The 47,365-nt window shown below is 36.9% G+C and carries 39 protein-coding genes and 1 pseudogene (1 of these 40 cut by a window edge); 8 read left to right on the top strand and 32 right to left on the bottom strand.

Translation table 11 applies throughout. The annotated features are described in order from the left end of the window. Positions 1-115: 115 nt before the first annotated feature. The 9 genes and pseudogenes from ACRX5O_RS11680 to ACRX5O_RS11640 all read right to left on the bottom strand — a co-directional run. Positions 116-232: pseudogene (locus ACRX5O_RS11680) on the bottom strand (alcohol dehydrogenase); the annotation flags it as partial. 25 nt (positions 233-257) lie between these two features. Beyond that, the gene (locus ACRX5O_RS11675) at positions 258-1,094 is read right to left on the bottom strand and encodes a sugar phosphate isomerase/epimerase family protein (RefSeq protein ID WP_433906105.1); all 837 of its coding nucleotides are present in this window, start codon (positions 1,092-1,094) and stop codon (positions 258-260) included. Then, a complete protein-coding gene (locus ACRX5O_RS11670) occupies positions 1,091-2,080 on the bottom strand; it encodes a DUF6005 family protein (protein WP_433906104.1) in 990 nt (329 codons plus the stop codon). The genes ACRX5O_RS11675 and ACRX5O_RS11670 overlap by 4 nt, the downstream gene beginning before the upstream one ends. After that, positions 2,077-2,349, bottom strand: a complete 273-nt coding sequence (gene asbD, locus ACRX5O_RS11665; protein WP_433906103.1) for a petrobactin biosynthesis protein AsbD — start codon at positions 2,347-2,349, stop codon at positions 2,077-2,079. Before asbD ends, ACRX5O_RS11670 begins: the two co-directional genes overlap by 4 nt. Next, positions 2,346-3,578 carry an AMP-binding protein gene (locus ACRX5O_RS11660; protein WP_433906102.1) on the bottom strand — a complete coding sequence of 411 codons (1,233 nt, stop codon included), beginning with the start codon at positions 3,576-3,578 and terminating at the stop codon, positions 2,346-2,348. Before ACRX5O_RS11660 ends, asbD begins: the two co-directional genes overlap by 4 nt. A 1-nt stretch (position 3,579) precedes the next feature. Next, the gene (locus tag ACRX5O_RS11655; protein WP_433906101.1) at positions 3,580-5,316 is read right to left on the bottom strand and encodes an IucA/IucC family protein; all 1,737 of its coding nucleotides are present in this window, start codon (positions 5,314-5,316) and stop codon (positions 3,580-3,582) included. Next, on the bottom strand, positions 5,288-7,105 hold the full coding sequence (locus ACRX5O_RS11650; protein ID WP_433906100.1) for an IucA/IucC family protein: 1,818 nt from the start codon (positions 7,103-7,105) through the stop codon (positions 5,288-5,290). The genes ACRX5O_RS11655 and ACRX5O_RS11650 overlap by 29 nt, the downstream gene beginning before the upstream one ends. Before the next feature lie 119 nt (positions 7,106-7,224). Further along, positions 7,225-8,175 (bottom strand): ABC transporter substrate-binding protein, encoded by a 951-nt coding sequence (locus tag ACRX5O_RS11645; RefSeq protein WP_433906099.1) that lies wholly within the window; start codon positions 8,173-8,175, stop codon positions 7,225-7,227. Between the two features lie 166 nt (positions 8,176-8,341). Then, positions 8,342-9,889 carry an ABC transporter substrate-binding protein gene (locus ACRX5O_RS11640; protein WP_433906098.1) on the bottom strand — a complete coding sequence of 516 codons (1,548 nt, stop codon included), beginning with the start codon at positions 9,887-9,889 and terminating at the stop codon, positions 8,342-8,344. 137 nt (positions 9,890-10,026) lie between these two features. On the opposite strand from ACRX5O_RS11640, the gene ACRX5O_RS11635 reads away from it, so the two are divergent. The 3 genes from ACRX5O_RS11635 (at position 10,027) to yidA (ending at position 13,019) form a co-directional block, all read left to right on the top strand. Beyond that, positions 10,027-11,061 (top strand): FecCD family ABC transporter permease, encoded by a 1,035-nt coding sequence (locus tag ACRX5O_RS11635; protein WP_433906097.1) that lies wholly within the window; start codon positions 10,027-10,029, stop codon positions 11,059-11,061. Further along, positions 11,061-12,086: a FecCD family ABC transporter permease gene (locus ACRX5O_RS11630; RefSeq protein ID WP_433906096.1), complete on the top strand. Its 1,026-nt coding sequence runs from the start codon at positions 11,061-11,063 to the stop codon at positions 12,084-12,086. Before ACRX5O_RS11635 ends, ACRX5O_RS11630 begins: the two co-directional genes overlap by 1 nt. A gap of 126 nt (positions 12,087-12,212) precedes the next feature. Then, a complete protein-coding gene (gene yidA / locus ACRX5O_RS11625; RefSeq protein WP_433906095.1) occupies positions 12,213-13,019 on the top strand; it encodes a sugar-phosphatase in 807 nt (268 codons plus the stop codon). Positions 13,020-13,113: 94 nt separating this feature from the next. On the opposite strand, the gene gerQ is transcribed toward yidA, so the two are convergent. The 5 genes from gerQ to ACRX5O_RS11600 all read right to left on the bottom strand — a co-directional run bounded on the left by gerQ (position 13,114) and on the right by ACRX5O_RS11600 (position 17,970). Further along, positions 13,114-13,599 carry a spore coat protein GerQ gene (gene gerQ / locus ACRX5O_RS11620; protein WP_433906094.1) on the bottom strand — a complete coding sequence of 162 codons (486 nt, stop codon included), beginning with the start codon at positions 13,597-13,599 and terminating at the stop codon, positions 13,114-13,116. 21 nt (positions 13,600-13,620) lie between these two features. Next, on the bottom strand, positions 13,621-14,097 hold the full coding sequence (locus ACRX5O_RS11615; protein ID WP_433906093.1) for a cell wall hydrolase: 477 nt from the start codon (positions 14,095-14,097) through the stop codon (positions 13,621-13,623). A gap of 75 nt (positions 14,098-14,172) precedes the next feature. After that, on the bottom strand, positions 14,173-15,438 hold the full coding sequence (locus ACRX5O_RS11610; protein ID WP_433906092.1) for an ATP-binding protein: 1,266 nt from the start codon (positions 15,436-15,438) through the stop codon (positions 14,173-14,175). A gap of 171 nt (positions 15,439-15,609) precedes the next feature. Continuing rightward, the gene (gene hprK, locus ACRX5O_RS11605) at positions 15,610-16,527 is read right to left on the bottom strand and encodes an HPr(Ser) kinase/phosphatase (protein WP_433906091.1); all 918 of its coding nucleotides are present in this window, start codon (positions 16,525-16,527) and stop codon (positions 15,610-15,612) included. Between the two features lie 882 nt (positions 16,528-17,409). Further along, on the bottom strand, positions 17,410-17,970 hold the full coding sequence (locus ACRX5O_RS11600; RefSeq protein ID WP_433906090.1) for an HPP family protein: 561 nt from the start codon (positions 17,968-17,970) through the stop codon (positions 17,410-17,412). A gap of 268 nt (positions 17,971-18,238) precedes the next feature. Between ACRX5O_RS11600 and ACRX5O_RS11595 the strand changes: the two genes are divergently transcribed. The 3 genes from ACRX5O_RS11595 to ACRX5O_RS11585 are packed head-to-tail and all read left to right on the top strand — an operon-like array spanning position 18,239 to position 21,970. Beyond that, entirely contained in the window at positions 18,239-19,783 is a 1,545-nt protein-coding gene (locus ACRX5O_RS11595) for a spore germination protein (protein ID WP_433906089.1), read from the top strand. Then, positions 19,764-20,864, top strand: a complete 1,101-nt coding sequence (locus tag ACRX5O_RS11590) for a GerAB/ArcD/ProY family transporter (protein WP_433906088.1) — start codon at positions 19,764-19,766, stop codon at positions 20,862-20,864. The genes ACRX5O_RS11595 and ACRX5O_RS11590 overlap by 20 nt, the downstream gene beginning before the upstream one ends. Beyond that, positions 20,861-21,970, top strand: a complete 1,110-nt coding sequence (locus ACRX5O_RS11585) for a Ger(x)C family spore germination protein (RefSeq protein ID WP_433906087.1) — start codon at positions 20,861-20,863, stop codon at positions 21,968-21,970. The genes ACRX5O_RS11590 and ACRX5O_RS11585 overlap by 4 nt, the downstream gene beginning before the upstream one ends. Before the next feature lie 73 nt (positions 21,971-22,043). Here ACRX5O_RS11585 and lacZ read toward each other — a convergent pair whose 3' ends face one another. The 8 genes from lacZ to ACRX5O_RS11545 all read right to left on the bottom strand — a co-directional run bounded on the left by lacZ (position 22,044) and on the right by ACRX5O_RS11545 (position 34,598). Then, positions 22,044-25,073 (bottom strand): beta-galactosidase, LacZ type, encoded by a 3,030-nt coding sequence (gene lacZ / locus ACRX5O_RS11580; RefSeq protein ID WP_433906086.1) that lies wholly within the window; start codon positions 25,071-25,073, stop codon positions 22,044-22,046. A gap of 47 nt (positions 25,074-25,120) precedes the next feature. Continuing rightward, complete coding sequence (locus ACRX5O_RS11575; protein ID WP_433906085.1) at positions 25,121-25,939, bottom strand: carbohydrate ABC transporter permease; 819 nt, start codon at positions 25,937-25,939, stop codon at positions 25,121-25,123. Next, complete coding sequence (locus ACRX5O_RS11570) at positions 25,932-26,819, bottom strand: carbohydrate ABC transporter permease (RefSeq protein ID WP_391559075.1); 888 nt, start codon at positions 26,817-26,819, stop codon at positions 25,932-25,934. The genes ACRX5O_RS11575 and ACRX5O_RS11570 overlap by 8 nt, the downstream gene beginning before the upstream one ends. 169 nt (positions 26,820-26,988) lie before the next feature. Beyond that, entirely contained in the window at positions 26,989-28,275 is a 1,287-nt protein-coding gene (locus tag ACRX5O_RS11565) for an ABC transporter substrate-binding protein (RefSeq protein ID WP_433906084.1), read from the bottom strand. A gap of 178 nt (positions 28,276-28,453) precedes the next feature. Continuing rightward, on the bottom strand, positions 28,454-30,211 hold the full coding sequence (locus ACRX5O_RS11560) for a cache domain-containing sensor histidine kinase (protein WP_433906114.1): 1,758 nt from the start codon (positions 30,209-30,211) through the stop codon (positions 28,454-28,456). Between the two features lie 13 nt (positions 30,212-30,224). Then, positions 30,225-31,745, bottom strand: a complete 1,521-nt coding sequence (locus ACRX5O_RS11555; RefSeq protein ID WP_433906083.1) for a response regulator — start codon at positions 31,743-31,745, stop codon at positions 30,225-30,227. 145 nt (positions 31,746-31,890) lie between these two features. Then, positions 31,891-33,489 (bottom strand): DUF1593 domain-containing protein, encoded by a 1,599-nt coding sequence (locus tag ACRX5O_RS11550; protein WP_433906082.1) that lies wholly within the window; start codon positions 33,487-33,489, stop codon positions 31,891-31,893. A 230-nt stretch (positions 33,490-33,719) separates the two neighbouring features. After that, positions 33,720-34,598: an aldose 1-epimerase family protein gene (locus ACRX5O_RS11545; RefSeq protein ID WP_433906081.1), complete on the bottom strand. Its 879-nt coding sequence runs from the start codon at positions 34,596-34,598 to the stop codon at positions 33,720-33,722. 189 nt (positions 34,599-34,787) lie between these two features. Between ACRX5O_RS11545 and ACRX5O_RS11540 the strand changes: the two genes are divergently transcribed. Next, a complete protein-coding gene (locus ACRX5O_RS11540) occupies positions 34,788-35,414 on the top strand; it encodes a metal-dependent hydrolase (protein WP_433906080.1) in 627 nt (208 codons plus the stop codon). A 106-nt stretch (positions 35,415-35,520) separates the two neighbouring features. On the opposite strand, the gene ACRX5O_RS11535 is transcribed toward ACRX5O_RS11540, so the two are convergent. The 7 genes from ACRX5O_RS11535 to ACRX5O_RS11505 all read right to left on the bottom strand — a co-directional run bounded on the left by ACRX5O_RS11535 (position 35,521) and on the right by ACRX5O_RS11505 (position 42,672). Beyond that, complete coding sequence (locus ACRX5O_RS11535; protein WP_433906113.1) at positions 35,521-36,027, bottom strand: M15 family metallopeptidase; 507 nt, start codon at positions 36,025-36,027, stop codon at positions 35,521-35,523. Positions 36,028-36,168: 141 nt separating this feature from the next. Next, a complete protein-coding gene (locus tag ACRX5O_RS11530; protein WP_433906079.1) occupies positions 36,169-38,004 on the bottom strand; it encodes a carbohydrate-binding domain-containing protein in 1,836 nt (611 codons plus the stop codon). 112 nt (positions 38,005-38,116) lie between these two features. Continuing rightward, positions 38,117-40,048, bottom strand: coding sequence for a fructose-1,6-bisphosphatase (gene fbp / locus ACRX5O_RS11525; RefSeq protein WP_433906078.1), 1,932 nt, complete (start codon positions 40,046-40,048; stop codon positions 38,117-38,119). A 165-nt stretch (positions 40,049-40,213) separates the two neighbouring features. Beyond that, positions 40,214-40,699: a nitroreductase family protein gene (locus ACRX5O_RS11520; RefSeq protein ID WP_433906077.1), complete on the bottom strand. Its 486-nt coding sequence runs from the start codon at positions 40,697-40,699 to the stop codon at positions 40,214-40,216. A gap of 213 nt (positions 40,700-40,912) precedes the next feature. Beyond that, on the bottom strand, positions 40,913-41,374 hold the full coding sequence (locus ACRX5O_RS11515; protein WP_433906076.1) for a MarR family winged helix-turn-helix transcriptional regulator: 462 nt from the start codon (positions 41,372-41,374) through the stop codon (positions 40,913-40,915). A gap of 151 nt (positions 41,375-41,525) precedes the next feature. Then, a complete protein-coding gene (locus ACRX5O_RS11510) occupies positions 41,526-42,062 on the bottom strand; it encodes an ABC transporter substrate-binding protein (protein ID WP_433906112.1) in 537 nt (178 codons plus the stop codon). 34 nt (positions 42,063-42,096) lie between these two features. Then, positions 42,097-42,672, bottom strand: coding sequence for a GNAT family N-acetyltransferase (locus tag ACRX5O_RS11505; RefSeq protein WP_433906075.1), 576 nt, complete (start codon positions 42,670-42,672; stop codon positions 42,097-42,099). A 283-nt stretch (positions 42,673-42,955) separates the two neighbouring features. Between ACRX5O_RS11505 and ACRX5O_RS11500 the strand changes: the two genes are divergently transcribed. Beyond that, the gene (locus tag ACRX5O_RS11500; protein ID WP_433906074.1) at positions 42,956-43,396 is read left to right on the top strand and encodes a DUF5392 family protein; all 441 of its coding nucleotides are present in this window, start codon (positions 42,956-42,958) and stop codon (positions 43,394-43,396) included. Positions 43,397-43,441: 45 nt separating this feature from the next. Here the strand turns inward: ACRX5O_RS11500 and ACRX5O_RS11495 are convergent, their stop codons facing one another. The 3 genes from ACRX5O_RS11495 to ACRX5O_RS11485 form a co-directional block, all read right to left on the bottom strand. Then, entirely contained in the window at positions 43,442-45,226 is a 1,785-nt protein-coding gene (locus ACRX5O_RS11495) for an ABC transporter ATP-binding protein (protein WP_433906111.1), read from the bottom strand. 22 nt (positions 45,227-45,248) lie between these two features. After that, positions 45,249-47,012: an ABC transporter ATP-binding protein gene (locus tag ACRX5O_RS11490; protein WP_433906073.1), complete on the bottom strand. Its 1,764-nt coding sequence runs from the start codon at positions 47,010-47,012 to the stop codon at positions 45,249-45,251. A gap of 97 nt (positions 47,013-47,109) precedes the next feature. Continuing rightward, positions 47,110-47,365, bottom strand: the 3' portion of a protein-coding gene (locus ACRX5O_RS11485) for a MarR family winged helix-turn-helix transcriptional regulator (protein ID WP_433906072.1). Its footprint extends 170 nt past the window's final position; only the last 256 of its 426 coding nucleotides appear in the window; the start codon falls outside the window, past its right edge — the gene reads right to left on this strand; its stop codon occupies positions 47,110-47,112.

The following is a 47,365-nucleotide window of genomic DNA, read 5'->3' as shown; positions in this document are numbered from 1 at the left end:
TCCCACATTTTTTTTCATTATACATAAAAGTACCCGATAGGGCAGACCTTTTTTCAGTGTCTACTCTATCGGGTACACTTTACCACATGGTTGACCTTCTTTAGTTATCGCAAAATAAATAAGCACCTGCGTCAAGATTTGCAGAAATAGTATTTAATATTAAATCAAAACGGGCTTCTAGTTCGGTAAATGTATCCGCATCACTTGTTGCATTGTGGTAATCTGCCCCGAACACTTTGAAAATTTACATGCTAAGATTAATTCTTAGATTCAACAAACACTTCTCTAGCCAAACCTTGGCAATCTCTGAGATCTTGCTTAAGGATTTCTTTTGGATTTGAACCAAACCATTCGAGAGAGGCCTCAATATCCATCTTATTGGAAGCGGCCTTTAGAAAATCACGGTAATCTACTTCCCCCTCAAAAATGGACACCATTCCCTTTCTGTTACCTGAGGGTCGGTAAACATTATCCGGAGAAAACACTCCCAACTCTAATCGAGAGCTAATATTTTTAAAATGAAAGTGAGATATATATCGATAAAGCAATTGAAACGCATCAATAGGATTTGCACCTGATTCCCACACATGAAGAACATCGAAATTGATTCGTAGATTAGGATGATTGGTCTCAAGGAGTAACTCCAGAGTAGATTTAGGATGATCGGTAAAGGTATTAGGATGTGTTTCAAGTAATAACTGCTGTCCCTCACATTCAGCTATTTTACAAAGTAATTTTAACCGGGTGACTAATTCTATTCTTTCTAGATTGCTGTATTCGGCACTTCCTTTTTGTCCTGAAAATACTCTGATTTTTTTGGTTCCCCAATGCTTGGCAAGTGAGCTCAACCTTTGCATCTTCTCCCTTAAGACCGGAATTGGCGCATCTAGTGGTAGATAATCACTCAACATGCTTGTTTCTAAGCCTAAGGAATGTAGCCATTCCTTCCCATAATAACGATCCACTTCTAAATTTTTCGCATGGATTCCCCAAAGTTCAATTCCATGAAAGCCTTGATGCTTCGCCCACCTAGCAATCTCGTCTAAAGAATATAAATGATGGCGAAAAGAAATAGTACATACAGACAGTTTCACCGTGCTACCTCCTTCCTATCAGCAACTCTTACTTTATGTAGTTTGGACCATTCCTCGTAACACTTTTTTAAACCGAACTTGATTTTAAACTCTAATTGATCCTGTTCTTTAATACCATTAATTAAGTCGTTTCTTTGCGATAAATCACCTGTCATTGCCAGTTTCATCGCTTTGTAATGAATAGCCGTAAATCCTTTTACTAACTTTTCAATATCCTCACACCACGCTTCAAATACTTCCTCGTTCCACCCAATTAATTCATAAAAGAAAGCAAAAGCATGTTCATATGCATACTTTCTTATCGCCAATACAGGGAGTTGTCTTAAAGCCTCTGATAGTTCAGATAATCGAAGAGATTCTTCACCGATTGTATACAAGTTAATGATGTCTAAAACCGCTTTCGTCATTGGGTTATGATCATATTTCATACAGGTGTTAAAATAGGCATTAATGGTTAAATCGGAAGGAGGAGACAAAGTTGATGCATCAAATACGTACCCACCTTCCACGGTTGGTTCATCCATTGCAGCTAAGATTCGATTCTTTGGTAGGGTTCCTTCCCATCTAAAATCAGGATCGTACATAAACCATTCCTCTTTATTCACAGTCGCTTCTAACATGACATAATGTGGAAAAGGACTTTGGTGAAACTTATTTTCCCGCTCAGGAAGCTTTGATAAATCTAGCATAACCATAATATATTGATTAGGTGTATTGTCTTCAACTAACGTGATCAGGTTCTTCATATTCCCTTGTTTGGTTTGTTTTTCATCGTACCATTTTCGAAGCTTAATATTATATAAAAGCTCATACCAATTTTGGAAGAAATCATGGTTAATTTTATGAGAATGATAGGTTAGAACGCCTTGTTCCAACACATCAAAATCTGCATCCCACACTCCAAAATAATAAGGTCTGTGATCTACACCTGATGTTTTCTTTATCACTTCACACACACAGCTTACAAAGCAGTGAACCTTGATCATTGTACCCCTCCTGATTGAGATATACGTATTCTCTCTAGTAGACTTACTAAGCTACCCACTGTTTGAAAATCTCTAGCCACAATCATCTCATCTGGGATTTCAAATTGATGTTGTACTTCCAGATGGAGGATTAGCTGAAGTACAAGTATAGAATCCATAAATAAATCGTCATTTAAGCGAGCATGTTCATGAAATTTCGATATAGTCGGAAGCTCCAGATGATTTTTCATTATGTCGTATAATACCGAAAAAATTTCGTCTCTTTTCATATGAGAACTCCTCCAAGTATTTTTCTACTTATTTTCCCATTCGGTAACCTTTCTATTTTGTTTACTGAGTTAAACTCCATAGGAATTTGGTAAGGAGCCAAAAACTTTTGACACCACTCTCGTAATTCATCCTCCAACAGTGGCTCAGACGAAACATATTGCGCACAAACACGCTCACCAGAGAAACTATTACTCTTCTTGTAGACCACGGCTTCCTCTATCCTCGGTTCTGCCATAAGGACATCTTCTACCTCTTGTGGATATACATTCAGTCCTGACACGTTGATCATGTCGTCTATTCTTGTCAGAAAACATAGTATGCCATTCTCTATATAACCCAAATCCTTCGTATAAACCGACTTGTCGGAAAGGTTAATGATGATTTCTTTGGGATTTTCTTTTGTTCCAGCATGAACACTAAGATGTGATAATGGATAGCCAACCTCCTTGGATTCGTTAACACTCTTATGCAAACTAACACAACCTACTTCAGAACATCCATATTGTTGAAGTACTTTATTCGATACTCCCTTTAATAACCTGAGCCATTCCGCGGGTAACGTAGTCCCTGAAGAAATAACATAATCCATTTTGTCTTCACCATTAGACATGAGTGCCATAGAATATAAAAGAAAGGGTGCACCATATAAAATGTGTCGTGGGTGATCCTTAAGTTTTTTCCATATATACCTCGGATTAAGATTAGTAAGTATTACTGGCTCTGCACCTCTTCTTATACAAGCCAAAACGCCACTTATCAAACTATACGAGTGGCTAACCGGACAGGCTACTATAGAAGTTGTTTGATGATTTAAAGCCAAAAGTGATACATAGTTATTTAACTCTTCCTCAATAGATTTCCAAGTTCTTTCTATACATTTTGGTGCACCAGTCGTACCGGAACTCATTTGTACAAGTACTCCTTCTGCTTCGTTCGTATTTTCTGAAATAACGATAGGCGTTTTGACATCTTGATAGATAAGGATATGACTACCTGTTCCTACTGCTATACGAGTTGCCCCCTCTTCCGGCTGTGAAGGGTTAATAGGCACGAAGGAACCCCCTTTATTTCGAATATAAAAAAATAAACTAAGCATGACAAAGACATCCGAAATACATACTGCAATTCTTACGCTCTCTGAATCTCTTAAAAAGGGAATATTGTCAAATACACTAAATTGTTTTTCTAAATCGTCTATTGAATAATACTGATCATTCACATAAAACATGTTACCTCTCCTTATGTGCTTTATTGGTAGAGGAAAGAGAATTGTAGACATAGTGTCTAACTTCCCCTTCCCCCTTGATGATTTTCCTTTTTACCAATGATTCTACCTGAATGGATGGAGCGTCAGATTGAAGAAGAGAGTGACGCAAGAGTAGGTTGGGAAACAGAGTAATATGCTCATTTATTGCTGATTTTACCTGTTCCCAAAATTTCTCCTCATCATACTGATAGTACTCCTCTAAACAATTAGAAAGCTCAGTTAAATGAAAAACAAACAAAGTGTCCATCACTAGTTCCCTTACTGCCTCCGTTGAGGACATCCAGTAAAATTGGTTAGGCTCTTTTGTTCGAAAGTTTTCATGAATATTCGAAAAGTTTGGAGTACTGTTGGGTTTGGATAAATACTCCCTATTAAATTCCATGCTGTCATGAAAGTCTCTTAATGCCACACGTATTGGCCAGCCATTTTTATGGATTAAAATCATATTTTGTGCATGAGCCTCTAATGCGATTCCATGTGCCACAAGAAGATGCCACACAGGGATTACACTTACTTGTAGAAACTGTTTTAACCACTTTTCTATTCCATAACACCGTAACCAATCATTAACAAATGGGAATCCATCAAGCTCTACTAAAGGAAGAGCAGTAAAAGGTACAGCTTCCTCTCCATCTTCCATATAATCTAATACGTTTTCTCTCCAAATGGCGCCAAGCTTCACACTACTTTTTAGTTCCGGCTCAAAAGCTACTCCTGCATATTCCTTGAGAATAATTAATGACGAACGGTCTTTTAGAAATTCGTCTGATTTCACGACCTCTGAAATCCACTTAGAGATAGGAGGAGCAGCACAAACAGAGTGTGATTCTAACGTTCTTAAGGAAGATGTATTGATCATATTCATGGATAGCTTTATATGAGCTTTTTTTGGATGAACAGTATTCCAAAGCGTTCTAACGGATTGTGTGGCACGATAGGTATCGCCCCTGCTCTCAAGTAGAATTAATTCTTCAGTAGACTTTTCTTCTATAAACTTTATTTGCCAAGGATGGATAGGAAGAAAGGTATATTCCTCAAAGCTTTTTCCTAACTCTACTAGTTCATCCATTATATTTTTCCAAAAGTGTGACCCTAACTCTCTTTTCCAGAAGTTCTTTTCATCCTCTAGCAAGGACACTCTAGCGGAATTCCTTTTTACGGCAGCCCATCTCAAAGGAAATACACCTTTAGCCTCTGGTCCATACAACGCATGGTCGCTGATTGTAAAACCCGTTCGCGCTTTAAAACACGGGTGATACATGTGGCCTTCCGTTAATTCAGACTCTAATTCTTGAAAGCTACTATTTCTTCTTGATTTTGGCTTACATAAATGGGTTTCATTCCACTCACTAAACTGTATGGTTTGCTTAAGTTCATATAGAAATGTCTCCGCTGTTAAAGAATCTCCCAAAAGGTCAACAACAAATTCGTCTAAACAGACTGCAGTTAATGTCTGATTATCCTGTAAATAATAGATACTACTTCCTTCTTTTAAACGAACCCGATTAAAAGCTGTTCTCTTTCCCTTACAGTAGTAGGTGTTCTTCTTACCATACAAATAGAAACCTACATATTTTTCACCTTTTATTAGTGGTATTTCGTCATACTCTAGAATTCCTTCAAAAATAATAGCTTCCACAAGCTGTTTCATTACTCGTTTTTCAAATATACTAGACGACAATGGTTGTAGGTTTTTCATAATCTTTCTCCTTTTTTAAACAGGTAAAAGGATTGGGTACCTTCGTGTATACGGCTTGTTCATTTTCTGCTAATAGTTCATCTACGTCATGAAGTCTAGTTAGTAAATTTGCTTTATAAGGAAGGGTTACAGAGTATAAAACTTTTTGTACAAGTTGTTTTCCCAGTGAGACTAACTGCAATTCCATTTGTATAAGCTGTTCTCTTACCCATTGAACAAGGCTTTCCTCACTTATCAAAGAATCCTGTCCAAACCGGTGTATAATGGAAAATAGTTGATTTTGGATCAAATAATAAGTAAATCGCTCCTGGATTAGTGCATCTTCGTAAAATAATTCAGGTATTCCTTTTAAAGAAGGCTCTAACTCGAAAAGAGTCTCACAATGAGTTTTAGAAAGATAATAGCCCTGATTGTCTCGGTAATAGTACGTCTCTGGATACCCTGTTGAGAGGTCTAATAGACTGTTTTGTTGATGAGCTTCCAGAGCTAATCCGTGTTCATCGTACAAACGAATGAGAGGTTCAATTGAGCACCTCCAATATTTTTGAAACCAATCTATGCTAACCTCTTGGGTGGAACGTGATTCCGATTTTGCTAAACGGTCAATGATACAATGAAGCTTAGAACGATATTCTGGAAGTGGCGTTTGAACAAGTGCAGCTATAGAACAAATATTCATGTCATTCCCTTTAAGAAACTTATTTGAACGAATAATTAGTTCAAGCCCTGATTCTTCTCTACCGGGAAACTTACACTTTATATAGGCTGGGTCCTCTATGAAACGAAAATAGTCTTTTGAGTAATTTAATTTTTTCATTAAGTTGTAAATAATAGTTCCTGCTAGTAGCTCGTGGGTCTGATTGACTCTTAATGAGTTAGTGACTTTAACGGGAATAGAGAATTTATACATCCACTCTTTATCTTCACTATAGACGGTTCTAATAGAGGAGGTTGCTAAATAATTCTCTCCCATTGCTCCCAAATACTTAACCAAATTATGTCTCATTGCTTCTTTAATATAATCCTGTTGAAGTAACCATTGCGCTTGTAAGGGATGAACAGGAATAATGCAGTCATTCTTACCTAACTGTAACGATGTCCCCTTTCTTTCTAAACTATTTCGTATCATCTCACTTGCACTCATTGGCAGTGATGATGCCTCTTCCACTATTTTTCTATCCACTTGAAAATAATGCAGAGGAAAGCTGGCATTTAGTTCCGGTGCGTAACTAGGATGTTGCCAGCTAGCCATTCCTTGTCTGCTTTTGGGTGTAGGATGCATCCAATGACCAAAAAGAAGGGACTGCTCTGTTTCAATAAAGGTAGCATCTACTGAATACAGCCTTTCTGCGTCTCTCCTTCTTGCCTCAATATATGTAGTCATTGTTTGAAAGCTATCAATCAAGCGAATAGTGAGTTCATCAAAATGAGATTGATCTGTACATTTATTTTTTTGTTCTGCCACATCAAGATCTTGTATTAGAGTAATCATAAACGGAAGATAGTCTTGAATAATCCACTGATGTGTAACAGGACAATACTTTAAAACTTGTCCTATTAGGTGTCTCCCAGTTAAGGAGTGATAATTAACCTCTAAAGCAAATGTTAATGAGAGGTTAGTAAGTTCTAATTCTATTACTGACTTTCCTGTTAGTGTAACTGGTATTGACTTGTGCGTAATCCAATCCTCAGTATCTACCCAATTCCCCTTATCTATTTCCTTTAAATAACAGTTGATAAATACTTGAAATGATTCAAATTCCGCAATCTGTTTCGCTGATTGATACATACTTTCATCCTTTCACTAAGTCTTCCACCCTAGTAATTGATAAAGATTCTCATCTACTGATAAAAAATTTGATTCTCATTATAAGGAGAATCAAATTTTCTTTAGACAAATGTAATTCATTATTTTAATAACAATTCTTCTATTTCCTTTAACCCTTTCTTTCTCTCAATCGGATCCCAAAAGCCCCAAGTAGTCGAAAGAGTATGTACATTTCCATTCTTAACAGCCTTTAGGTTTTTCCATACTTCACCCTCTGTTACAGAATCATAGAATTCGCCACTGTTAAAATAAGTTACGTCGAGTATGTGCTCTGGATTGTATTTTGCAAGACCTTCTATTGATAAATTTTCACCGAAATCTTCCGGAAGATTTTCAGCAGGGGTAAGCTTTAAGTCATCAAATAATAATGAATTTGTCGCATGATTCGTACGACCAAATACACGAATATCCTTCTTATTAATCGCAACAGCCATAAATGTTTGATCCCCTGTTACTTCTCTAATTCGCTCTCCAATATCAGTCGCTTCTTTCTCCAGGTCTTCAATGACTTTTTTCCCTTCCTCAAGTTTACCTACTGCTTCTGCTACTTTAAGGTGATCTTCTTTCCAATCTCCACCAACCTCAACTACTACGGTTGGGATTGTTTCAGCTAATTGATCGTATAGTGGTTTGTAACGGTCACTAATTATAAGTAAATCAGGATCAAGTTTTACGATTTCTTCAGAGTTTATCTCGTCAGCATAAGGTAATGCCTTTACACCTTCAAGTTCCTTTGTTAAGTGTGGAGGAAATTCATTATCATATGCCATAACTGCATACGGTTTCACTCCAACAGAAACAAGCGATCCTTCCCATGATACGTGTGAAAGTAAAATAACTTTTTTAGGATCCGCTGGTACCTTTGCTTCACCATATAAATGCTCAACTACTCTCGTTTCCTCCGTAGTTTCTTTGTCTTTACTATCAACCTCTCCATTAGCTGATGATTGCTCTTTCTTGCCGCACGCCGACAAGATAATTAATAAAACGAAGAGAAATAATAAAGTACTAGAAGTAAAAAACCTTTTCATCTTTTGTTGCCTCCTAAACAATAATGATTTTCATTCTCAATGGTAACCATTTTCAGTTAGGACGAACATGGATTTTTTTAACATCTTACATAGATAAATCAAACAAGCTATCTAACAAAATACAAACTCTTGAAATTAGCTGCATAATAAAATGCATCAAGTTTATCTATATTTTTAACTTTCCTTTTTTCATAGAATCTGAAAATTGAAGGAGTAATTGTTTTCTTCCTATTGGTCCCCATGGATCCCATTCGTAGCTAATTGGATAGTAGACTTCCCCTGTTTCGACTGCTCGAATCAGTTTCCATTCTGGCATGTGAGCCAACCTCCATACATCCGTTTCATTGCTCCATAAGATAAGTAGTTTTTCTGGATTTAGGGTTACTAACTCATCCAAAGTAATACTCTTATATCCTTCTGAAGGTATGTCAGGGTGTGGCTGAAACCCGAGTTTTTGAAACAGGAGGTCAACAACAGCATGATTTTCCTTGCCATAAAGGCGAATTTCTTTTGACCTAATCCATACGACAGCCCAGCTGCCCTTCTTTGTTATCGGACAGAGTTCATCCCTTACCTTAAGCTCCAATTGATGAATTTCCTTTTCTATCTCCTCTGCCCTAGTTTCCTGACCAACTAAAATAGCAATTTCTTGAAGGTAGTGATTCCAACTTGTCTTTAACGACAAATGATGTACCTTTTCCTGATGCGAAAATAATATTCTCTGCAGATCTCCATTATGTAAAGGGGTTTTGATGATACTTTCAGGCTGTGCGGAAAGGACTTCTAATGGTTGAAAAGGCGACTCTGCATTTAATAACATCGTGCCATATAATTCTTTTTCTAAATAACTAGGCACCCCTCTAGTTAAAGGGTAAACGGAAGGGTACGATGGAGCCGCAACAGGCTGAATACCTAAAGCTAGCAGATGGTCTTGTAGAAATAGCTGACTTACAACGGCAACTCGAGGGCTAACTCTCTTTAAATACCCTGTAGGTGGAATCCCTTCCTTGCTTTTGAATAAACGACTGAAATAAAACTCATCTTGTATCCCTACTTGAAAAGCTACTTCTTTCGCTGTTACGTCTTTTTCTTGAAGCATGATTTTTTTTGCAGCCTTTATTCGCTCTTCAATAAGAAATTCCTTAGGAGCACACCCCATCCTTTTTCGAAATAATCGTGAAAAAGTGACAGTACTCATACTTGCTTTAGTAGCTAAATCTTTTATAGAAATTTGACTATCTAAATTTGAACGGATGTAATGAACGACTTGTTCGATTTGATCCATTTTTGCTACGTCTGTTATGGTCGCTAGCAATTTCCATACTAGTGATTGAAAGTGACAAATGGCTGATATAGATGTTTCATTTTGGCTTCGCCTTAATTCCTCCCATATTGGTATTACTTGTGACGAAGGTATTTGTGCAAACGAGTCTAATAAATAGGCAGATATCATATCCCTTTCCTTTGGCCAAGATAAAATATAAACACATAGCATGGTTGTAGCTGCGGTTACTACGAACCTTCCTCTATCGATATAGTGACTTGTATATTTTTCAAGAGCGATCACTTCATTATTCAGAATAATTTTTCCCCGCCCACTAGATATATACAATAAGTGATTTTGTTGGCCCGTAGCCTCGAACACTTCGGACAGCCCGTTACGCACTTTTACCAGTCGAACGTGATAATCAGTTAACAGGTCATTTGCTTGCATGATGGATTTCCCTCCCCTTTCCTAAATTTAGAAAAAATGTTGACAAATGGTTTGAAAGAATAGTAGATTAAAATCGATTACTAAACGATAACGATTATCATTTTCACTTAGAATACTATAACAAGGGATTGATACAAATGTCTAGAACGGCTGTAAATAAAAAGGAAACCCTCTTTACAACTCAAAGAAAAGCTACAAAATGGGCTTTGTTTGGATTCATACTTGTAGTATTCAGTCTACTCCTTTCGATTGGACTGGGCGCTATTTGGATTACACCTAAAGAAATTTGGAGTTCTTTTGTTTCCTTCCAAAGCAATCAAATGGAACACCAGCTAATAAAGGAGATTCGTATTCCACGAGCAATTACAGCTGCTCTAATAGGAGCATCATTAGCAGTAGCTGGAGCAATTATGCAGGGAATCACACGGAATTCCCTGGCAGATCCATCAATTATCGGTATTACTCATGGGGCAGGACTATCTATTGCTATTGCTCTAGCCTTTACTTCAAATCTATCTTACTGGTTCCTATTACTCTGGTCATTTGCCGGCTCAACTATTGGAGCTGTCCTTGTGTTAACTTTTTCGTTAATTTCTAAGGAAAAAGTTTCTCCTGTTACTCTCACCCTTGCTGGTGCAGCTTTAAGTACACTGTTCGGAGCACTTTCAACAGGAATAGCCTTATATTTTCAAGTGGCTCAGGATCTTAGCTTTTGGTTTGCGGGAGGTTTGTCTGGAACTAAGTGGGAGCATGTCTTTATCCTGCTCCCACTATTTATAGTGGGGTTATTGCTATCACTAGGAATTAGCCGTTCTTTGACTATCTTATCTCTCGGGGATGAAGTAGCCATTGGTTTAGGTCAGTCACAACAAAGAGTAAGATGGATCGGACTTCTCTCAGTGATCTTATTATCTGGCGTGGCAGTGTCGATAGTAGGTGCCATTGGTTTTATTGGATTAGTTGTTCCACATATTGTACGGTTACTAATTGGTACAGATTACAAGTTCGTCATCCCGATGAGTGCCCTTTTAGGTGCATTATTACTTATAGTTGCGGATATTGGTGCACGTATGATTAATCCTCCCTTTGAAACACCTGTTAGTGCTGTAACTGCTATTATAGGAGTACCCTTTTTCCTCTATTTGTCTCGAAATAGTAAGGGGGTTATGTAGTGGATTGGAGACTTGCACTCAAACAATCTAAACGATGGTTAGCCTTTTTTCTCCTGTTTATTGTAGTGGTTTTTATGCTCAGTCTTTCAACTGGTCCCATGCCGATTAACCAAACAGAAGTTTTTCAAACATTAGCCGGTAACGGTACCCCTAAACAAGAACTCGTATTGTTTCAACTAAGATTTCCAAGAATGATTATTGCCATTTTAATAGGCATGGGTCTTGCGTTATCGGGTTCTATACTTCAGGGATTATCAAGGAATTCCCTTGCTGACCCAGGTATTTTAGGGATTAACTCAGGAGCAGGATTAGCCGTTGTATTTTTTATCTTTCTTTTTGGTCAAGAAGAAAGAAGTATAATGACAGAGCCTTTGTTCCTTCCATTCTTCGCCTTTATTGGTGCGCTCACGATAGCCACTCTCATTTATCTTTTGTCTTGGAAGAAAGGCATAGAGGCCGGACGTCTTCTGTTAACAGGTCTTGGATTCAATGCTTTATGTGCAGCATTGCTAGTTATATTACAATTAAAAATAGATCCAAAGGATTTTCAACAGGCTACCATTTGGTTAACAGGAAGTATTTGGGGAACACAGTGGCCTTATGTTTGGGCACTTTGTCCATGGATTATTTTACTTTTGCCCGTCACATATTCTAAAGCCCGAACAATGAATATCCTGCAAATGAATGAAGAAATTCCGGTAGCACTTGGTATCCAAGTTGAGAAAGACCGTTTTTTACTCCTTTGTCTATCGGCTGCCCTAGCTGGAGCGTGTGTGGCAGTAGGTGGTGGTATTTCATTTATCGGTTTGCTGGCCCCACATCTTGCACGCCGTCTTTGTGGGCCAAATTATTTTGTAAACTTACCTCTATCTGCATTAATTGGTGCTAGCCTTTTGTTACTAGCTGACATGATTGGGAAAAACCTATTGGCCCCTGCTGATATCCCTGTTGGTATCGTCATCTCCATCATAGGTGCCCCCTACTTAATTTACATGTTATTAACCCGTAAAAGTACTAGTATGTAAGTTTGACTGGTAGCTTGCATGGCATAACCAAAACTAAAAAACCACCCTAATCTATCCGATTAGGCAGCCACTATTTTTTTGTGCTACCATAAGGTAAATACCTATTATTGGAGTGGATCAATAAACATGTATAAATTGCTTGCTATTGATATTGATGGAACCTTAATTAATGATCGTAAAGAGGTAACAAAGGAAGTAAATGAGGCAATCCAAGCAGCTAAGCGAAAAGGAGTCAAAGTGGTCATTTGTACAGGGAGACCTATCGGAGGGGTTCATGGGTTCATAGAAGAGTTAGACCTTCATGACCAATATGTCGTTACATTTAATGGTGCACTCGTTCAAGATTCCGAAACAAAGGAAGTCGCGTCAGAAATTTCTTTAACACATGAGGACTTAATGACACTCTATGGAGTCAGTCAGGAACTCCAGGCATCCATGCATTTCTTTGATTCACAAAGAATATATACTCCCAATAAAGACATTAGTCCATTTACCGTTGTGGAATCATTTGTAAATGGTGTGCCTTTGCACTATCGTGAAATTGAAGAAATACCATCAGACATCTTAATACCGAAAGTAATGTTTGTTGGAGAACCTGAGCGTTTAGAGAAAACGATAGCTTCAATTCCAGCAACTCTTAAGGAAAAATATACGATGGTGCGCAGTGCTCCCTATTTTTATGAAATTTTACACCCAAGTGTAAGCAAAGGAAATGCCGTAAAGCTTCTTGCTGAAAAATTAGGTATTACTCGTGAAGAAGTCATCTGTATAGGAGATGGCGAGAATGATTTAACAATGATTGAGTATGCAGGTTGTGGCGTAGCAATGGGTAATGCCGAGCAAAGCGTCAAAGAAATTGCTCAATTTCATACACGTTCCAACAATGAACATGGAGTCGCCTATGCGATTGAACAATTAATATTAAATACATAGTACATAAAGGCTTTTACCTTCTTTAGAAACATAGTTCACAACGAAAACCCGCTTTCCGAATAAGGATTAAGCGGGTTTTAAGTGTTTTACAAACTCAGTCCGTAGTTGTAAGATTCGCCTGGACTTCTGGAGTGATTGTCGGAAAAGGATAGTTAATTTCTTCATCAAATTCTACCCAGTCAAGATTTGCCATCATTAGAAGGTAGCGTTTGCCGCTTGTTGGGTCACTTATGATGATATGGTCACGACCAGCTGTTTCTACGCGCCCGTGATAAACCATCGAGTTCCATTTGTTGTTACCTTGGTAAGTAAAGTAAAAAGTTCCGATTTTACCTTTGTTGTAGCGTAGGATATTTTCGATAAAAGATTCTTCCATAGCGCCTGCAAGAAGTTGCTGTCCAGTCCCCATCGGAACTACCGGGACAGAATACGTTGGTCCAGAAGGCATGCCCGCCGGGAAGCCAGAAGGCATAGCTGTCGGGAACCCAGCAGGTTGTGTGCCACTTTCCCTCGTCATAGAAGATGGATAAAAACTAGAATAATAGTTCATTGGATAATAATTAAAGTCTTGGCAAGACATAAAAGTCAACTCCTAAAAATTTTATCTATAAAACTCTGTGCAGTAGCCCGGTACAGCGACATAGAAGCAATGATTTCTGTGTGCAAAATCGAACTTCGTCATAGGTGATCTAGGCATAGTAGCGCCACAAGGAGCTCGAAACTTTTTCCCTGGACTTGGGTTATAAAACCACAAATTCATTCTGGCGCGAGGTTCCCTATGACCATGCAACAAATTCCTAGCTCTCTGGAGGTCTGCTTCTTTGGGACGTTGTGTATACAATGATCCATTTAAGACGGGTTCGAAATGAGGGATTCCAGTACCAGGTATCGTTTGATAAATCGCATGCCTTATATTTCGGAGGTTTTTGAAGTCAGGATCACAGTCGGCCTCGACCCGATTGGCCACAACCGTTCCCACCTTGTTCATCCCTTCGACTCCTTCGCCTATCGCTTCGGCCAGCATAAGCCTTGCTAACTCTTCCACATCACGTGAACTATGTTTTATTCGTCTGCCCATTTTCTCACTCCTTCGGCTTATACAATTAATTTATTAACCGAAGCTGGGTTTGGTAGCTTGCCTATGAGCCTAATTTTACAAATTAACTTTCAAATTAATCTGGGGTAATAGAATAAGAAATTCTGTTCCCCTATCTTTTTCACTATTTACTTTTATTTTCCCTTTAAAAGAACGAATTATTTGAAAACTTACCATCATTCCTAATCCAGTTCCCTTTTCCTTTAAAGAGTAAAACGGAGATCCAAGTCTGTCTATTTGTTTTTTAGTCATGCCAATTCCTTGGTCCTTAATGATAATCTTTATATATCCATCATCTGTTGAAGTACAGCTAACCCAAACCGTTCCACCATTCGGCATAGACTCTACAGCATTTTTCAAAATATTAATCAATGACTGGTTCAGTTTTTGAGAATTAGCATATATATAACAGTTAGTATGAATATCCGTTTTAACCACAACATTGTGATTTATGGTGTAACTACGAATGATATTTACTACACGTTCTATCTGATAACCTACTTCGATTTTTTCAATGCTATTGATTGAGGGTTTTCCAAAAGATAAAAAATCATCAATAATTTCATTTGCACGATCTAATTCTTCAATTGATATTTTGATATAATTTTTCTTTTCTTTAGGCAAATCGGGTTCGTTAAGAAGTTGTAAAAAACCACGTGTAACTTGCATCGGATTTCTGATTTCATGAGCAAAAACACTTGTTAACTCACTTATCACTCGTAATTTTTCCGTATTTTGCACCTCTAGACGCAGTTGATGAATCTCCCTGATTGTTTCAATTAACATAGTGAAGAACCAAGTAACAACAATTACAAAGATTAGATGAACAATCTGAACTTTTAGATAATCATAGGAAAAACCTCTTAAAATACTGAAAATAGTAAGGCCGATAAGACAGTAGTAAAAGGAAAGACCCACCGCAATATTAACCCTTTTATCCTTTTTCGAACGTGAAAACGATCTTTGAAAATACAATATAACAGGAAGTGATAATAATAAGACAAGGACAGTATTATAAAATCCTATACTTATGCCAAAGGAAAAACGAAAAAGTACGATTAAGACAGCTAGGAAGATTCCTGGCCAAAATCCACCGTATAACGTCCCAAATAATAGAGGAATGATTCTTAACTCCAAACGAGCATTTTCACCAAAATCTACTGGAAAGGACATGCAAAATATAATTGATATTCCCCACAAAACAGTCATTATAATGTTTTTATTTTTAGCACTCTTTACCTTTTCTGTAATAAATGTATAGTAAATAAATATGGGTATTACCATAAGCGTTAGTTGAAACAAAAAATCTTTTATAATACTCATCTTTGTTACCTTTCTTATGTATAATCATTCTGAATTTGAGATATTTATATTATCTTTATCGACCCAATTTCCCTAAAGTATAGTATTTCTGTAAAATTTCTATACAAAAACTAAAAAAGGACATTAACCTTAATGATTAATGCCACTCTTTATTAAAGAATATTAAATCAGCTAAATATCAGACTCTAACCGTTGCATAAACTCCTCCGCTGCACTGTATCCTTGCTGCTTCAGAAGCCAGTTATTTGCCGCTGCTTCAATTAAACCAGCCACATCGCGACCAGGTTGAAGCTGAATCTCTATATGAGGAATTTGAACACCCATATATTCCGTATAATTCGGTTCATGGTCCAATTCATTATTGAGTGAATTCTTCTGCCATTTTGTCAATTCAATATCAAGTGCAATCCTCGTCTCATCCTGAAAAGCTTTTCTCCCATATAAGCGGACCACATTTAGTAGCCCGATACTTCGTAGGGCTAGAAACTCTTTTGTTTTCCCATCATGAGTTCCAAGAATCGTTCGTGGACTGAGTTTTTTCAATACAACTATATCATCAGCCACAAGCCTGTGACCCCTACCAATCATCGTATGTGCCGTTTCGCTTTTACCGACACCTGAATTTCCCCTAAGTAAAATGCCCATTCCATATACATTGATACAAACCCCGTGTACTGCGATAGCTGGAGCTAATGTTTTTAGCATATAATCATCAAGGTTTGTGATAAATTCAGATGTAGGCTGAGGCTCATTTGTACATAACAACGGAATTCCCTCTTCTAGACAATACTGAGTCAAATAGGTAAGTCCCTCCTGTCCAGCAGTAACGATAAAGCATGGTGGATGATATTTTACAATATTACCAATACGCATCTGACGTTCCTCTAGACTCAATTTGTGCAAATATGTAATTTCTTTTCTACCAAGGATTTGAACACGTTCCGTTGGAAAAAAATCAAAGTGACCAACAAATTCCAAGCCAGGACGATGCGATCTTGATTGTTTTATTTGTTGCTTTAATTTATTTTCCCCAGTTAGTACTTTTAATGAAAATTTTCGAACCAAATCTTCAACCGTTAAAATTTTCAAAACTATCTCCCTCTCATTCCTTAATTAAACTCTATTTATACTATCGAGATTATGTCCGTATTTAGATTGTGAAAGAATATATAATATTATATCAATGGATAAATCCAAAGACTATCTAAAACACAAGTGACACTAATTTTTGCAAATTAAAAACCGTAGAATTAAATCTTAAGTAGTTCGGTTTTGAAGTACAAAATTAGAACTAACCTTGCTATTCCAACGGTAATTCACACTTAAATTATAGGAAATTTGATAAGCAAAAATGCTTGGAACATTGTGTCTCCAAGCATTTTACACATTGTTTTCACTACGTTTGAAAAATAAACGGAGAAATTCCGCTTATTTTGGGAAATACCAACATTTCCCGCAAAATAAGCGGAGTTTTTCCGCTTATATGAACCTAATCTTTAGATTTAGGTATATATAGAGAAGTTAATCGGAATATATCCGCTTATATCTGCTTCTTGAGCCCCTACTATAGACATTAACCGGAATTTCTCCGCCTATGAATTCCTATACCTCCCGAAAAAGTCAACAATGAATAACAACAGTGTCTTTTCTTTCAGATAACTTGTCTTTCTAACTTGAATATCCAAAAATCTACCTACCACTTTCAGCACATCTATCCCTAATTAAATTAACAAACAAATTCGAACACTGACACTAACTTTTGTCATCCTGTTAAAAGAGGTGCGAACTAAGGTGCTAAAATACCATTACATTTATGGAAAACCTTTATATTCAACAAAAAAAATGCAGTCCAATTCAGTTGCGAATTAAGACTGCTAATTTGTTTGCTAATTAAGTTTTTGTACTCGAAAACCGAACCCGTTAATTAAATCTACGGATGTCTTACTTTTACAATATTAATAAATCGTTTATTTACAGCCAATGTTTCGGGTACTGTCTCCTAGGAAATAGATTATTATATAGCATGGAAACAACCACTAGTAAAAAGATGCCTATGAAAACTGGAATAAGATATCCCCATCCTGTTTCAAAGTTAATCGCTACTAGCGCACTAGCTGCTGCGGGAGGGTGAATGGTTTTTGTGAGAGCCATTAAAATTAGCACAATAACCAAGGACAATATTATAATAAACAGACTCTTCCCAAATATACTCCATATGAGAAGACCCGTAACAGTGGAAAGTATGTAACCCCCAATCACTTGCCTAGGTTGAGATAAAGGACCGTTATGCGCCGCAAATACTAAAATACTGCTTGCTCCTAAAGGACCTATTACCATAGAATAATTTGAGGAAAAAGCTAAAATACAAATGATACTAACAGCTAGAAAAACCCCTACAACACTAATGATGGAATCTATATAATCAAACTTAGTATTGTTTCTGGATTCTCCTTTCATTTTATTAAAGTATACAATTAATCGTTCTAACGATTGATTTTTTATATTGTCATTCGACTTTTCTAAAGTGTTCATTGATTTCCCCTATACTAACTAAATTATCTAATAAGGTTTCTACTACTATCATGTTATATATCTTATAGGAATACTATGAATTTTTAAATACTTTTTTAAAAAATAAAAAATAATCCAAATTCTAGAGCTATAAGGGAAATAAAATAAAACTCTTCCCGCTAGAAAAGAACTTATCAGAAAAGTAATGTAATGGATAATGATAGCCAAACTACATAGATATTCCAATAGTGGGAAAAGTAATAGAAACTGTATGAGATGGAGTAAGAAAATGAAACTCTCTTCCCTTATTTTCAAAAGGCCAAAGAATGGGGATATCAAACAAAGTCCTTCCAAGCAAGACTCCCAAGCGTTTCAGGAGGTATTCGATACAATCGATGACAATACTTCTTTCTTTAAACAAGCATTTTCTGGTTCAGATGATTTAAAAATTAATACATTAAATGTAAGGACTATCTCTGGAATTCTTATCTTTTTAGAAACCATGGCAGATAAGGAAAAAATTCAAAAAAATATCCTAAAACCTGTTATGGAAGCAGATGACGCCCAAGTGGAAGATGTACTGAAATCTACTTTCCAGATATCCAATAATCTGTACCAAGCTCAACAAGAACTTTTAAATGGTGCCTGTATTTTGCTATTGGATGGGAACCAGGAATTTTACATGTTGGATGTTGCCTTATCCAAGGACCGGCAAGTCCAGGAACCAAATAATGAACAAGTAATTCAGGGTTCTCATGAAGGTTTTGTAGAAAACCTTATGACGAATCTTCATTTAATTAGAAAAGCTATAAAAACTCCAACCTTGAAGTTAGAGCATTTAAAAGTTGGTGACCAGATTCAATCCAAAGTATCTCTAGTTTATAGAGAAGATCTTGCAAATAAAGAATTAATAAAAGAATTCAAACGGCGAATGGATGGTATCTCTATTGATTATATACCTAGTTTTGGATATCTACAGGAGTTAATTGAAGATTCCACCTGGTCACCCTTTCCGCAAATATTATACACAGAGAGAGTCGACCGTGTGGTAGGTCACTTGAATGAAGGAAGAGTTGCCGTTTTCATAGAAGGAAATCCTTCTTGTTTACTAATACCTATTACATTTTTTGCCTTCTTCCATTCGCCAGATGATTATAATTCACGCTGGATTATTGGTTCGTTTGTTCGTTCATTAAGATTCTTAAGTATCGTTATCGCCGTTAATTTACCTGCTGTTTACATTGCAGTAATCGGTTTTCATTTCGAGGTACTGCCAGATGAGTTAGTCCTCCCCGTAATAAGTTCAATTAGAAATATTCCCTTTCCACCTTTAATTGAAGCACTTGTTATGGAATTGACCATTGAATTGATCCGAGAAGCAGGGGTTCGCCTTCCCTCAAGAATTGGACAAACCATTGGTATTGTTGGAGGTCTTGTTATCGGTGACGCAGTTGTCCGTGCAGGTCTTATTTCGAATACCATGATTGTTGTTGTTGCCATTACTGCTGTAGCTGCATACAGCATACCTACATCTGCAATGAGTGATGCCGTTCGCTTTTTGCGCTTTATTCTTATGTTACTAGCATCCACATTTGGATTTGTAGGGATTGCTTTTGGAACGATGTTGATATTATCTCATTTATGTCGACTAGAATCTTTCGGTACTCCCTATTTTACACCTTGGGCTCCTTTTCATTTGAAGGACTTGAAAGATACTTTTATCCGCTTACCTATTTGGAAATTTAATACACGGCCATTTGATTCAAAATCAACCACCACTGATAGACAATCTTTGGCAAGAGGATGGAAGTTTAATGAAAAAAAACAAAAATAAGGTCACAAATAAACAGCTTGCCTTCATGCTTATTCAAGCTCAAATTGGTGTAGGAATTCTTTCTTTGCCACATGATGTAGCATTAGTAGCCAAGCAGGATGGCTGGATTTCTACACTAATAGCAGGAGCTATCTCCCAAGTAATTATTTTAATCATTTGGGCACTTTGCAGAAGATTTCCTTCCTTTTCTCTATACCAAATCCTTCCCAACTTACTAGGAAAAGTGTTAGGGAAGTTTCTTACGCTCAGTTATTCCCTGTATTTTATGGTAACAGGTAGCTTAGTTTTAGCAAGATATAGTGATATCATTGATAAATGGATTTTACCGCGGACGCCCAATTGGATTACTATGGTTTTAGTTCTTATAACCTGCATTTACATTGTTAGTGCAGGTTTAACAAGTATTGCTCGATTTTATGTACTTGTATCTCCAATTCTTTTTTTATTAATCGTATTGATTTCGTATAGTATGAAAGATGCAAACTTCCTTTACATCCTTCCAATAGGAGGTAATGATATGTTAACGATCCTTAAAGGATCAAAGGAAGCCGCTTTCTCGATGTTAGGCTTTGAACTCTTTTTATTTATCCATCCATTTGTGCAATCCTCTGGAAAAGATAAGCTTAAAGCCATTACAACAGCTAATATTTTTGTCACGGTCTTTTATACCTTTATGGTGTTTGCTAGCCTTGTTTATTTTGAAACGAATGCTGATATTGCACTGACTCCAGAGCCTTTATTGTACATGATCAAAGCCTACTCTTTTCAGGTTCTCGAAAGAACGGATTTATTTTTCTTATCGCTGTGGCTCATAATCGTTGCTACTTCCATTGCCAATTGGCTATTTTTATCTGCATGGGGTTTAGCGAGCCTAGGTAGAAAAAAAAACTATACTACCTTTCTGCCACTTGTAGCAGGTTTCTATCTAGTTTTGGCTCTTCTTCCTGATCAGGAAAGAGACTTCGAAAGTTTCAATCAATTTCTTGGACCAACCCACTATATTTTTATTGTTATAATACCTTTACTTCTATTATTACTTTCGTTAATTTTGTCAAAAAAAGAAGAGGTGAATAAGGTATGAAAAGGAAACTCACTATCTTATTTCTCCTTTGTATATTGCTTGCCGGTTGTTGGGACCAACATCTGATGAAGAACGCCATATTGGTACAGACTTTAAGTTATGATTTATCAGAAAACGATGAATTTTTATTAGGGATCTCCATTCCTATCATCAAGGAGCCCTCCGGTGGCCCGCAATCCTTGGTTAAAAGTGAAACATTTTCTGCAAAAGGTCTAACACCAAGGGAATCTCGGAAGAAAATAGCACGAGAAATATCTGGAAACTTAGATACATCAAAGAATAAATTAATCCTTTTCGGTGAACAGATCGCTGTTAATGATATCTATCCTACATTAGATGTCATTTGGAGAGATCCGAGAAATTCATTAGGGGCTACATTAGGAATTGTAGAGGGAAAAGCAGTTGATTTTCTTAATATTAAACCGAGAGATAAGACAAACATAAGTGAATATATACAAGACGCTCTTACTAGTGCTGAAGAAAACACAATCATTCCGAATGAAACCATTCAGACACTAGCTTCAGAGATGTTAGATCCGGGAGAAGATATTATACTGCCATACCTAAAACGAAATGACAAAAATAGTGCAGTTGTGGTCGGACTTGCTCTAATGAATGAAAGAAAATATGCGGGGAGTCTTCCCCCACAAGATTCAACCCTTCTTCTATTGATGAAAAATAAAAAAGGAAAGTTCGCGCGATTCACAACAAAAGTGAACGATGAAGAAAATTTCAAAATAAATAATTATATTTCATTTAATGTCCAACATATGAAAAGAAAATTAAAGGTACAAGTAAAAAATGGCCTTGTTTCTGTTAAGCTAAATCTTTATCTCAAAGTAAACATTGAGGAATATCCCAAGGGGGATGTACCAAAACAAATCGATCGGCTAAACAAAGTATTATCAGAAGAACTCACAAATGAGGCGGACTCGGTTATAAAAACACTGCAAGAGTCGAACTGTGACGCTTTTGGAATTGGAAGAAGATTAATGGCCTTTCATCCTAACACTTGGAAGATGCAAGATAAAAAGGATTATTTTAAAAACATTGAATTTACTACTAATGTCAAAGTTGATATCATTTCACACGGTATAGTGATGTAAAACTACAGAGAATGAAGAAAACAACTCCTATTTCATAAGAAAGAGTCCCATCTTTGGGACTCTTCTCATGCATTCAGATTCTTTCAATCATAAACTCAAATTCCATGTCTTTATCTGCCTTGATGAGATGTTCTTCATGAACAGGCGCTCCCCAGCTGTCGTCACCCCCAACACCCATTTGTCTTCCAGCCACTGTGACTACTGTATAATGGATATTTGGAAGTTCATAAATATGCTTCGCATTCTCAAGCTCAAACGCTGTATACGGGGAGAAATTACATTCCACTGGTTGCTCCACAGAAGAAATTTTTAATCCGTGGCCATTTAGGTTTGTCACATTAACACGCCGGACTCCTGTACGATTTCCGGACTCTTGTGGCATTAAATAACTTGATAGATTGTCAGTTACCTGATTTTTGAATATACCAAGTTTCGCTCCCATCGCACGATCAGAATAATTTTCTTCTGGACCCATCGCATACCACTCTAATTGGTTGTAATCAGCAGGTATTTTAAAAGAAACGGCGAAGATCGGCAGCTGCGGCAAGTTCTCCGCCCCTTTGTAAGTTGAATTCACACGAACACTTCCATTAGGGAATACGGTGTAAGCTATTTTCACTTCTAATTCACTATTGATGGAGAAATGATACGTAAAAGATACCTTTACTTGATTCTCACTTTCTTCTAATTTAACACCCACACATTTCCTCGCTAAACTCGCCGCATACCAAATCCCGGAATGGTAGCTTTGTGAAAAGCCTCGATCATTATCCGTCGTTGCTCTCCAGAATAATGGTTCTGGAGGAAGAGCAATCAATTCTTTTCCTGCATAATTTAATGAGATTAAACTTCCCACCTGCTTGGAGAACATGACTGTGAAATCTTTCCCGTGTACGCCAATATTCACATCACCATGAACCACACGCAGTTCTCCGTCACCATAGGACATTTCCTTTGATCCAACTTGGTAGACAAACTGTCCAAAGGCAATTTCATACCCCGCTTCTGCCCAAATAGTGCTTTCTTTTAGCTTTAATGAAACCTGAACGCAATATTCGCCATTCGTTTTTTGAATGTCTACGGGCCATTGAAACTTGTAGCTTCTTTCGCTTTGAGGTTCCACATCAGTTACTAGTGTATTTCGGTACAACTCCATCCCTTCTAAAAACAAGGCATACTCAACAACATAATTTTTTGTATTTGAGTAAAGACTCTCATTCTTAATCGTTACATCTGCTTCAGTTGGGAGCAGCTTAACATTTTGATATAAATATTTCACTTCCTGCATTTTAGGAGAGAGTTCTCGATTGGCGTAGACAATTCCATTCGTACAAAATCCATAATCGGTCGGACGATCCCCGAAATCACCACCGTAGGCTAGGTACTCTCGACCATAACGGTCTTTTTTATAAATTGATTGATCAATATAGTCCCAAATAAATCCACCTTGGTACATTGGATACTTTTGTTCTAATTCTGTGTATTTGTACATTCCACCAAGCGAATTTCCCATTGCATGCATATACTCACAGCTAATATATGGCTTTTCTGGATTTCCCATTAAGTATTTTTCAATATCCGCTGGCTTTGCGTACATCCGGCTTTCCATATCACTAGTATCATTATAGTCACGGTTATGGAACACCCCTTCATAATGAACGAGACGACTTGGATCTACCTCTCTGAAATAATTAGAGACGTTTAGAATGACCTCTCCAGCATAGGACTCATTTCCACACGACCAGATAAGAATAGAAGGATGATTTTTGTCCCGTTCGACCATTGAAATCGCTCGATCCATAACAATATCTTGCCATTCCAGTTTATTCCCAGGTATATTCCAAGAAGGTTCGACCGCCCCCATCTTTTGCCAAGAACCATGTGTTTCAAGGTTCATTTCGTCAATCACATACACTCCATATTCGTCACATAATTCGTACCAATAGCTTTGATTCGGATAATGAGACGTACGCACCGCATTAATATTATTTTGCTTTAATGTTTGAATATCCCAGATCATATCTTCTTTTGTAATCGCACGTCCACGTCGAGGATTGAATTCATGACGGTTTACCCCTTTAAACACAATTCTCTGCCCATTTAGGTACATCACTTTATTCAATAGTTCAAATCTTCTAAACCCAACCTTTTGCGGCACAACCTCGACCAATTGATCTTCCTCGTTAAAAAGCTGAATATATAATTCATACAAATATGGACTTTCCGCACTCCAAAGCTCGGGCTTATCAAGTGACATAGAAATGGACCATTTGCCGTCGTTCACTTTTCCATTTGTTGAAGAAACAAGATCTCCGTTACTATTAACTAACTCAACTAAAATTTTTGAAGCAGATAGCCCTTGAAGCTTTAAATCGGCCGACAAAGTACCTTTTGTGAAAGTAGAATCCAATTCCGGTCTAAGGTGTAAATCAACAACATGTATTTCCGGTACCGTGTACAAATACACATCACGGAAGATACCTGAGAATCTCCAAAAGTCCTGATCTTCCAACCAACTTCCTGTACTTCTCTGATACACCTCAACTGCCAGCCTATTTTCTCCTTCTGTTACATAAGGAGTAAGTTCGAATTCAGCCGGGGTAAACGAGTCTTCACTATAACCGATAAACTCTCCATTCAACCAAACATAAAAAGCGGACTCTACACCTTGAAAGGATATATATACCGGCTTCTTTTTCATATTTTCAGGAATAGTAAAAGATTTAATATAGCTACCAACAGGATTATGATCGGTTGGAATTTCTGGTGGCCGAATGTCATTATGGCCGTCCCAAGGGTACATCGTATTCACATATTGCGGCTGACCATACCCTTGGAGCTGAATATGGCCAGGCACTGAAATATCCCCCCATCCGGAATAATTAAAATCGAGTTTGTAAAAATGTTCTGGGCGGTTATCAGGGTTGACGGAATAACTAAATTTCCATTCTCCATTCAGACTTTTCCGCATGTTCATAGGTGCAGAGTTTTTTGCTTCCTCCATTGTTTCGTAATAGTGATGGTCAGAGTGTGCTGGAAGACGATTAACAGCGAACACATTTACATCCGTAAGCCAATTAATTGTTGGATTATTCGTTTTCATATTTTCACACCTTTGGGGTTAAATTTTTTGTATAACTTCTTCCCAAACTATTTTACAGACCCCATCATTCCAGCAACGAACTGCTTTTGCATGATGAAGAAGATGAATGCAGCCGGTAATGTTGCAATAACTATCGCGGTCATGATCACCCCGAAATCTGGGGAGTAGCTTGATCCAAGAACTGATATTAGTAAGGGTATGGTTTGATTTTCAGGTGACTGTAGAACAACTAACGGCCACAAGTAGCTATTCCAGCTAGCCATAAATGTAATAATTGCTGCGGCAGAGTAAGTTGTTTTCATTGTCGGAACATAAATTCTAAAGAAGCAGCCAAGTTCGGTTAAACCATCGATTCTCCCTGCTTCCAGGATATCTTTAGGAAACATTTTCGTACTTTGTCGAAAGAAAAAGATAAGAAACGCAGTGGTTACTGTGGGTAAAATGACAGCTGCAAAGGTATCGATCCCAATAAAAGGCGCTGTCTGCGAAATCGATCCAAACATCCTAAACAACGGAACCATTAACGCGGCAAAAGGTATCATCATGGATAACAATAAAAAATTAAATACCATATCTTTGGCTTTACTTTGATAAATTTCAAATCCATAGCCTGCTAGTGATGCTATCAATAATGAAAGAATAGTAGTTGTAATGGAGATTTTTGCTGAATTCATTAAAGCTGGCACTAAATCAACAGTCTCCAATAAATTGCTTAAGTTCTCCAAAAAATGACTTCCCGGTAATAGCCGCCCCTTCGTAACATCAACTGATTTATTAGTTGAGCTGATAATCATCCATAAAAATGGAAAGAACGAGATAATTGCCGCAATTGTAAGAAATCCATAGCTGAACACTCTTTTAAGCATTTTTATCACCTGCCACTTTAAACTGGATAATTGAGAAGATCACAATCATGATGACGATCGCGTATGAGACTGTCGCTGCATAACCAAAGTCAGGTGTATATTTAAATGACAGATTGTAAATATACTGAGAAATCGTCATTGTCGCATTTCCCGGTCCACCTTGTGTAATATTCATGACTTCATCAAACAATTGAAGTGTTCCAATTGTTGAAGTAATAGAAGTGAATAAAATAATGGGCTTTAATAACGGTATCGTAATCTTAAAAAATATTTGAAACGGTGAAGCACCATCTATTTTTGCTGCTTCGTATATCGAGTGATCAATGTTTTGCAATGCAGATAGGTAAAAGATCATATTGTATCCAGTCCATCTCCAAGTAATGGCAACAATAATGGCCATCTTTGCCCAGAAAGGATCGGTAAGCCATTGAATCGGCTCTGATATAATCGATAACTTCAATAAAAAAATATTAATAATTCCTTCTTGCCCAAACAAATATTTGAATATAACCGAATAGGCAACTAATGAAGTGACACAAGGAAGGAATATTGCCGTACGAAAGACGCCCTTTAGCTTCAGTGTTTTATCATTTAACAACACGGAGATAAACAGAGCGAGAATAATCATGATGGGTACTTGAATGATCAAATAAATAACTGTATTTTTTACTGTTGTTAAAAACGTTGGGTCCTGCAATAAGCGTGCATAATTATCTAAACCAACAAAAGTTAAATTGGTTCCAGTCCCTGATTGCATCGACATAATTAATGCCTGTACCATCGGATAGAAATAAAACAGGCATATTAAAACCGTTGCAAGCGCAATAAAGGACCAGCCAATAGCCGTATTTTTAATGCGAAGGCTACGGGTAGAATGCATGGGTTGGAAATTTTGCTTTGTTTTTACTGTGATCACACTTTTCAACTCCTCACCTTAATAAATAGAACTAGCCCCGGAACAAGTAGTTCCCCTGATTGATCAGATCCAGTCAAAAACTGAATAGGAGAAGCCGCCGAGTTTCCGAGGCTATTTTTATGAAGCTAGTAGATTATTTCACTTGCGCTTCCGCTTGTTTTTGAGCATCTTCTAGTACTTTATCAAGGTCTTTTCCTTTTATATAGTTTTGCGCTTCCACTGCTAGGATATCTTCGATCGCATAGGTGTGCAAACCATAGTTGATTTGAGGTATCTGCTCCGTCCATGCTGCAAATTCTGCTATAATTTTTTGACCTCCGAAGAATTCATCTCCCGCTTGATATGCTTCACCTTCAGCAGCTGGCTTAAACGTACCGATCGCACCAATTTCTTTATTGATGGTTTGATAGAACTCTACGTTTGATCCAAATGTTTTTGCTAGGAAATCAGCAGCATCCTCTTTACCTGGCACATTTAGAACATACCATGAACTTCCTCCCAAGTTAGATGCGTTCACTGATTCCTGTACTCCTGGAAGTCTCGGATGCGCAACAACTGCCCATTTACCAGCCTGTGAAGCTTCAGCCTTTATCGAAGGAGTAATCCAGTTGCCCGTTGGTACAGTAGCAACATCACCGCTATTAAATCCAGCTAAAAACTGGCTCCAGTCAGAAATCGGTTTAACTAAATCGGCATCTAAAATCTCTTTATACGTTTCAAATGCTACTTTAAGTGCTTCATTTCCAGCTAGATTAGGAGTCTTTCCATCTTCCTTCAAATACCAAGAACCAGCAGACTGAATCATCATACGAATGAGACCAAGGTCATTAGGATCTTGTGTAAGCATATGTTTCCCAGTAGCTTCTTTCACTTTCTTACCAATTTCAATATATTGCTTCCAATCTATATTTTGTAAATCTTCTACTGTGTATCCAGCCTGCTCTAGATAATCTGTTCGAACATAAAGCCCTGATACACCCGTATCAAACGGAAGACCATAGTTTTTACCATCAACACTTGTAGGTGCGATCTTATACTGTGCAAAATCATCTGCATTAAAAGCACCTGTTAATTCATGAAACATATCAGGATAAGCTTGAAGGAAGCTTTGTGCACGATAATCTTCAATTAAAACAATATTGGGTAATCCTTTTGTTGTTCCAGAACTTAAGCTAGTATTTAACTTTTGAATAATGTCATCCTGTGCATTTTCAATGATCTTAATCTCTAAATCCGAATTTTCACTTGCGTATGCATCCTTTGCAAGATTCATAGCTTTAATATTAAAATTTGGATCCCACGCCCATACAGTTATTTCATTTGAATCCTTTGCCTCTCCGGAAGTGTCCTTGGAAGAACCTGAAGAACAAGCAGCCAAAAATAAAATACTAACTAAAAATAGTGCAAGAACTTTTTTCATCGATTTGCCCCCCGTTATATTTTCTCTTGTAAGCGCTCTCTCGCTTACAAGTATTATGGTAGCATCCCAATAAGGCTAACAGTTAGGACGATATTTTTAAGTATTAGTAAATTTTTCAGTTGCTGAATACGCTTTCATTTTTAAAATATTGTATTTTTTTTAGATTATATGATTTTTTTTATAATGGAAGTGTTATTCGTACCTTTGTCCCTTCCCCTAACTCACTTGAGATTTGAACACCATACGAGTCTCCATAAATAAGTTGAATACGTTCATCTACATTTCTGACACCAATACCTGAAAAGAACTCTTGCTTGCGATTGGAAAGAGGTAGATGACTGTCTTCTGAGACCTCCATACCATCACCATTATCTACAACTTCACAAATCAATAAATTCCGTTCCTTCCAGATAAGAACATGAATAAACCCCTCTGGCTTATGGTTGAATGCATGAAAAAAGGAATTTTCCATAAAAGGCTGTAGGATTAGCTTTGGAATTTTGTGATCCTCACAATCCCCTGAAACAAAGAAGTTTACTTTTATTCGATTTCCATATCGCTTCTGATTAATTAATACATAGTTTCTGAGATTGTCGATTTCTTGTTTTACTGTAACGGTCTCATTAACATTTCCTATGGTGTTTTGTAATAAAGAAATCAACGCATTAATCATTGACTCCGTTTCTTCTTTACTTCCATGGTTTGCCATCATCTTGATTGATGTTAATGTATTATATAAGAAATGTGGATTTATTTGTTGCTGCAATGCGGCTAGTTCTGCATTCCGCCGTTGTTTTTGTGAAACGACAAGCTGGTCAACATACTCATGGAGTTCATCAAGCATAGAGTTAAAGGCTTTCCCAATTTGCCTTGTTTCGTAAGTACCAGAAACGGATACATATTGGTGAAAATCGTGTTTTGACGTATTTTCAATTTGCTTTACCATTCTTGATAAGGAATTGGTTAATCTTCTAGAGGCTAGTAGCACAATAATAAGGGCAATAAAAACAATCCCCATCACAATAAGTAAAATTTTGTTAGTGTCGATTAAGCTACCAAATGCCGTTTGTTTATCAATAATATTAAACATATACATATCGAACGATGGGATATATTCCATTAAAATAATCTGTTCCTTCCCCATAAAGTCACCGATTATATAGTCATCATTTGGACTCTCACCACTTTTAGTAGCGTAACCTAATAGCTCGTTTGATTTTTGCCCAATTAGTTTTGATTGATTGCTAGAAACAATTATTCCATCAGAATTGACAAAGAATACATTATTGCCAGGACTAGTAAAACTAGAATAAAACTTTTTAAACTCTGTTTCTTTTATAGCGAAATAGAGTGACCCATAATTATTTCCAGAAGTTCTTTCTAATAATGCCTTTGTAGCAACTATATACCGTCCATCCTCCCGGTTTGGACGATAGTCATATTGATAAAAAAGTTTATTGGGATTGTCATACGTTTTCTTAGTCAAATAACTATTTTTTAACTCTTCGTCATGAATGGGCCAATATGAACGATCGGTTGCATAGCTGATCCCATTTGTCCCCGTAACAATAACGCTTACCTCATATGCATCCAAATTTGGTTCAAGCCGTTTCATTAGTTGACTCATCGTATAAATAGAACTTAAACGCTCGACATTGGATTCGTCTTCCTTCGTTAAAATTTCCTTAAGGGTAACACTTTGCTGTAGGTTATTCGAAGCGATAACAATAGAGTAGTTAAACTTATCGAGACTCTCATTTAACTGTTTCATCACTCTCGCGTTTGTAATGCTAAACTTATCAAAAAAGAATTGCTCCGACATTCGAATGGTGGTCCAGGTAACCGTTACGGAAACGGTTACAATTATTAAGACCGTAATCATAAACATGGTGATAAACAAATTATTATGTTTGAATCGTTCGGGAATTAATCTCATCATCCACCAGCTCTTATCTCATGTATTGTTTTCTTCTAAATTGACTTGGTGACAGTCCTTTTATTTTTTTAAATACTTTGCAAAAATAACTGTGATCAGAATAACCCACTTTAACACTAATCTCCGAAATAGTCTCCGTCCCTTGCATGAGTAATTTTGACGCTTCTTCGATCCGAACCTTATTTAGGTATTCATTAAAACCCTCATGAGTATGAGTGGAGAAATAGCTTGATAGATAAGAAGGGTTAAAATGAAAATACTGGGCAACATCTGTGAGTGTTAAAGGTTCTGCAAAGTGGTCATGAATATAATCCAATATTTTTTTTATATGTACGTTTTCCGGTTGTTGTTGAATTGAGAAGATCGCTTGTTTTGCCTCATCAATAAACTCTTCTAAAATCTCGATTGCTTCCTGTGCAGAACGGGACTCCTCTATCGATTTCAGATACAAATATCTAGATTGTTCTAATTCCTTCACATTGTACTCCATATTACTGAGAAGAATGGTGATATTAAAAATGATATTCCCGAAAAAATCCTTATACTCATGAACATCGGTTGTATAACAAGTAGATAATTTTTTCACATGTTCTTGTAAATATCCAAAGGCAGAATTAAAATGCTTACGCTTAAAATCACTAGTAAAACCATCCAAATTAAAATTCTTGGATTTCGGTGCAGAATTTGGTAGATCTCCCTTCCTTAGTAACGGGTAATTAGAAAAATAATAACGATAGTTTAATAGTATTAATAGTTCATCTTTATACATTTTTCCTAGTTGTGAAATATCCTCAAATTCCTCAGCCAAAACAAAGCCAATCCCAGGTTCTGACTCTGCCAGTTGCTGGACTAATTCAATCAGTTTCGTAAAATCAGCTCCATTTACAAGGAGTACATGATCTTCAAAGTGAACCGTGTAATTTAGCTCTTGGAGAGCGATTTTTAATTTCTCAAAAATCCCTTTAAATAGTACCGCTCTTCCCACTTTAAGATCTGTTCCGAGTAGACAAAAACGTTTATGTAAAAATTGTGTGGTTATTCTTTCAAATTCTGGACCTTCAACAATATAACCTGAAATTAACTTATTTAATATTTGCTCGATAGAAAGACGGTTTTCTACCTGCTGATCCACTAGATTAAGTGAAGGAATTCTACGCACGGCATTCTTTAATACTTTTAAAAGTGACTCTGCATCAAGCGTTGGTTTTAATATGTAATCAACCACACCACTTTGGAAGGTAGAGCGAACATATTCAAAATCACCAAAGCTACTCAAGACAATTACCTCAATTTGAGGATATCTCTCCTTGACGATTCTCGTTAGCTGTTCCCCATCCATAACGGGCATGACAATATCTGTAACAATAATATGTGGGTTTGTTGCTTCGATTAATTCAAGTGCTTCCTGACCATTCGAAGCTTCCCCAACAATTGTAAAACCCTCGTATTCCCAATTAAGATAATGCTTAATCCCTTGTCTGATTAATATCTCATCATCTACGATAAGTACTCTCCCCAGTTCCGTAGCAGTCAAATTAATCCCCCCAAAACGTGAAGTCTCTCTATAGTAATCATTCTACAATATTTAGCTCTTTGGGGTTGGATAAAATTTTTAGAAGGCGTGGACTTCTTTACAAAAAAAGAAGCCAAGGAATTCTTCTCCTTGACTTCTTACACTACTATTTAACTGTTAAAATAACACGTTGATAGTGTTTTAACCCATGTACACCATCATCTTGTACTTCTGCAACTATATGAATGGTATCCCCTGACTTTGCATCTTCTGGGACAGTAAATTTCACAGTTTTTGAATTGGCTCCTTTTAAGGGAATACTGTCTATTACTTCACCCTCAGCCAATTCACGGTGAAGCCCTAGCTGTAAATCTCCTGCTAATTGTGGTACGGTTTCTTTCTGAGGTGCCTTTGAGTCTTCATAAGTATCTGCCTCAAAGTATCTCCACCATTTATATGTTAGCTTATCTCCATCAGGATCTTTCCCCCTAGCGTGGAGTGTTACTTTTTGTCCTTTGTTTACGGTTAAATCTAATCCTTCTTTAATTGTTAGAGTAGGATTATGATTGGCATCGTCATATTTTGAGGCTACTAGCCAGTCAGTTCTTGCGGCAAAATCATCTTGTATATCGTCAAACCATCGCATTAAAGAGTATTCCGCTTCATAACGATTCGTGTAGACATTAAAATCTAAAACGGTGTTTCTGTATAACTTTTCGTTTACCGCACCGAAGCGGCCTCCCCAACCACCATAGGATGGATCTTCTATACTTCTCAATCCATTATCAATCAGATAGAAAAAGGAAGGTGAATCTCCTTCAGAAATGAAATCATATCTGTTATATTGAGGATTGTTCGATAAATAATCTTCACTTCCGCGTTGCTCTTCAGGTAATACTCCTTCGATTATGTTACCGTCACCCATTAATGCATATAGCTCCATCAATGGTCCGTGGTCATACTTAATATTCTCCTTATTCCATGCACCTTGTAGCCTACTATTTACTTCATCCGTATGGTATTTCCACGCATAGGCAAAATGCCAAAAATTTGATTGATCATTTATAATTCTTATATTTGGCCAATTCTTTGCAATATAAGAATTATAACTATCATCCTGATCTAAAATAATATAAAGTACTAGTTTTTCACTAACTCTTTTTTTAATATCTTCCCATTCAGTTGAATCTTCATATTCTTCTTGGATTGATTTTAACGCTCTTGCCGTAGTGTTTGTCCCACCCCAAGTTTGAACATATAAATCGCTTTCATTATTATCTAAAAACAGATCCTTTAAGAACTCAGACCCTTCTGTTATTTGTTCCATTTCACCTACATCGGAAATATTACCAATTTTTGTTACGCTGCGTATGTAGTCTGGAGTCGGATAACCATCGGCATGTTTAATTAAATTTGGATAGCCCTCTTCATATGCGTCTATCATTTTCGATAACCATTCTGTTCCTGTCCATCTAAAAGGTTCTATGCCTTTTTCTACGTCACCAGCGTAGTGGTACACAGAGCTTGTAAGGACAATTCCTTCTAAATTCATCTCATTTGCATATAAAAGGTATCTGATAACGGAATTCATATCATCTACTTCACCATCAGTGGTAATGACTGTTCTTGCTTTTGAAGCTTGCTTTTTCTGACTAACTTCAGGTTTTACATCATTCTTTTTAACACTAACATTCTGGTTACTAAAACCGCTTGAAAAAATTACACTGACTAACAGCAGAATACATAATACCAATTTACGTTTCATTTTTTCCTCCTAATTCTTTGTATTTTTGAACAACTAAAGCTTAACATTAAAACGTTTTCATAACCGAGCAAACTTTTTCCCTTTCTCACCGGAAAAAGTTTTTATACATCTAAATCAGAAATAACTTGAGCTTATGCTCTGTGTTCAAAATCTAATGCATTAATAGAGATAAAATGAAAGAACTCCTATAATAAAGAGTTCTTTCATGTTTAGTTTAATTAAATTGTCTATTATTTAAATCTCATTGAATACTCAGTGTGGAAAGTATTTCCTGGTTCAAGCATATTATTACCAAACTTTTCACTAAAATCCCCTGATGTATCATATGTATCAGCCACCCCGTACCATGGCTCAATGCATACAAATGGCGCAATACTGCCATCTTCATCGATATATTTTGACCAAATTCCAACAAACGGAAAATTTTCAAACATAACTTCTACACCATGACTGGATTTATTTGATACCAATGTAATCCTGTCAATATTGCTGAATACGAGAGCATCATGCGCAAATAGTGAATTCGTTAGTGGAAGCGTCCCAATATCATTAATACTCCCTTTCTCATGAAGCAAAGAGTTCTGCAGCTCATACTCCCTCACATTCTTATCTGCAGCAGGAGTAAAGTGTAGATGATAATCCTCAATGGTTTCATTTTCTAAAAGTGGAATCTTAAATGCAGGATGAGCACCAATAGAAAAATGCATTTCCTTCTCATTTTCATTCACAATTTCCCAATGTACACTTAGTGAGTCGTCTTGAAGTATATACCGGATAATCGCTTTAAACTCATAAGGATACACATCACTAAAACGTCCAGCAGATTCAAAAATAAAAGAAGCATTTGTTGCTGTCTGCTCTAGTACACTGAATTCTACGTCACGTAAAAAACCATGTTGTGACATCTTGTACGTTTGACCATTAACTTGATATTGATCATCTTTTAAACGTCCTACTATCGGAAACAATACTGGAGACACCCTTCCCCAGTATTTGTTGTCCCCTGTCCACATATAATCTAATCCATTTTTCTTATGTTTTACTCTACGCACTTCTGCTCCATGACTTTCTATATCTACCTTCAACCATTCACTTTCAATAGTAATCATATTCTAATTCCCTCTTCTTTCTGGTCTAATATGTATAAATCCTATACTAAAAGACTCACTCCCAAAAAGAAAGGGTTAGTGATTTGATACCAATAATTATTTTGATTCTAAACAGAACAGATGTTTTGTAGTAAAATAGACAAAGTGTTTTGATTTACTACATAATAGATTTATAGAGGTGGAATAGAATTGAATGGTACATTGCATGCAGCAGTAGGTTCAGCAACAGGATTTGTCGTTGCAAATTCATTACAAACATCACCGACTGCAACACTTTTGTTAGTCGGCTTGGGAGGCATCTCAGGTTTAATCCCAGACCTGGATATTGACGGAAAGCTTCGGGGAAAAATAACTTTATCACATAAAGTAATTCGGCTATCTGCTCTAATCATTGGAATAATGATGGTTATCTATAGTTTCTTTGAGAAGTCAGAGATTGAGAGATGGCTAGGAGTAGGCATCGGTTTAATGATCATGTTGATCGCATCATTGATTAAGCAAAAACATATGTTAACCATTACTGGAATAGCTGTCTTTGTAGGTGGATTTTCTATAGAGGAGCTTTGGGTCATTCTATTGGGGATTTATATTATGGTAGCATCTGTATCTTCGCATCGAAGCTATACCCATTCATTGGTTGGAGTGGTTTTCTTTGGCTTTATTGCTTCCTTTTTTGAGTCCGCACTTGGAATTGAGGGTGTGTTCTATGCTTGTCTTGGTGGTTACATTAGTCATTTGGTGGGAGACTTAAAAATACTTCCGTTCAATAAACGAGGAGTGAAGATGTTTTTACCACTATCATCCAAGGAAATATAAAACTGAACTTCGGCAGTAGTTTGAAGAAAAAAATATAAAAGCCGATCTACCAAAAAGAGGTAATCGGCTAATACTCTATGACTTTTAATAAACTCAATATGATTGATTAATAGGCTGTCAGTGCCTCTTCTGTTGGCCTTTTACCTCTTTGCAATTCATTAAGACTTAGCCCAAAATCTAGTTGTAGATGGGGGTAATCTTCGAATCCAATCCAATCTCCTCCCCATTCAAACCCAAGTTTCTTAGCCCTCTCAACCACTTCCATCCAATCTGCCGATCCATTGCCATTTCCATCAAACTCCATATCCCAAATGACCTGTCCTGCTTCTGTCTTTAGAGCAAAGTCCACTGCAAGTCCAAAATTATGAAGTGACTCTCCACCTTTTGCATACGTAACAATACTTCCTGCTGTCGTACGACCTTGTTCATATAGAATATTTTGTTCCTCCACACTACGGAATCCATCCGTAATAACGACCGTAATTCCCTGATCGGCCATATTTTGAATGAGTTGATTTGTCCGTTCCTCTACTACTGGATGAAGAGTGGTTGGCAATGGGACATCTTCTTTTTTTATATATTGGTAGTATATTATAATTGCAATCAGAATCATGCAAATGAACATCCAAAATCTTTTCATGGCTGCCTTTCCTTCCAAAAAGTAGATCATACAGTATATAGACGAACGAGAGTATGAATAGTTTCATTTTTACATAGGAAATATAAAGAAAAGAGGGTGACTTCACCCTCTTTTTTACCCATTCAGCCTTGTCATCACATCTGAGATTGTAAAATCTACTACGATTGTTCCACCGCTATAATCGCTGTCTGTGTATAAACCATTCGTTTCAGTTCCTGTTGAAGAACCTCCTGAATATAACGTATAGCTAGAATCTTTCGCTAAGTCCGGTGAACTTATATATAGTGACTGATAATCTTTTTCTGGTGCAAATGTGGCGATCGTATTTCCTTCACTATCTGCTAGATGAACAAGTGTTCCTGCCGCCTGCGTTTCTGGGTATGTCATCATAATTGCATATTGTCCAGACGTCTCGGAGCTAGTTTGTGTTTTCGTACTTCCAGCTGCAACTAATACTCCTCCCGTTATTTCAAACGTCTCAACATAGTCTATTTGACCATTTCCAGCATCCGTTGGTCCATTCACAACGACTGTACCATCCGTCATAACAAATGATCCATTGGAATCCAGCCCATCTCCCAGTGAATTTACAGATACATATCCGCCAGTAATCTGAATAAGATGATCCTCTGAAGTACTTTCAACCATATTGTCTCCTGAGGAATCAGCTCCGCCACCCACATTTAGACCATCATCAGCAGAGGTAATGTCGATCGTTCCACCTGCAATCGCAACAATTTTACTTTCGATTCCTTCATAAGTCTTTGTAATTGTAATATTACCACCCTTAGTCACTACCGAAGAATCGGCGTGAATCCCATCATCTCCAGATGCAATTGTAATTTCCCCAGCTTCGAATAAAACACTATCGCTACTGTGAATGGCATCATCAAATGAATCAATCGCAAATGTCCCTCCACCAATCGCAAGCTCCGTTGTCGCCTTCAGACCTTTTGCACTCGTTGTTTCTGTAGTAGTTGTGGAGTCATCGGAGTGTCCTCCACTAGCAAACTCATTTATTCCAATTGTTTCAGGACTTCCACCACCCGTTGCAATAGTATAAGCTCCATCTAATACATAAAGGGAAGTTTGCGCTTGGATCCCGTCATTGTCTGCTACAATGTTATATGTTCCACCCTCAAGGGCAATATTTCCTTTTTCAGCATCTTCATCATTTGTTGATTTTATTCCATCACCGCCAGCTGTAAGCGTCAAATTCCCAGCTTGAACAGCTACTAAGTCTCGTCCAACAATGGCATCATCTTCAGCTGTAACCACAATATTGCCGCCTGTAATTCTTAGCTCATCTTTTCCAATAATTCCATCATTAAAGTTCGCTTCTACTGTAAGCTTACCATCTCCATTGATGGTTAAATTATCTTTACTAAAAATAGCTGAATTAGGTTCCTCTTCTTCTTTATCCTCGTATACATATTGCGTTCCATCAGAAATTGTATTCTCTGTCCCCTCAGGTAAGGAAATCACCGTCTTTTCAGCATCCTTCACATAAATAGGAGCAGAAGTACTGCTATGAATGTCTACTCCATTTAAGACGAGTCGAACGGTACTTTTATCCTCCGCTTCCACAACGATTTGACCATCATCTAATGTTCCACTAAGAACATATACCCCACCCGTACGGATGTAAATCGTACTTACAGAAACAACCACAGCTCCTGATCCTTCATAGGTGGCTGCACCCCCATTCAATTGAATATACGTTGGGTCCTCATCTTTCCACTCTGTATAAAGATCATCTTCGCTGTATGTAGCTAGCTTACTTACAACCGTTTGTATATTTCCATCTCCAATGGTACTTAAAGTGTCAATATTTACTCCAGAAGAGGTACTAGTTGATGTTGAAGTAACTTCACTATTGCTACAAGCAAATAACAAGGTTGCACATACCAATGGTGCCATCCACTTTGTAAATCTATTATTTTTTTTCATTATTCGGCTCCTTTTTTTCTTGTTGAGCCTATTATGTTGTATCAACCTTAACAAAACCTTAAAGAAAGAAAGTTTATGTAAAAAAAAACAGGACAGTGAGCACTGTCCCGGCTTATTTCATATAACGGTATTCTCGCAAACTATTTAAAATAGATATTTCCTGTAATAACTCTTCTCCAACATTCGTTTCTCTTACCTTTTTTCTTTCGAGCTCTTTATCTACCAATCTTTTTACTGATAAAACATCTGTTCCATTACATAGAACTTCTTGTTTTGAATTAAATTGCTTATGAGCCACCAGCTGCATACCGTAGGAATTATATAATAACGTGTAACCCGCTATCCCTGTTGTTGATTGATACGCTTTGGAAAATCCTCCATCTATGACAAGCATTTTACCATTTGCTTTAATTGGGTTTTCTCCTTCGATTTCTTTTACTGGTGTATGGCCATTGATAATATGACCTTGATCGGGATTCAGACCAAACTCGTCTAGAATTTTACGGCATATGTCCTCGTTTTCACGTAAATAGTAGTATGGGTTCTTTTTCTCTTTATGGGTTTCCTTATCTTTAATGAAGTATCGCTCAAAGGTTGTCATGGCTCTTTTCCCAAAAAGAGAAGAATATTCTCCAGTCCATAAATACCAAACCATATCTGTCGCGAGATCATCAGTCTCTTCTGGATGAGCAAAAGCATGACGTAAATAATGTTCAAATTTATCCAGTAATTCCCGACCAGCATAGGTTTTATTCTCAATCACCATTTTCTCCATTTGTCCTTCTTCGTCTAAAGGAATACAGCCATGGATTAATAGGTTTCCATTATATCTCAAATAAAGACTGCCTTTTTTCATAAGAAAATTCATATGCCTTGCTAACTTTTCGGAATGCTGTACAGAAAATAGCAGTCTTTCCATTACTTGTTCTTCTTCCTCTAATAATTGCTCTGGCTGTTCAGGATTGACCGTTGCAAAGCAGCTATTTTCCAGTGAGTATGTTTTTCCATGGATGTTTATTTCGTTTTTGTCATAATCAACTTTTTCAAGCAAAAGCCTTTCTGACATATTAAAGTTCGGCCGTCTCTTGATGATAGGCATTTCAAGTTTAAACTGAATCATAGCAATCGCTTGATGAATTTTCGTAATTTGTAACTGTTCATGGTCAGATAATTTTTTATCTGTATGTAGCTTCGGTCTAAAGGCTGGATTGTCCTCATAGTATTTCTCGGCTAGGTTAAGAAGTGGTCTCAAATTGATACCATATACATCTTCTATAATATCTAGATTATCATACCTAGCACAGATTCGAATAATATTTGCAAGACATACCTTTGACCCCGCAAAAGCACCAAGCCACAGGACATCATGATTTCCCCACTGAATATCAACCGAATGATAATTTATGAGAGTCTCCATAATTTTATCAGGCTCTGGTCCACGATCATAAATATCTCCCACCACATGAAGATGGTCAACAACCAATCTTTGAGTAGTATAAGCTAGACCAATTATGAGCTTTTCTGCCTGTCCTAAGGAAATAATTTGTTGAACAATCTTCGTATAATATTGTTCCTTATTGTTGGAATCATCTGCCTTATAAAGTAATTCTTCAATTATGTAAACAAACTGATTAGGCAATGCTTTACGTAATTTCGAACGTGTATATTTGGAAGAGGCATACGATATGAGCTTTATCATACGATAGATGATTACTATATACCATTGGTTAACTTCTTTATCATTTCTAAAAGTATTTTTTACTAACTGTAATTTTTCTTCTGGATAATATATTAATGTAGCAAACTCATTCATTTCTTTTTCAGTTAAAACATCTTGAAACAGGTCTTTTATTTTTTCCTTTACATTTCCCGATCCATTTCTTAACACATGCTGAAAAGCTTGATACTCCCCATGTAAATCACTAACAAAATGTTCTGTTCCCTTTGGAAGATTAAGGATCGCTTCAAGATTAATAATTTCCGTTATAACTTTTTCTTCGCTATCATATTTTTGGGCCAGTAAATCTAAGTATTTTGGATTCAAGGTATGTATCCCCTTTCACTATTCAACATTATTTTACACTTTAATAGATTTAGAGGAAATACTATATTTTAAAAGAAATCGTATTCTATAACCCAAATAATTCCAATTTCAAAATAAAAAAAGCGGTGACTCCCTATAAGAGACACTGCTTTCAAGGCACATTATTTATGAAAGATACTTAATTTTTTCTTGTATAGATGTTCTTTCTTTTGGTTGACTAATCTCTTCTGGATAGCCGATCCCAAACACCCCGATACAATCGTACCCATCTGAAATACCCATGATTTCACGATTTTTAGCTGCATACCCCATGGAAGACCAGAAAGTTCCAACTCCTTCTGCCCAAGCAGCTAAATTCATATTCTGAACAAAACAAGCTGTGGCAAGAGCATTTTCATAAGTCTCTATTTCCGTTGATCCGTGTTTGGATAGGATCGCTAGTACAACAGGTGCATGACAAAAATTTGTTTTATGATTTAATTTTGTTCTTGTTTCTGGCCCAATCATATACACTTCCCATGGCTGAGTCATTTTATGATTAGGAGCCATTGTTCCTGCTTCTAACCATTTGTTAATTTGTTCTGGTTCAACCATATCCGGTTTAAATTTTTTGATATTTCGTCTAGAATAAATGTTTTCTAAAATGTTCAAGATATTTCCTCCCCTTGGTTCTGTTCATTAACTTACACGTTTAAACTGACTGGTATAAAGCTCATAATAAAATCCTTTTTTCTCTAAAACACCTCTCTATAAGAAGGCAAAAAATGCAATGATACAAGAAAACTAGGTTGAATAACGCCACCAATATTTTATATTATATAGCGAACCTAACTATTTAACCGGCTGAAAGCCGAACAAATCCTGTTATTCTCCTTCTCTACAGTGTGAACCATGTAGCTTAAGATTTGCTGTCATTTTCATCATAATTTCAACCAGCGTGTTCTGTTCCTCCTGGGTAAGCTGATTAAATGGACCAGCCATCATCTCCATTCGGGAATGTTTCATTTTAGAGATCATTTCTTTTCCAGCATCAGTTAATTTTACGATGCGTGTTCTTGCATCATTTTTATCCGGTTCACGGTAAACCGTTCCAGCTAACTCTAATCGATCAATCATTTGAGACATGGAACTCGAACGAACTTCTAGCCGCTCCGCAAGCTGACCGATTGTACATCCATCTTGTTTGGCTAGAAAACGTAAAATCATCCACTGTGTCTTCGTAATCTCGGTTCCTTCTTGGCTATTCCTTTGGCTCCTCTTCATGTGTCGACCAATCGCTTGAACACAATCTACAAATTGCTCTAATTGTTTTTCCTGTGATTCCATTATTTAGTCACCTCATATTTTAAATAATATAGCGAACCTAAATAACTGTCAAATAAAAAAACCTGCTACACTTCCTTAGGTACACGAAAATGACTTAGTATCTAAGTTATTAGAATTAAAACAACCGGAACAATCGTCCCGGCTTCCCTCACTATTCTAGTGCTGCTTTTACTTCTTCTGTCATTGCTTGTGTAGATGTAATACCGTTCCCAGCAATATACCAGTTAACCGCATCTAGGTAAATTATTTTCCCATTTTTATAAGCATTTGTTTTCTTAACTAGCTCGTTTTCGATCGTTTCTTTTGCTCCTACTTCTCCACCTATAGTAGCAGAGCGGTCAATTACAAAAATAACATCTGGATTTTTCTCTAGAATATATTCAAACGTAATGCTTTGACCGTGCTGAGAAACCTCAAGGTTTTCATCTACTGCCTTAAAACCAAACGCATCATGAACGAATCCATAACGTGAACCTGGTCCATACGCACTTATTTTTCCTTCGTTAGCTAATAAAATCAGAGCTTTACTTTCAGACGCAGATGCTTCTTTATTTACCTCATCTATACTTGCTTGTAGCTCTTCCATTTTAGTTTCTAGTACATCCTCTTTTTCAAACAGTTCAGCAACAAGGTTGAAGTTTTCTTCAAGAGAAGGAATGTAGTTCGCATAATCAACATCAACAAATATTGTTGGGGCAATCTCAGCAAATTGATCATATAACTCAGCTTGTCTTCCTGAAATAAAAATAAAAATCCTCCTTTAACAATGAATACATATATAAATCATCAAATTTTCCACGAGTATATTCATATTTTCTCAGTAAACCTTCCTTAATAAATCCCTGTTTCTCAACTAACCTTTGGGATAATAGGTTAGGAGGTTCAATTAATGCTTCTATCCTTTGAAACCCAAAGTGTTGAAAACCATACGCAATTATCGCTTTTAATGCCTCTCCTGCTATTCCTTTTCCCCAGTAATCTCTGCTCAACTCAAATCCAATCTCTGTACGGAAATGCTGAGAAACAAAGTTATGAAAACCACAACTACCAATAATTATTCCTTTTTCTTTTAACGTAATTCCCCATCTTAATCCTGTTTTGTTCTTTTCAAGGGATTGATACCATGAAATCTCGTCCAACGCATCGTCGATGGACTTAAAGGGTTCCAACCCATAATATTTCATTACTTCTCTATCAGAAAGGTAGCTAAATATATTGCTCGCATCGTCTTTTGTAATTTTTCTCAATACCAATCTATCCGTTTCAAGATTTGGAAATGTATGAATCTCTATAGACATAGTCACCCACCCTTATCAGTTATTTCATTTCCATCATTGTACCATTTTTAGACAAATAGAATCATGGTTCATAATTGACAGAAACCCCTGATTTCCCTATAATAAAATTATAAATTTCATACTTCCTAAAGGGGAGTAGCTTTTACAACAAGGTCGTCATTACGGAGCGTTTGGCTCTCGGCTTTGTTGGCAACTACTGTTGTTAGCAAGACCTTTACCAATTTATTTTGGTAAAGGTCTTTTTGTTTTTTATCCAAAAAATCAAGGGAAAGGAAGAAAAAATATGAACCTTTTCACGAAGGAAATGCCAAATTATATTAAAAGAGAAATCGAACTAATGCAGGAAAAACTTTCTCCATTAATGAAGAAGGTATCTAGATATGCGTTATGGACCATGCCCTTAATTTGGGTGTCACTTTTCAATCTTGGATATGTATTATTTTTTGGCCAGATCAATCAAGAAACCCTACCTACGATACTAATCTACGCCATAATTGGTGCACTTGGATTCGCTTTATTTCGGGAGCTAAGATTTCACCAAAAAGAAATTCGAAAGCAAAGCTCGGCATATATTATTGATAGAATTAACAATAGTGAAGTCACTACTGATTACCATAAGAAAGAATATATTAATCTTATAAAAGAACAGCCAAACGCTCATGCAATCAACCATTTTATTCAATTCTTAATGGAAGAAAACCAAAGAAAGCATATGCTTCAATAATTAATAAACACCCTGGAGATATGGATCTTCAGGGTGTTTATATTTTTAGGATGCATCCTCAAACTGACTATTATATAAATCTGCATAAAATCCATTTTTCAAAAGCAATTCTTGATGCTTCCCACTTTCAATAATGTCTCCATCCTTCATTACAAGAATTAAGTCTGCATTTTTAATAGTTGATAGTCTGTGAGCAATAACAAATGAAGTTTTGCCCACAGTTAGCTTATCCATTGCCTCTTGAATCAATAATTCTGTACGAGTATCAACGGAACTTGTTGCTTCATCAAGGATCAGCAACGGAGCATCCTCTACCATGGCACGAGCGATGGTAATTAACTGTTTTTGTCCCGCAGAAAGATTGGCTTTATCATCTAGTACTGTGTCATACCCATTAGGAAGGGTTGTAATAAAGTGATGTAAACCCACTGCTTTGCAGGCTTCCTCTACCTGTTCATTTGTTACTCCTTTTCGAGAGTATACAATATTTTCTCGAATCGTCCCTTCAAACAACCATGTATCTTGAAGTACCATACAGAATAGTTCATGGATATTTTGTCGTGTAAGGTTACTTGTTGGAACACCGTCGATTAAGATTTCTCCACCATTCACTTCATAAAAACGCATCAATAGATTAATCAAAGTGGTCTTCCCAGCACCTGTAGGACCGACAATCGCCACTTTTTGCCCTGCATTTGCCTTTGCGGAAAAATCCTTAATAACCATTTTGTCTTGATTATATCCAAAGTTAACATGCTTAAACTCCACATCACCTTTTGCACTTTCCAGTCTTAGTGTCTTGCCGCTTTCATTTGCCAATTCTTCTTCTCCAAGAAATTCAAATACACGTTCACTCGCTGCGGTTGTGGACTGAAGATTTGTAGCTGCTTGTGCAAGCTGTGATAGAGGTTGTGTGAAGAGACGAATGTAAATCATAAAGGCAACAATCACACCAAACGAAATACTACCATTAACTGCAAGCACAGCTCCAACTAAACAAACCACCACATATCCGAAGTTACCAACAAACATCATGAGCGGCATCATTAGACCAGACATGAATTGAGATTTCCATGCGCTATTGTATAGGCGTGTGTTAATTTCGCGAAACGTTTCCTTTGCTTCTTTCTCTCCGTTATATACCTTCACTACATGATGCCCCGTATAAATTTCTTCAATATGACCATTCAATTTCCCTAGCTCTTTTTGCTGCTGTGCAAAGTATTTTTGAGATTTTGAAATGATGAACGTCATAAGCGCAAACCCTAAAATGGTAGAAAGAACAGCTGAAAAAGCCATAATCCAGTTCGTGTAAAACATCATGATCAGTGAGCCAACAAACATGGTAATAGCTGATACCAATGTACTTAAACTCTGATTCATCGTCTGTCCAATCATGTCAACATCATTTGTTACACGGCTAAGGACATCACCTGTACTTGTTGAGTCAAAATATTTTAGAGGCAATCGATTGATTTTCGTTGAAATCTCTGATCGTAACTTTTTTGACACTCTCTGAGTGACAGTCGCCATAATATATCCTTGGATGTAGTTGAAAATAAACCCTAACCCATATAGAAAAGCAAGAATCGTTGCAATATTTACCACAGCATCAAGATCAATGCTTGTCATCAAGCCCTCTGTAATGAAATCAGTTATTTGACTAATTAGTTCTGGTCCAACGATATTGAAAACTGAACCTAGCATAGCAAGGACTAAGGCAACAGAAATAATTGGTATATATGCTCTACAATAGGATATGAGCTGTTTTAAGGAGGTTTTATTGATCCCTTTTGAAGGGGGTGGTCCTCCATGTTGAGGATGCTTCATTGCATTAGATTTATGTTTTTTCTTATCCAATTTCAAGCTCCTCCTTTGACAATTGAGAATAAGCAATTTCTTGATATACCTCGCAATTGATCATAAGCTCTTGATGCGTACCCATGCCGACGACTTCCCCATCATCTAAAACAACAATTCGGTCTGCATCTTTAATGGTACCTATGCGTTGTGCAACAATGATCGTTGTGGCATCCTTGATTTCCTTTTTGAGTAATGAACGCAATATTCTATCTGTCTTATAATCTAATGCTGAAAATGAATCATCGAACAGATAAATTTCGGGTTGTTTGAAAATCGCACGTGCGATAGACAATCTTTGTTTCTGTCCGCCAGAAATATTTGTACCACCCTGAGCAATTTCACCTTCGTAGTGATTCTCCATTTTTTCAACAAATTCTGTTGCTTGTGCAATTTCTATCGCTTTTTTAATATTCGCTTCGTTTGAATCAATGTTTGCATTGTAACCATAGGCTACATTGGAAGTCACGGTACCCCTAAATAAAACAGCTTTTTGAGATACATACCCTAGCTTATCGTGTAATGCTTCTTGTGAATAATTCTTCACGTTCATTCCATTAAAGAATATTTCTCCCTCCGTAGCATCATAGAATCGAGGGATCAGATTAACTAATGAAGTTTTCCCACTACCGGTGGACCCAATAATTGCCACCGTTTCTCCTTTATGTGCTGAGAAGGTGATATTACGAAGGTTATAGTCTTTTGCGTCTGGATATTTAAAGCTAACATTACGGAATTCAATTTCTCCAGAAAGACCTTCCTTTCCATCCGTCAAGTTTCCATCTATAATTTTTGCCTTTGTATTTAGTACCTCGTTAATACGTTTGGCAGAGACAGATGCACGAGGAAGCATGATAAACACAAACGAAAGCATCATAAAGGCCATGATTACCTGCACCGCATATGACGAGAATACAACCATATCTGAGAACAAGGATAAGCGATCAGGTACTGCAGCCTGGTTGATTAAAAATGCTCCAATCCAATAAATGACTAGACCGAGGCCAGACATTATAAGTCCCATAGTCGGCATCAATATCGCCATGACTCGGCTTGTAAATAAATTCGTATTCGTGAGATCATTGTTCGCTTTGTCAAATTTCTCTTCCTGATAGCTTCCAGCGTTGTAGGCATGAACGACCCGAATCCCAGACAAATGTTCTCTTGTTACTCGATTCAAATTATCCGTTAACGTCTGAATCACTTTAAACTTTGGCAAAGCGACAATAATAATGACTGATAGCATGACAATGAGAAACAATACGGCAAAACCAGTAGCAGCCGTCCATTGCCAGCTTTTTCCCATGATTTTAAGAACTGCCCAAACCGCTAAAATGGGTGCTTTAACTAAGACTTGAAGCCCAGTTGCAATAAGTAGTTGAATTTGGGTAATATCATTGGTTGAGCGTGTAATCAAACTCGAGGTGGAAAAACCATTGATTTCTTCCATCGAGAAGGACATCGTCTTTTCAAATACCATTTCACGTAAACGAACAGAAAATCCCGCTGCAACTTTTGCGGCAAAAAAGCCTGTAATCATAGCTGCTATCATACTGCCCACTGCACAAAGAAGCATATATCCACCTTGTACGAGAACCTCACTCATTTTGCTACCTTCTGTCTGGACGAGCATTGTAATTTCATACATATAGTCAGGGAGTTTTAAATCAAGCCAAACCTGTGCGACAATAAACACCAAGCTGCACAAAATTAACAACCAGTCTTTTCCCTGAAGATGCTTAAATATCTTTATCATTCATATACCCCCTAACAATACATTTCTCTATAAATCTAATAGTGTTAGATACTTCACTAATTAAAAGCAGACGTATATTATGTGCCTGCATGATTGATTATTCACTTTCAATTGTAATGTCGGTTATTCTTTTCAAGATACGAACAAATTCTTTCGCATCATGTTCCCCAAGCTTTTCAAGTGTTTGCTCAATCATCGATAACGCCTCTTTGCGTTCCTCTTCCATAAAATGAATTCCCTCTTCAGTAATCGTGACAATGACAATGCGTTTATCATTAGCATCTCTGCTTCGTTCAATAAATCCTTTTTTGGATAAACTATTGAGTGCCGATGCCACACGAGGAGTTGTTAAA

It is taken from the genome of Robertmurraya mesotrionivorans, from assembly GCF_050971805.1.
Lineage (GTDB): Bacteria > Bacillota > Bacilli > Bacillales > Cytobacillaceae > Robertmurraya_A.
This window is presented reverse-complemented; position numbering and strand designations above follow the sequence as displayed.

What these genes read in the sequence shown, in the direction of transcription:
- ACRX5O_RS11670 (WP_433906104.1), bottom strand. Translation starts at nt 2,080, where the DNA reads ATGATCAAGGTTCACTGCTTTGTAAGCTGTGTGTGTGAAGTGATAAAG.
- asbD (WP_433906103.1), bottom strand. Translation starts at nt 2,349, where the DNA reads ATGAAAAGAGACGAAATTTTTTCGGTATTATACGACATAATGAAAAAT.
- ACRX5O_RS11660 (WP_433906102.1), bottom strand. Translation starts at nt 3,578, where the DNA reads ATGTTTTATGTGAATGATCAGTATTATTCAATAGACGATTTAGAAAAA.
- ACRX5O_RS11655 (WP_433906101.1), bottom strand. Translation starts at nt 5,316, where the DNA reads ATGAAAAACCTACAACCATTGTCGTCTAGTATATTTGAAAAACGAGTA.
- ACRX5O_RS11650 (WP_433906100.1), bottom strand. Translation starts at nt 7,105, where the DNA reads ATGTATCAATCAGCGAAACAGATTGCGGAATTTGAATCATTTCAAGTA.
- ACRX5O_RS11645 (WP_433906099.1), bottom strand. Translation starts at nt 8,175, where the DNA reads ATGAAAAGGTTTTTTACTTCTAGTACTTTATTATTTCTCTTCGTTTTA.
- ACRX5O_RS11640 (WP_433906098.1), bottom strand. Translation starts at nt 9,889, where the DNA reads ATGCAAGCAAATGACCTGTTAACTGATTATCACGTTCGACTGGTAAAA.
- ACRX5O_RS11635 (WP_433906097.1), top strand. Translation starts at nt 10,027, where the DNA reads ATGTCTAGAACGGCTGTAAATAAAAAGGAAACCCTCTTTACAACTCAA.
- yidA (WP_433906095.1), top strand. Translation starts at nt 12,213, where the DNA reads ATGTATAAATTGCTTGCTATTGATATTGATGGAACCTTAATTAATGAT.
- gerQ (WP_433906094.1), bottom strand. Translation starts at nt 13,599, where the DNA reads ATGTCTTGCCAAGACTTTAATTATTATCCAATGAACTATTATTCTAGT.
- ACRX5O_RS11615 (WP_433906093.1), bottom strand. Translation starts at nt 14,097, where the DNA reads ATGGGCAGACGAATAAAACATAGTTCACGTGATGTGGAAGAGTTAGCA.
- ACRX5O_RS11610 (WP_433906092.1), bottom strand. Translation starts at nt 15,438, where the DNA reads ATGAGTATTATAAAAGATTTTTTGTTTCAACTAACGCTTATGGTAATA.
- ACRX5O_RS11600 (WP_433906090.1), bottom strand. Translation starts at nt 17,970, where the DNA reads ATGAACACTTTAGAAAAGTCGAATGACAATATAAAAAATCAATCGTTA.
- ACRX5O_RS11595 (WP_433906089.1), top strand. Translation starts at nt 18,239, where the DNA reads ATGAAACTCTCTTCCCTTATTTTCAAAAGGCCAAAGAATGGGGATATC.
- ACRX5O_RS11590 (WP_433906088.1), top strand. Translation starts at nt 19,764, where the DNA reads ATGAAAAAAAACAAAAATAAGGTCACAAATAAACAGCTTGCCTTCATG.
- ACRX5O_RS11585 (WP_433906087.1), top strand. Translation starts at nt 20,861, where the DNA reads ATGAAAAGGAAACTCACTATCTTATTTCTCCTTTGTATATTGCTTGCC.
- lacZ (WP_433906086.1), bottom strand. Translation starts at nt 25,073, where the DNA reads ATGAAAACGAATAATCCAACAATTAATTGGCTTACGGATGTAAATGTG.
- ACRX5O_RS11575 (WP_433906085.1), bottom strand. Translation starts at nt 25,939, where the DNA reads ATGCTTAAAAGAGTGTTCAGCTATGGATTTCTTACAATTGCGGCAATT.
- ACRX5O_RS11570 (WP_391559075.1), bottom strand. Translation starts at nt 26,819, where the DNA reads ATGCATTCTACCCGTAGCCTTCGCATTAAAAATACGGCTATTGGCTGG.
- ACRX5O_RS11565 (WP_433906084.1), bottom strand. Translation starts at nt 28,275, where the DNA reads ATGAAAAAAGTTCTTGCACTATTTTTAGTTAGTATTTTATTTTTGGCT.
- ACRX5O_RS11560 (WP_433906114.1), bottom strand. Translation starts at nt 30,211, where the DNA reads ATGAGATTAATTCCCGAACGATTCAAACATAATAATTTGTTTATCACC.
- ACRX5O_RS11550 (WP_433906082.1), bottom strand. Translation starts at nt 33,489, where the DNA reads ATGAAACGTAAATTGGTATTATGTATTCTGCTGTTAGTCAGTGTAATT.
- ACRX5O_RS11545 (WP_433906081.1), bottom strand. Translation starts at nt 34,598, where the DNA reads ATGATTACTATTGAAAGTGAATGGTTGAAGGTAGATATAGAAAGTCAT.
- ACRX5O_RS11535 (WP_433906113.1), bottom strand. Translation starts at nt 36,027, where the DNA reads ATGATTCTGATTGCAATTATAATATACTACCAATATATAAAAAAAGAA.
- ACRX5O_RS11530 (WP_433906079.1), bottom strand. Translation starts at nt 38,004, where the DNA reads ATGAAAAAAAATAATAGATTTACAAAGTGGATGGCACCATTGGTATGT.
- ACRX5O_RS11515 (WP_433906076.1), bottom strand. Translation starts at nt 41,374, where the DNA reads ATGGAATCACAGGAAAAACAATTAGAGCAATTTGTAGATTGTGTTCAA.
- ACRX5O_RS11505 (WP_433906075.1), bottom strand. Translation starts at nt 42,672, where the DNA reads ATGTCTATAGAGATTCATACATTTCCAAATCTTGAAACGGATAGATTG.
- ACRX5O_RS11500 (WP_433906074.1), top strand. Translation starts at nt 42,956, where the DNA reads ATGAACCTTTTCACGAAGGAAATGCCAAATTATATTAAAAGAGAAATC.
- ACRX5O_RS11495 (WP_433906111.1), bottom strand. Translation starts at nt 45,226, where the DNA reads ATGAAGCATCCTCAACATGGAGGACCACCCCCTTCAAAAGGGATCAAT.
- ACRX5O_RS11490 (WP_433906073.1), bottom strand. Translation starts at nt 47,012, where the DNA reads ATGATAAAGATATTTAAGCATCTTCAGGGAAAAGACTGGTTGTTAATT.